We start from the raw sequence: 49452 nt of genomic DNA, 5'->3' as shown, positions 1-49452 counted from the left end.
TGTGGAATCTGTGGAATCTGTGGAATCTGTGGAATCTGTGGAATCTGTGGAATCTGTGGAATCTGTGGAATCTGTGGAATCTGTGGCTTTTACGTTATTAGAACTTGAAGATCAGCAACTTAATGCTCAAGAATTACAAGCTGACCCGATGATGATTGAATGGGAGCTTGAGAAAAATGAAGAGCAACAACCTACAAATATAACACCTGAAGTTGTTGAATCTACTGATGTTAGTGTGCAAGAAATTCATGAAAGCCAAAATGAGGAACTTGAAACCTCTTTTAATATGATCAATGATGTTGAGGAAGCTAAATCAGAAGATCATTCTTTTTTAGCTACAGTGCCTTTACTTGAATTAGATCAAAATCAGTTGCAACAGCAGGAAACGAGTGAAACACTGCAAATTGATCATGAAAATGACTCAACTCTCATCGAAACTGCGATTTCATCTGATATTTTTACTTTGGATCAAACACAAGATGAAATTGCTCAACAAAAAAATCAGCAACAATCGGTTGTTTATGCAGATAATTCAGCAGATTTACTTGAGCCACTCAGTCAAGAACATCAAAAGATAGATATAGAAGAACAACAAACATGTGATATTTCCGAAAAAATAGATTTAGTGATAACAGAACATCAAATATTCACAGAACCAGAAGATTTAATTGAACAAAAAAATAGCATTCCAGTATTGCCTGAATCTCAAGATATTGAAGAAAAGTATAGTAATTTTTCATTAAATAAAGCGATTAATTTGCATGATCAATCAAGTGAAGATAAAGAGCAAAAACAGGAACATTTAGAAGAAAATGATCAAAAAATATCATCTACATCACAAAGCTCCCAAGCATTGGTGGCTCATGAAAAAGTAGAGCAAGATTCACTTTTAGCAACTGAACCCGTAGATTCAAAAGTGGAGTTTCAAGAAGAGCGAGAAGGATCCAGTTTTAAAGAAAATTCGATGTATTTAAATTTAAAAACACAAATATTATATGGAAAATGGAAACCCGTAAAAGAAAAGAAAGAGCATAAATTTTATATTAATCCATTATATGTGATTGGTGTGATTATTTTGTTATTAGGTACAAATGTTGCCTATCTAGCTTATGGTAAATATAAGAAGTATCAGCAAGAACAAGAGGTTAAGCTACATTTGTATAAATTGGAACAAGAAAAGAAAAATGCTGCACAAAAAAATGCTGCTTTAAGGAAGTAATATTTTGGCAAAGTCTTTTAAATAAAAACCGTGTACTTGAAGCCACGGTTTTTATATTGAGCATGCTTATGATCGTAAGATTTTTATTTACCTGTTTGATTTTCGCAAAACTGTAAAAAAGAACGTAAACCAGGACCTTGGTATTTTTGTCGGTGTACGAGCATATAGAGTGGGCGTGTTAATGTCCAAAATGGAGTATCTAAGACAACGAGCTGTTGTTTTTCTAATAACGGATCAATCGCTAATTTAGAAATACATGATACACCTAAACCACCTGCTACAATTTTTAGAATAGCTTCATTATGCCCAAGCGTTAAACGTATATTGGCATCAGGAATATCTTGTAAGATGGCATTATCGAAGACTTCACGTGTACCTGAGCCTTCTTCACGTAAAATCCATTCTACATGATAAAAATCTTCAGGCGTTAATGGTCGCTTTAACTGAGCTAAAGGATGGCTAGGAGCACAACATACAGCTAATTCATCATCACGCCAGTGAATACATTGTAATTGTGGTAAATGACAAGAACCTTCGATCATAGCTAAATCAAGTTGGAATTGATTTACTGCTTCAATCATTTGGCGAGTATTACCCACTTGTAACTGTAAATGAGCTTGTGGGCGAATTTGTAAAAAATCAGCCATTAAATCTGGCATCAAGTAGTCACTGATGGTGAGCGTTGCCCCAATACGTAAATCTATACTTTGGAATTCACCTTTTGCAGCTTGCTCAAAAGCTTCGCAACGACCTAAAATTTCAAGTGCTTGCGGAAGAAGAAAACGACCTAAATCATTTAATTGTAATCTTTTTCCAAGACGGTCAAATAGGGGAGCTCCGAGTCCGTCCTCTAAATCTGCCAAAGCCATGCTTGCAGCACTTTGAGTCAATCGAACTGCATCGCTGGCTTTGGTCACAGTGCCTTCTTGAGCGACTGCTACGAAAACAGCCAATTGGCGTAAAGTCATGCGCATGTAGATAGCCTTAACATTAAACGTCTTTCATATAAACTTTAGACCTTTTAATTTTCTCTTTTTAGAGGAAAAAAAGGAGGAGGATGAAAGAGGTCTATTTAAAATAAATATTAATAAATTATGTTGACATGCTACCATGAGCATAGTCATTCATGCCACGTTCAAATCATGTCAATTGAAAAATTTAGCGTAGAAAAGGTTTTATCTGTACACCGTTGGACCAATACCTTATTTAGTTTTACCATGACAAGACCTGCTCATTTCAAATTTACCGCAGGGCAGTTTGCCCGTATTGGGTTAAAAGTTGGAGATGATCTTGTTGTACGAGCATATTCTGTTGTTTCTTCGCCTTTTGATGAAACCTTAGAATTTTTTTCTATTGTTGTGCCAGATGGTGCTTTTACCTCAAATTTACAGCATCTCGAAGTTGGGGATGAATTATATTTAGAAAAAGTTCCTTATGGTTTTTTAACCTTAGCACGTTATCAATTACCATTACCCAAAGATTTATGGTTATTAGGAACAGGAACAGGCTTAGCTCCATTTATTTCAATGTTACAAGACTTTGAAACTTGGTCAAAATATCAGTCAATTACCTTGGTATATAGTGTGCGTACAGCATCTGAACTTGCTTATGTAACACGTATTGAGGAAATTGTACAAACCTTTGGTGAAGGACATACAGGTTTTAAGTTTGTACCTATTATTACCCGTGACCCACAGGCAACTTTACATGATCGCTTACCGATTTTAATTGAAAATGGTGAATTAGAAAAAACGGTTGGTTTAGCATTAAATCCTGAAACAACACATGTGATGTTATGTGGAAATCCACAGATGGTTGATGATACTAAAGATGCTTTAAAAGCACGTGGTTTAACCATGAATCGTCGTGGTGAAGGAAATATTGCAGTAGAAAATTACTGGTAAGTTGTTTCAGCATCAACATTTTTGATTAAAAAAATCCTCTATTGATTAGAGGATTTTTCTTAATGAACAAACATATCCATAAATTCACGTAGCTCATAAATTGCTGAGTCTAGATCTGTGCTGAGCCATGTTGGTTCAAAAAAACCTGAGTAAAACTCAAGGCGCTCTGACGGGACAATAATTCGAATCGGACATTCTTCTTCAACTAAGCGCCAAGGAATAATGGGAACTTCTTGATCTAAAAAAGGTTCAATATTTCGAATATCTATAATCATCGCATTAATACAGTCAGGAAAAGGCATGACTGACAATTCTTCTGTGCGACGACGAAAATACTCAAGGTCTCCCCATTTTAAAACATCACTAGGTTTATTGAATTCGATAATTCCAATGAAATGTTCATCACGAGTGGTATGCAAAAAGCATTGATGAGTGACATCTGTGTCTAAATCGAGTGAGACACTTTGCCGTTGATAAGCCATATTTTCCATAGCCCAATAAGAGGGTCGATATTATAGCTCAAATTAACTGCAAAAATTTTTAATTTCAAAATTTCATGATTGTCTCTATTTCATTCTCTCTATTTAAAAATAACAGTTATTAGTGTGGTTAAATAATAAGCAAGACTAACTTACTAAGATATAAAATTTTTTACACAATACTACAATAGAGCTTGTTAGTATAAAAAAACACCAATCACGTTAATAAGGGGGAGAAAACCATGGTTCATGATTTTACTAAGCCACCCCATGTCGAGGGTGCAGAGGAAAAACAACAAAAAAGACGTTTACCCGTCTATATATTGATAATTGTTGGTATTTTTCTGGCAGCTCTGATTTTTTATATGTTTGCAGATATGAATCCTAAATCGGGAGAAATTCCTGCAAATCAGTCCATTCCTGCTGTAAGTGAACACGATTCAAATCGACAGCAAGATACTATTGCAACAGCAACCGATGAAACAGCAGAAGCAACTGCAACTGGAGCACGTGATTCTCAATAGAGTCACGTGGGTTTTATGTTGAGATGAAAAGATTTTTCATTTCAACATAAGCCAATATGTTGTTTAAGCATACATCTAAAAGTATCTGATATATAAATCATTTTCATATATCTTAAATATTTTAGTCAGAAACATGACATAAAAAGATGACGCTATTCACAAGAAAATCATGATCTAAAACGAGCAAGATGAATAGAGGACATAACAATGAATGAATATCTAGGTTCGCGTGGTGGTCGTTTTGATGCCATGTATTATTGGGAACAATTCCAACCCATTATTGCTGCAATTGTAATTTTGTTGGTGGGTTGGATACTTGCGCTAATTATTGCAGCAGGAATTAAGAAAATACTGACTAAATTAGGCACAAATCAAAAATTGTCTAATGCAACAGGACATCGCTCAAATATTGAAAATATAGTATCCAGAGTTGTTTTTTGGGTGGTCATGGTTATTGCCGTGATTGGTGCATTAAATGTACTGAATTTGAGTAGTATCAGCAGTCCTTTTAGCAACATGATTCAGCAATTCCTGTTGTTTATTCCTCAGCTTCTTGCTGCTATTGCAATTGGTTTTATTGGATGGATTGTGGCAAATTTGGTCAAAGTTGGGCTTAAAAACTTATTAGACCGCACACAACTTGATGAAAAACTAAGTGCAGAAGTTGGCGTAAGTCCAATTAGTCATAATATCGCAGATATTGTTTACTGGCTGATTTTACTCTTATTTTTACCAATCGTATTGTCTATTTTAGGTTTGCAAGGGCTATTAATACCTGTGCAAAATATGTTGAATGAGGCAATATCTTATTTACCAAATATCTTCATTGCTGGTGTGATTATTTTCGTGGGTTATATTTTAGCGAAAATTGTCCGTGGTATTGTTGAAGGCTTAAGTAATAGTTTAAATTTACAAGCGCAAGCAGAAAAAGTCGGTTTATTTAAAAATTCAGAGCAAGGTTTACCGAAGTTTTTAGGCTCTTTTGTCTTTGCTGTGGTCATGATCACTTCATTGATTATTGCGTTTGAAGCGTTGGGAATTCAAGCAATTTCGCAACCTGCAACAGCTATGCTTGCTGAAATCATGTTTGCGATTCCACATATTATTGCAGCAGGGCTGATTTTAATCGTTGCTTATGTCGTTTCACGTTTTGTTGGACGTTTAGTAGCTGAACTGATTGCAGGTACAGGCGTTGACCAAATCCCCGCTAAACTTGATATACAGCGCTTTTTAGGGGAAACCAAAGTTTCGTGTGTTGTGGGTTATCTGATTGTATTCTTTACGATGCTTTTTGCTGTATCAGAAGCAGCAAACCGTTTAGGGTTTGACCAAATTAGTGACCTTATTGCGATGTTTATCCAGTTTGGTGCTGACATTTTACTGGGTGCTGTGATTCTTGTGATCGGTTTCTGGCTTGCAAATGTTGTTGCAAATGTGGTGCAGCGTGGTGAATATAATAGTTCGCGTTGGCTAGGAAATTTAGTTCGTGTACTGATCATGGGCTTGGTGATTGCAATGGGACTTCGAGCAATGGGTATTGCTGATTCTATTGTGAATTTAGCATTTGGTTTAACTTTAGGTGCTGTTGCTGTTGCCTTTGCACTTGCTTTTGGTTTAGGTGGGCGTCAACCAGCAGAACGTGTATTGACAGACCTCATTGATAAAGCTAAAAAAGAAGGAAATCAACCCAATCCTTTAGCACAGAAAGCTGCGGAAAATGAGCATTCTGGATTAGTGACAGCAGATCAGGTGACTGCAGACTCTCCAATCGTTGAATCTGAATATCAAGCTCCTTTAGATCAGACATTTGATACAAAAACCGATCATCCGTTAAAAGATGACCCGAAATAACCTGTAATTTATGATAAAGATCGATCAGGATTTACTGGTCGATCTTTTTTATTTAAATAATGAAAACATGAATGAGGAGAACCCATATGACAAAAAAGCAACCCAATAAGTTTATAGCTCCTATAGTGATTGCAGGTATTACCATTGGATTTTTAGCCAGTGCTTATAAATTTGTTTTTGCAAAGCCAAAATCAGCAACAAAGCCAGATTTGGCAGCGCAAAAAGAGCTTTCTACAGAAACAGTAGAGCAAAATAGCTCAGATCATCAAACTCAGTAGTAAAATCGTGGGCTCATCTGCTTATGTAAAATGATTAAACATATTCAGACGCGGCATGTGCAGATGCCCATGCCCATTGAAAATTAAAACCGCCTAAATGTCCTGTGACATCTAAAATTTCACCAATAAAAAATAAGCCTTTTTGTTTCTTACTTTCCATTGTCTTAGATGAAACCTCTGTGGTATCTACACCACCAAGAGTGACTTCAGCCGTACGATAACCTTCAGTTCCAGAAGGTTTGACTTCAAATTGATGCAGTTTTTGCGCAATATTTTCCAGTTTTTCATCACTGAGCTGAGCAATTGCAGTTTCAGCGAATTCTGCCCAGATTAAGCTTTGTAATTCTAAAACAACACTTTTTGGCAGTAGTTCACTCAGCAAGGTACGAATGAGAACTTTTGGTTGACTTTGTTTCTTGGCTTTAAAAAATTCAAAAAGTTCTTTTGATGGTAAAAAGTCGATTTTGAAACTTTGCCCAACATCCCAATAATTCGATAACTGCAAAGAAGTTGGACCACTCAAACCACGATGGGTAAATAACAAAGCTTCGGTAAAACTGTTTAATTCATTGGATAAGGTTGCTTCAACGGCATTGCCACTGAGGCGAGTTGTGACTTCTTTAAACTGGTCTGAAAATGTAAATGGCACTAATCCTGCACGAGTGGGGTAGATATGGTGTCCAAATTGTTTGGCTATTTTATAGCCAATATCTGAACCACCTAAAGTTGGAATCGACAAACCGCCTGACGCGACCACAACCGATGTTGCCTCAAAGTAGCCAAGATTGGTTGCCACTTGAAAATGTTGTTCATCGATTGCAGTGACTGCTTTGACTTCACAACTGGTTTTGATGTCAACCAATTGAGTTTTTTCACACTCATTGAGTAGCATCGCTAAAATTTCTTTAGCACCATTTAAAGTAAACAATTGCCCATGTTTGCGCTCTTCATAGTCAATGCCATATTCACAGACCATTCCTATAAAGTCCCAATTGGTATAGCGCGTTAAGGCTGAAATAACAAAATGGGGATTATGCGAAATGAAGTTTTCAGGCTCTACATAAAGGTTGGTAAAGTTACATTTTCCACCGCCAGACATCAGGATTTTTTTACCGATTTTATTGGCTTTTTCCATGACCAAGACTTTACGACCACGTGCAGCCGCTTTTGCTGCTAGCATTAAACCAGAAGCACCAGCACCGAGAACAATGACATCGTATTGATTTGTAGACATGGGAAACTCGCGAGGAAGGAAAGCAGGGCATTATAGACAAAATGAGATGAAAATTCAGGTACTATAAGCAAGTAACTGTAATTTAAATCGGTAAAGAAAAATTAAAAAATTGTATTTTGTAAGACAGCTTAAATGAAACTTAAAAAAAGAAATAGAGTATAAATAATAGACATAAATAGAGGTAATAAAATGAATAATTTAACAAAAACTGAAACCGAAATCGCAGCTTTAAAACAATATAATCAAATCACTTATATTTTATGTCTTGCAGGTTATCTCGTTGGTTTTACATGGCTTATTGCAATTATTATGAACTATGTGAAACGTGATGATATGCGTGGTACATGGTTAGAAAGCCATGTTAATTATCAAATTAAAACTTTTTGGATTAGTTTTGTCGGCTATATCGTTGGTGCGCTTTTAGCGATTGTAGTGATTGGATTTGTTATTCTATTGGCAGTTTTTATTTGGGATGCTTATCGTCTCATTAAAGGTCTGATCGCATTAAATGATAATAAACTGGTATAAAGCTATAATCATAGACAGTTTGGGTTATGGGGTTGCGGTGTTTAAGCGACCTTGTAATCCACCGCTATGAATCACTAAAATTCGTGTGTTTTCTTCAAAATATTCTTTTTTAATCAGATCTAAAATTCCAAACAGCATTTTTCCTGTATAAATATGTTCAAGCGGAATTTGATGTTTTTGTTCAAATTTTCCAATAAACTGGAGTAATTCAATAGTCGTTTTTGCATAACCACTACAACAATAGGCATCCGTAATTTCCCAGTTTTTTTTATGAGTTTTTAAAGCAACTTCCTTTGCTAGAAAATCACCTTTTAATGCAGAAAAGCCTAAAATTTGTTGATGTTCTGCACTTGCTTCAATTAAGCCTGTAATTGTGCCACCTGTGCCAACAGCACAACAAATCACATCATAATCTTGCAGATCATGCCCAGAGAGGATCTCAACACAGCCTTGAATCGCAAGATCATTGCTTCCACCTTCAGGAATAATATAGCTCTCAGGATAAGTTTGTTTTAATGCTTGTATAAATTCCTCTGTCTCTTTTAATCTGTATTTTTCACGTGAAACGAACTCAAGCTGCATACCAAAATGTTGTGCGGTGGAAAGTGTATGATTGAGAGGACGGGTCGCGAGTTCTTCCCCACGAATGATTCCTATACTTTGAAACCCAAATAAATGTGCAGCATATGCCGTTGCAGCAATATGATTGGAATAGGCTCCACCAAAAGTGATGATGTGTTTACAGCCTCGTGCCTGAGCTTCTAGAAAGTTATATTTGAGTTTAAAAAACTTATTGCCTGAAATTTTTGGATGAATCTGGTCAAGACGTTTTATGGTCACATGTACAGGTGCTTTTAGGTCAAGCTTCTGATATTGAACAGTTTCGGCAATACGATCAAACATTGGATAATTTTAAATACAAGGATTGATACGTATTGTACCTAAACTGATTTGATATTGGATTAATTGTGACTGGTATCTACCGAGGTAACAACAGACATCCCAGGTCTTAAAAACTCAAGTCCTTTTTGATTTGGGTCAATGGCAATCCGTACAGAGATCCGTTGCACCACTTTGGTAAAATTGCCTGTGGTATTGTCAGGTTTGAGTACACTAAATTCTGCACCCGCCGCAGGTGATATTTGTTCAACTCGTCCAGTAAATTTTTGATGTTTCATCGCATCAACAGTGAAAGAGGCTTTTTGCCCAATTTTCATGTCTGCAATTTGAGTTTCTTTAAAGTTTGCAATTACCCAAGTTTGCTTTGGAATGAGATACATCAGTTGTGTACCTGCTGCTACATATTGTCCAACACGGGGCGTAACTTCACCTAATTGTCCATCCATAGGCGCAGCGATGACGCTATAATCTTTGGTCGTTACTGCTTGATCAAACTGTGCCTTGGCATTGGTCACTTGAGCTTTTAAACCTGACTCAGCCACTTGCGCAGTTTTTAATGCTTCTTGTGCTACAAGAACATTGGCTTCAGCTTGTTTGAGTAGAGCTAAATTATTTTTTGCATCTGCTGCGGCTTTATCTTGTTCTGTTTTTGAGGTTGCACCACTATTTCCTAATTGTTGATAGCGATTTAACTGTGCATTTGAAAGTTCGTAGCTAGCACGTGCTTGATCAACTTTGGCTTGTGTAGCAACAATATCAGCTTTACGTTGCTCAATCGCTTGAGTTTGATTGGCTAAAGTTGTATTGGCTTGATCGACACCAGATTCAGCTTGAGTGATTTTTTGATCATAGGTCGTCGTATCAATATGCATTAAAACTTGACCTTTTTTCACATGGTCAAAGTCAGTCACCATGACATCTTTGACATAACCATTGATCTGTGAAGAAAGAACAGTTGTTTTACCTTTGACATAACTATTTTCGGTAGATTGCAGCGTATTTTGAAAAGGTCCAATTTGCCAAGCCCACATCATCAGGCTAATGCCAAGTAATAAAACCAAGAACATGAAAACCAAAGTACGTTTCGCCGTTGGAATTAACTTACTGGATGGCGGCGGAGCAAGTGGTGTAATTGGCGTTGGTGTAGGTTCTGTTTTTGGTTCTGATGGTTTTGAATCTTGTGACATAGGATCATCTCAAATTTTTAATACATAAAGTAACTAGCCATGATTGTGTTGAACGTGCGTATTAAATGAGGCTAACTTGAATTCATCATCTGCTGTTTTCTAATTTGATATTTTGCCCAAAAAATATTCAACATACTCCAAATAAATAAAATAATCGCAAAAATGCCATTCATTGCAATAACATCATTGTAGGCACGAACCTGTGCCTCTTTGGTTACCCCTTGATTGAGGTTTTGCAGTGCTTGATTCTGTTGTAAATGCTGATCTAAAGTATATTTACTGGCACTTTGTTGGTAAGTGTGAATACGTTGATATACGATTGGGTCAGTTGGAGACAGGTCACTAATAATTTCAGCGCGGTAATTTTGGGTGCGAACTTGCTGATAGGTAGAAAAGAATGAATTACCCAGTAAACCACCAAAACTTTGGGTTGCCGAAAATAAAACCACAAAAGTGACCATGTGTGATGGACCTTTTTGCAAGGCTTGAATAATGCCCGTAAGTAATAACGGACCAATAAACATACCACTGGCAAAACCGACAATAAATTGACTACGGTAAAAATTTTCAGGTCGAACATCACTAGTAAGATGATAATCAAGCGTACACGCAAATAAAATCAATACCACAGCACCAGCCAAATGCCATGGAATGCGCTCGCGTTTAAAGGTGACGGCACTAAAGATTGTCCCAGATGCAATTCCTAAAAGTATCACAACATACAAAGAAACAAATTGGTCTGGTCCCATTCCCATCGTTTTGAGAAAATTGACTGCGGCATAACTTTGTTCTGACATCAGCAAACGAATTGCCAATGCCCCAAAGATAAATTTCAACGTCGTTGCCGAACCTAACCAACGCGTAATCAATAATGGATTGACCCGATAATGCTCATAGGTAAGCCCAAGAATAATTAAGCTAAAACCTGCAATGAGTGCGTAGCCCAACCATTTCGCTTCAAACCACCATAAAATAGGACCTTGTGTGAGGACAATACAAATGAGGGCAAAACCGGGAGCAAGAAGTGCAAAAGTAAAAAAATCCTGCTTTTCAAACACAGCAATACGTAAGCTGCGAGGAAGTTTCAGAGAAACCACCATTGCTAAACAACAAAGTGCTAAACCCAGCTCAAAAGTATATAAAATTGACCAGTCATTTACATCGACAATATAAGGCGAAATGATCCAAGCTAAAGGAATACCAAGCTGTTGAAAACCTAATGCCAAATAAATACCACGTCCAAAATTAGCGCGTTTAAAGGCTTGCATAATATAATACATGCCCAGTGAACTGAGTGGTGCAGCCACTAAGCCACTGATAATACGGACTAATAATGCCATTTCAAAGGTTTGTACAAAAATATGTAAAATGAGCACACAGATAAACAGGACTAAACCAATTTCTGAAAATAGTCTTAAACCATATTGCTGCCTTGCTTTAAATAACAATAAATTTGAACTGATATTTGCCATGACATAGGCTGCTGGAATCCAAGCTGCTTCAGCAGGAGTCAGTGAATATTCACCTTGAATTAATGGCAAGTTAGCTGTAATAAAACCATTGCTTAGACTACCTGAGATAGCCACCACTAGACCGATAAAAAAATAAATCAGTTTTTTGGGCGTAGAGTGAGCGATTGCAGCAGGCGAGCCCGGCAAAGTAGGACGTTCTTCGGGTGTCCAATCTGGTGCAGGTTCAAGGAGGCGTGGTGTTTTATCCATTTTTAACTACGCTTTCATACCATCGATGAGTAAGTCAACTGCGCGCGTTGCTAAAGCAACTTGTTCCGCATCAGTCATACCTTGAAATGCGGCTCTTAAAATCCCTGTAATCAAGGCATAATCTTTCGTTGTTAAATCTGCACGGCAAATTTGATGAGTGATCGCTTGATCAATCAAGGGTTGTAAAATAGCATCACGACGTAAATAAATATCTACCATGATCGGGTCATCACGATCAATCACGCGCCAATATTCCATTAATGCGGTGAGAAGTGGAAGATTATCGACATGACTGCGTATCAGTCGAATCATGCCATCTGGATATTGTGCATAATCTTTTGCTTTTGCTTCTAAACGCGTTAAAGCTTGTTCCATCAGGGCGATCACCAGTTCACGACGATCTTTAAAATTTCGATAAAATGTTGCGCGTCCAACACCTGCTTCACTGATAACTAACTGTAAGGGTGCACGTATGCCTTGTTGGCGAAATATTTTAAGCGCAGCAGAAAGTAAGTCTTCACGGTTTTGTGCAGCAAGTTGTTGGCGTTTACGCATGATATGAAAGCAAAATAGGACTTAATAATATTTAACGGACATTTTTGTCCGTTGTAAAATCCTGCGTTGTTGATTTTTTGTAATCTGCCATATTCTTTGTATAAATCTCGCTAAAATATCCAAACCATCACGCTATCATTCATCTTGATAGAGGACTGATAAAAAATAATGTTTTTTAATATGAAGAATAAAGGTTAATGCAAAATATTTTAAAAAAAATTAAACCAAGTTTTGTGATGATCTTGTGTACCCTGATTTTATTCAGTGGATGTGAAAAGTCTGAACAGAAAAAAACACCAGAAAATAAAAATAAAGATCCACTGATGCAGCAATTTGAACAGTGGAAATCTCAACAAGACCCAAAGTTGTTAAATGAATACTATCAATTTATGACACAGTATTTAAAACATCCACCGAGTTTGATGGAGCTGACAACGACAAGAAACTATATGCCTGAGCAATGTTATTCCAAGCGTTTTGCGATACCTCCCAAAAAGTATTGGGAAAATGTAGTCGGAAGTTTAAAACTGGTTGAAAAACTCAATCAAAATGACTTTTATCAGCATTATACCATCACTGCAATTTATCGTAACCCAGAACTCAATCAATGTGTAAAAGGCGCTTCACGTAGTAAACATTTATATAATTATGCAGTCGATTTTCATGTGCTAGCACCCAAAGAGACAGATCAAAAAGCACGTGAGGGATTGGTCAAAAAAATGTGTCAGTTTTGGCAGAAGGAAGGGGAAATTTTTAAAATGGGTTTAGGTGTTTATGGAAATAATCGCTATCATATTGATACGCAAGGATATCGTACATGGGGTAAAGACTATAAATCGAGTAGTTCACCATGTTTGAAGACAACGAAGTAGAGCAACATGACATTCAATTCTTATTTAAAAATTTTACTGTTTTCAACAATTGCATTGCTGAGCATGTCCAGTTATGCGAATGATGATGAAGCTGATTTAAAAGATAAAACTCTCGGTTCAGCAGGAAAAATTAAAATCAAACGAGAACGCTGTAACCGTGACAATGGTGAATGTGATTTTGTGCTTTATGATGCAAAAAATAAAAAGCAAACGCTTCTAAAACAATGGAATAAAACCGCAGTTGTGTATCAGTTTACACCCAATTTAATGGGTTTTATGATTGGTGCAACAGGCACAGATCATAATTTGATGGTGGTTAATGATCAAAACCAACAGAGAAATTATGGTAGTTTTTTGGCAATCAATCAAAATAAAACATGTATTGTAACTTATGAATCAAATATGAAAAATATGCCTGAATCACTTGTGTTCTATAGCGTACCAGACTTTCGAGTTCGCCAGGTGATCAATCAGAAAGTACCTCAATTTAATCAATTCTCTTATCCAATGAATCAAGGTTTTGAAGATGATGGCAGTTATGCTTTTAGCTATATCGCAAAATTTGATGGTGAAATGGACATGCAAAGTGTGGTCATTCAAAACCCATGTCAGTCGAATTATCGGATTATTATGAATTAAGTTTAAATGTTTATTTACGTGAATTATTTTAGAGAATACCTAATATTGAGATGAAATAAATCGTCGCAAAATAATGCTGTTTTTTTAGGCAAAGCTGTTATGCTAAAAAGAATAAAAATAATGAAGAGGATATGCCATGAAATTTTTTTGCATAGGTCTCAGTCTCATCATATTGGGTACATTGGTAGGATGTGACCACAGTAAGCCTAAGCCCACGACGACAGAAGTTCGTACCATGATCATTGGTGGTATGCCTGTACATGAAAGAGATTATCGCTTAACAGCTCAAGATCATTTAGGAAATACAGTTGAGTAAAATATTGAACTTTGTTTAAAGTATTCGATTTCTTTTTTGATCTGATCAGTTAGAATGCCTGCAAACTTTGTTTAGGTATATATTGTGGAATCTTTATTGATTTTAGGCTCAATTGCTTTAGCGTTAATGCTCGGTGCAATCAGCCCAGGTCCTACATTTATTTATGTAGCGAAAAATTCAATTGCGATTTCACGTAAACACGGTTTGTTTACGGCTTTGGGAACGGGTACAGGTGCGGCATTATTTGGCTTTCTGGCTGTCATGGGCTTACAGGCTGTTTTGTTGGCAGTGCCTTCAGCATATTTAGTTTTGAAAATCTGTGGTGGTCTATATTTGCTTTGGCTTGCCTATAAAATTATTAAACATGCTAAAGACCCAATGGAACAAGCTGATGGGGAAACTCAGGTGATGAGTTATGCTCAAGCATATCGTTTGGGATTTATTACTCAAATGAGTAATCCGAAAATTGCCATTATTTTTGCCAGTGTTTTTACTGCACTTTTACCAAAAGAAATACCAAGTTATTTTTATGCAGTTTTACCGATGTTGTGCTTTTTTATTGATGCAGGTTGGTATTCGCTGGTGGCTGTTGCGTTGTCTGCGGAAAAGCCACGCCGTGTCTATTTGAAGTTTAAGAAGGTGTTTGACCGTGTTGCAGGTGGGGTGATGACGGTGCTTGGTTTGAAGCTGATTTTTGGGATGAAATAATTAAAAAACTCATTTATATTTGTCTAGAAAATATTAAATGAATTAAATACTTATGAGTGAAAATCAATATTTAGGAAAACCTTTAGCTTATCTTGATCAAAATATATTAGATTTATTGGTTAAAAAATTCAATCACGACCATGAAATATACTCTTATTTTAAAGAAAATTTTCAGGTTGTATATTCTGATGCAACTCTTGGTGAAATTTACAAAGCATTTCTTAACTCCAAAAATGAAAAGAATATTGAAAAATATTTAAACGTTCTTGAATGGTTAGATGCAAATCATATTCGGATAGCTTACAACAGAAATTTTGAATTTCTTAATAAATGCGTCATTTCAACATTTCCTGTTAAAGAATGGTTTAATAGATATATTGAAAATAAAACAGAATGGGGATTTTTGGATTCCCATATCTATAATCAATTTCTATTAAGCTATCAAAAAAATCTAAATATTAATGAAATAAAGCAAGAAGCACTGTTAGCTTATGAAAATAATTTAAAAATAATGGAGAATAATAAAAATGACTTAAGCAATCATCCTCTATTTAAAGAGACATCAGAGGCTATGTATCAGCATGTTAATGAGCAAAAAAAAGTATATGAGCAAAATGTAGAGTTTATGCTTTCAAAAATTATGGAACTTGCAGAAAATGATAAAATAACTGAAGTTTTTCGAAATGAAATAGATATTTTTCCAAAGCATTTGAACAATATTGAGATGCCAAATGTGGTACAAAAGATTTGGAATCTATATAAAGATAAAGAAGCGTATAAAAATTTTGGTTTAGATGATTTTTGGAACTTTAAAATCATTGAAAGCATGAAAGAAAGGAAACTTTACAATTACGAAAAAGTAAACATTATGTATAACATGATGAACTTTATAGGCTTCCATCAAGATACAAAATTAGATCAAATCAATGGTGTACAGCGTGCAATGAGTGATTTTACACATGCGCAGATGGCCTCATTTTGTCATTTTTTCTTTACACATGATAAAAATCTAAGAAGAAAAATTGAGGCAATTTATGAGTATTTAGATATCCCCACCAGAATAGGTAACATTAATATTATTCAAGAAGAGTCTTAGCTTTTAACTTCTTTATTTAATGATAAAAAATCAATAAAAAAGCCCCTACATCAGTAGAGGCTTTCATTGAAAAATTTAGGTTTAAGAAACTTTATCACCTGCTTTAGCACCGCTTTCAGGTGAAATCACCCAAACACCTTCGCCATTGCCCGCAGCGAGCACCATACCATTTGAAATACCAAAACGCATTTTACGCGGTGCAAGGTTAGCGACCATCACCACCAATTTGCCTTTTAAGTCTTCAGGTTGGTAGAACTCACGAATACCACTAAACACATTACGTGGTTCAGCTTCACCAACATTTAAAGTCAATTGAAGAAGTTTGTCTGAACCTTCAACGTGTGCTGCATCCAAAACTTCAGCAACACGAAGATCAATTTTCATAAAATCTTCAATGCCAATGATCTCTGCCTCACCCACTTTAGGCTCAGGTTTTTTCTCAACTTTCTTTTCTTTTTTCTTCTCAACTTTTGCAGGTTCAGCCGCAGCCGCCAAAGAATCTTTAGAAGCATCGACCATCGCAGCAACCGCTTTAGGATCTACACGTTGCATCAACGGTTGGAACAAAGCAATTTCATGATCAAGTAAAGCCGTTTTGCTTGATACAAAATCAAAAGACTCAAGTTTTAAGAAGTCCTGAACTTGACTCGCCAAAGTTGGAAGTACAGGCGCAAGATATACCGCTAATTGACGGAACAGGTTAATCCCAACAGAACACACATCATGAACTTGCTGTTCTTCGCCTTCAATTTTGGCTAAAGCCCAAGGTTTTTTCTCATCAATATATTGATTGGCTTTATCTGCAAGTGCCATGATTTCACGGATTGCAGTAGAGAACTCACGAGCTTCATAGGCTTTGGCAATCGAATCACCTGCATCAATAAAGCTTTGAACGAGTTCAGGTTCTGCACATGTCACAGACAATTTATTGTCAAACTTGGTGTTAATGAATTTTGCACAACGGCTCGCAATATTCACCACTTTACCGACTAAGTCAGAATTCACTTTTTGTACGAAATCATCAAGATTCAAGTCAGAATCTTCAACTTTATCAGACAGTTTAGAGGCAAAGTAATAACGTAAATATTCAGGATTCAAATGCTGTAAATAGGTTTCAGCTTTGATGAACGTACCGCGAGATTTAGACATTTTTTGACCATTTACAGTCAAGAAACCATTCACAAATAAGCCTGATGGCGTACGGTAGTTTGCACCTTCAAGCATCGCAGGCCAAAACAGCGCATGGAAATACACGATGTCTTTACCAATGAAGTGATAAACTTCATTTTGAGAATCTTTTTTCCAATAATCGTCAAAGTTTAAGTCAGGACGTTTGGTTTTGACATAGTTTTCAAAACTTGACATATAGCCAATTGGCGCATCGACCCAAACATAGAAATATTTGTTTGGTGCATCAGGAATTTCAAAACCGAAATAAGGTGCATCACGGGAAATATCCCAATCATTCAAGCCATTATCAAACCATTCGTCTAACTTGTTGGCAATTGAAACAGGTAAACGACCTTCATCACGTGTCCATTTCTGCAAATATTCCGCAAAGTTAGGCAGTTTAAAGAAGTAGTGATCAGATGATTTTTCTACAGGGGTTGCACCGCTCAAAGTTGAACGTGGATTTAATAATTCTGTTGCATTATAGGTTGTACCGCAAACTTCACATGAGTCGCCATACTGATCTTCCGCTTTACATTTCGGGCATGTACCTTTAATGAAACGGTCAGACAGGAACATACTTTTTTCAGGGTCAAACAACTGAGTGACAGGACGAATTGCGATATTGCCTGCTTCACGGTTTTTAATATAAATTTCTTCTGAACGGGCTTTATTTTCGTCACTATTGGTTGAATCATAGTGATCAAAATGCACACCAAAACCGTCAAAATCACGGATATGCTCTTTTTGAACATTGGCAATTTGCGCTTCAGGTGTGATGCCATTGGCTTCAGCACGTAGCATGATCGCTGTACCGTGTGCATCATCCGCGCAGACATAAGTCACATTATGACCCATTGCACGCATGGCACGAACCCAGATATCTGCTTGGATGTAACCGAGTAAATGACCCATATGAATAGGACCATTTGCGTATGGAAGGGCGTTAGTGACTAAAATATTTCGCACGGATATAACTCTCTTTCTCAAAGTTAATGCAAGGGCAATGATTTTAGCTTAATTGCGATCAAGATGCATGACAGAATCTGTGAAATATTTTCATATGTAGATTTTATGCAATTTCCTCATTTTCAATGATTCATTCAGCTAGAATAGCTTTGTTTCTTTCCCAAACTGTAATTGCCAAGAGTGACAGCCCGATGATGCATGATAACGATTTTGATATTGATCCTTATGACGATGAGTTTGATCGTGAAGTCACCCGTATTCCGCAAAATAAAGGCAGTCAACAACTTGAGAAAAATGTCTTAAAAGAAGCACAGATTTACCTTGAAGATATTTCGGAAGATGAGCATTCATTTTTAATCAAAACCTTGCATCAACTTGCTAAAGAAGAATCATACTTCAATGTCTTTGCCGATGAATTGAATCAGCCTATCGGGGAAAAATTTGCCAATGATGCATTGAATTTATTACATTTTTGGAAACTCATTCATGATGTGGAAGAGGTTAAAACTTTTAATTTTTTGGATGTGATCAACGGAGAATTTTTTCAATCTGAAATGTTGAAAGCCTTTGATGAATTGGAAATAGGCGATCAGAAAGCACAGTATCGTGAAGTTTTACAGCAAAGTTTTAAGCTGTATGAAGCTCAGTTTTATGCAGGATGTGTGCCTTTACTTTATGCACTTTTGGAAGGTTTGCTGACTGCTGTATTGCTTCAACATGGTTATTTAAAACAACAAGACACTAAATTTGTCGATGTCTATAAAATCGTACCGGGCTTAAAAGGCAATGAAATTAAGAGTTTGTGGCACAAGGCAAAAATTGCGCATGAAATGAATCCGTATTTCTCAGAACTTGCAGCCTATAAAATGGATAATAGTTCCACTGTGACAGCAACACGGCATAATATTTTACATGGTTCTGAACTCAATCATTTTAATCAAGGACGTTGTTTTGTCTTGTTTATTTGGTTGTTTGGTGCAGTGAGTTTTATGGGAAATGTGAGGTCTTAAGCAGCTTCACCTAAATTTCACATTTCTCTCATATAAATCACAATTCATTGCGGCACAATAAGACCAAGTTCAAAAAGGATCATAAAAATGAGATCTTGGTCATTATTATTTTCGGCGCTTTGCGCCAGTATCGTGTCTGTGCTCAGTCTGGTTCTTCCATTTTGTTTGTTTTTAAACCTTTACCATGGTGATTTGTTCGTAGCAGCTTCAGAACGTAGTGCACAACGGGGCATAGAGGTCATGCTCTTTCTCACTCCTTTTTTAATGATCATGGCATTTGTTGGTTTTTGGCTGATATTTAGGTTCTTAAAAATTCCGCATAAAATATTTGAAATACAACGATTTTTCAAAATCATGCGATATTTTACGCCTATTTGGCTGGGGTTGATTTTCTTGTTCCAGTTTCTTGATGGCAGAATGGCTGAAATCATGGAAAGCCTGATTTTTGCGATCATCAGTCTGAGTATTTTTGCTGTACCCTTGTTGATTGGTATTTGGAGTGGAAATTATATCTATTTGAAAATATTAAATAAAAAATGGAAGTTTAAACCTGCTTTGCCATTGTTCCGAAAATATAAACGATTACAGTTTCCACCTTTATAAAAATTCAAAACAAACACGGCTTTATTTCAGCTACAGTATAAAATAATAAAAATATTCAAGGTGTTATCCATGTTGAAACTCATTGCAGAAGACTTTATTCAGGTGGATAAAATTGCTGAAGTCCTGCCTTTATATGCCGAACTGATTGAAAAAACCAAACAGGAACAAGGTTGTATCGCCTATGATCTTTATCATGATTTAAAAAATAAAGGGCATTTTGTTTTTATTGAAGAATGGCTTGACCGTGCTGCATTGGATGCACATGTACAATCTGAACATTTTCAACGCTTAGTCCCTCTAATTGATGCACATAAAAGACAAGAGGGTGTATTTACCCATATGCAAAAGTATGATGAGTTATTTTCAACACCATAATGTTTAGCATTCATTTTCAATCATCTGTTTAATTTTGATGGCTTTTTCAAAATGATCTAATTTGTGGGTTTGAATCCACCATGTTGCAACTTGCATGAGTGTTTCAGGGTCATCATTTTTATTGGCAAAAAATGCATAAAACGACAGTCCGACCTTTTCACCTTTTTTGGCAATTTTTTCGTTGCAAATGGCAATCATCTTACGAGTCATTTCGGGTGTCATTAGATCTTCCATCATGATTGGATATAGAATTTGGCATCTTATCTTAAAACTGAAAAAGTTCAGCGCAATAAATGATTCGTCAATGATTTAAAAATAGATTATAAATAATAGAGTGGCAAAAAGTTCCATACGTAACATTACGTATGGTATTTATTGCAAATTGCTGTGTAATAATTCACCATCAAAAAAATCGGTGTATAACTAAATCATTGATAAGCTTAGTTGAGCTTAAAATTACGCCATACCCATACTTCAGAGGATCAAGACATGACAATTGAAAAAAAATTGGACGATTTAAAAGAAAAAGCATCTGAGTTAGGAGATGATCTCAAGTTGAAAGCAGATGAGGCAAAACTTGCAGGGGAAAAAGTGATTGATGATGTCAAGCATGAAGCAAAGGCAGCACAACTTGCAGGTGAGGAAAAACTAAATGAATTAAAACATGATCTTAAAGAAGAGCATGCAGAACAGTCAGACGCTGCACATTCACAATTAGATGAGGCTAAAGCCAAATGGAGTGATGCACAGCAGCAGGCACAGGAAAAAATAGAGCATTTGAAAACTGAAGCATCACATAAGTTCGAAGAGGCTAAACTCAAAGCCAATGAACTCAAGCAAGAAGCATCGGTTAAGTTTGATGAGCTTAAAGCACAAGCAACAACGAAATTTGATGAATTAAAAAAAGCGGCAACTGAAAAAATTAATTCATTCAAAAAAGATGATTCGGCAAAAGTGGATGAGCAAGATAAAGATCAACAAGTTTAACGTGAAATTTGCTGAAGCGATTTAAAAAATGCACTTTATTGAGATGGATGAAGTGCATTTTTAAAGACTAAGAATTTAATTTTTATTTATTTTTGTTGATTAAAATGAGATTAAAACCAACTAAATGACTAAGATTTATAAGTACATTCAAAAAGCTTGATACAACTTGACTTAACCTAAGCGTCATTTACAGATAGACTATAGGTGTTTTAGGTGCATTTTCACTTTTTGGAGCAAATATATGTCGTGGCTTTCTTCTTTAAAATCGGTTTTTTCTCCTGCACAAGAGGTGAAAGAGGAAGAAATCCAAAATGTGCTTCAAAATTATATTTTACCAAACTCAAAAAATGCCTTAAAAGATCGTATTACACAGGTCAATGTACAAGGGCGAGTTTTACAAATCACGATTAATACTTTTCCTGAAGAAGCTGAACATTTACAAAAAATTCATGATGATTTGGCTGATGCTTTGGAAAAATGTGGTATTCAAGAGTTGAATATGCATGTGATCCAACAAAAAATTCAACATGATCATAAACACGGTCATAGCTGCTCAAGTGATCAACATGGCAAAGAAGGTCATAGCTGTTCTTCTAAACCACAAACACAAACACAAACTCAGAATCAAAGCCAAAAGTTACCTCCTGTAGTCGATGCTTCAGCACCACAATCACAAGCTGAAACTGATCCAAATAATCCACCTATTCAAAAAGCTGCGCCCCAACAACGTGATGTGCCTAAACATCCACGGATTCAAAATGTCATCTTGGTCTCTTCAGGTAAAGGTGGTGTAGGTAAATCTACAACAACTGTAAATTTAGCTTTGGCTTTACAAAAATTAGGGCTAAAAGTCGGTGTGCTCGATGCGGACATCTATGGACCAAGTATTCCTACTATGCTTGGAAATTCGGGGCAAACCCCAATGATTGAAGCTGAAAATTTTGTCCCGCTTGAAGCTTATGGTATGGCAGTGCTGTCTATTGGGCATTTGATTGGCAAAGAAAATACACCTGTCGCTTGGCGTGGACCAAAAGCAACAGGCGCTTTAATGCAGCTCTTTAACCAAACATTATGGCCTGATTTAGATGTGCTGATGATTGATATGCCACCAGGGACAGGAGATATCCAATTAACGATGGCGCAGCGTATACCTGTGACAGGTGCAGTGATTGTAACAACACCGCAAAACGTCGCATTAATGGATGCGGTAAAAGGCATCGAGTTATTTAATAAAGCACAAATTCCAGTGATGGGTGTAGTCGAAAATATGTCTACACATATTTGCTCGAACTGTGGTCATGAAGAGCAAATTTTTGGTACAGGTGGCGGTGATCAACTTGCTGAACAATATGACATTCCACTGCTTGGGCGTTTACCTTTAAATGTACAAATTCGTGAAAATGTAGATGCAGGTAAGCCTTCTGTGGTGGCTGGAGATGATGCAGCGCCTCACTATATTGCGATAGCAGAAAAAATTGCCCAATCGCTCAATAAAGTTGAAAAAGACCCACAAAGAATTTTCTGATAGTGTCATCCTACGCCTTGCTTTTTGGCATGGCGTAGGAAAATGATGACTTGGGGAGTCAGACGATGAAAAATTTAAATTTACTCAATAATAAAGTATTTATGAGCCTTGCCAATACAGCGAATGGTGATGTAAATGGTGCAACACGTTTTTATTACACACAAAAAGGCAAAGTCATTACTGCAAAATACGAGGGTGGTGTGGTACAGATTGGCTCAATTATCGGGCAAATGCTGTCTGATGATCACTTTGAAATTTGTTATCAACATTTAACAGTTACTGGCGAATTACGTACAGGACAATGCAAAACTAAAATTGAATTACTAGAAAATGATGTCATCAAACTGGTTGAAAATTGGCAATGGTTAAATGGTGATTTATCAACAGGATATTCTGAATTGATTGAAGTGGTCTTAAATTAAAAGTCCGTTTAACTTAAATGCCGATTTTGCCATTTGCGCACGACACTCCAACGCCAATAAATACGTGTGCCTAGAAAAAATAAAATCGCAAACAATAAAGCTTCAAAAAATAAACCTGTGGCTAAAATTTTAGCTAAACTAAAATCAATATGCCCATGACCAAAGTTTTGAATCCAATGAATAATTTGATGAAATACACCTAAGAGCATATCTTGATTGATCATTTGCACCTGATAAATTTTTGCACCAATCCAAAAAGCAAAAATAAGAATAGGAACAATCGTGAATGGGTTCATAATCCATGCCAAAAGTAAGGCAATAGGTAAATTCGCCTCAAAAATTAAGACTGTTAATACAATCAAAGCACTATGTAAGGGGATTGGTAAAATACCCCAAAATGTACCAATAAACATCGCATTGGAAATAGAGCGACGATTCACATACCAAAGCTGTGGATTTAGTGTGTGTTGACCAAAAATTTTCATAATTTTCAGATGATTGACTTTTTCGGGAGAAGGAAGCCATGATTTGAAAAAATGTTTTGCCATAATCATTGAACGTAAATCATAAGGGGTTATTGTGCATGATTGTTTATAAAAACAACAGGAAAATGATATTTTGTTAAAAAAGATGAAGAGACAATACCAAGCTCAACTGAAAAATGGCTTAAAAGCGCACAATGTTGAGTATATTTGAATAAATAATATTCAAAAATAAATGCTTATCTAAATTATTGCAATAAAATGACTTAAAAGTAATAAATTGTAAATGGTTTTTATTTTGTTGATATTTAATGTTATTTTTATTATTTATATAGATTTTATATCTCTACTTACAATTATTTTTTTGATAAGTCTGAGTAACTGATTTAATCTGCGCTCAATCATTTGATGAGGTCATTTAATGATTTCATGGTTTTTTATTGGTCTTGTGACCACAATTTTATTGACTCCTGGTCCAACCAATACTTTATTGGCTTCTTCAGGTATACAGGTGGGTATCCGAAAATCTCTAGGACTCATTCCTGCCGAAGCACTTGGTTATTTTATCGCAATTACTGTTTGGGGAACGTTGATTGGTGGTTTGTCTAAACAATTTCCAATGATTCCTGTGATATTAAAACTATTTAGCGCTGCTTTTATTATTTATTTGGCATTTCAGTTGTGGCATAAAGCACAGCCAAATCCTGACTATAACCAAGCTACGATACGTCCAAGATCGTTATTTTGTGCAACTTTACTCAATCCTAAAGCTTTACTTTTTGCTTCAGCAATTTTTCCGACTCATGTTTGGCATAATACGTCTGCTTATGTAACACATATGCTCACTTTTTTAATTTTGATTATTCCTATTGCATTTTTTTGGATATTTTTGGGTAAAAAGCTGACATCAAATAAAATCTCTTGGTTAAATCCGTTTAATATGCAACGTACAGCTTCTTTAATTTTAGTCGGTTTTTCCGTTCCTATTTGTTATTCTGCATTACTGAGCTTTTAGTTCATGATGCAATAAAGTAAAAACGAGTTTTAAACCCTGTGACATTTCAATCAAAGCTATTTTCAGTTAAAGTAGGCACAGTTTTGAGTTAAGCATTTTTGGAAAAATACATGGCAATTAAGTCTGATCGTTGGATTCGTGAAATGAGCGAAAAACACGGTATGATCGAACCGTATGCTGAGAACCAAGTTCGTTATGACGAAAATGGGGAAAAGTTGATTTCATATGGTGTATCAAGCTACGGTTATGATGTTCGTTGCGCACGTGAATTTAAAGTATTTACCAATGTGCATTCTGCAATTGTAGACCCAAAAAATTTCGATGATAAAAGCTTTATCGATATTGAGTCTGATGTTTGTATTATTCCACCTAACTCCTTTGCTTTAGCGCGTACAGTAGAATATTTCCGTATTCCACGTAATGTTTTGACGGTTTGCTTAGGAAAATCGACCTATGCACGTTGTGGCATTATTGTGAATGTCACACCATTAGAACCTGAATGGGAAGGTCATGTGACCTTGGAATTTTCAAATACGACAAACTTGCCTGCACGTATTTATGCAGGTGAAGGTGTTGCGCAAATGTTATTTTTTGAATCTGATGAAGTGTGTGAAACATCTTATAAAGATCGTGGTGGTAAATATCAAGGTCAAACAGGTGTGACTTTGCCTAAGGCATAAACTCCTTTAAATTTGATTTAGAGCTTAAAAGCAAGTGTTAATCACTTGCTTTTTTTGTTGCTAAAAATAATGTGAGATATTTCTCTTTATTTTAACTTTAAATGTTATATTTTTTATTATTGTTAATATTGTTTTAATCCTTTGTTTAGGTTTATTTAAGATAATGTTTTTTATCTGAAAATGTTATCAAATTTCAATTTTTTTGATTATCTTGTCGCTGAAAATGTAAATATTTCCCTATTTTATTGGGGTAATTTTCCTGTTTTTGTATCAGTATTTTTAGTGTAGAAATAAAATTTAAACCGACTAAGGATAGAGGCGTGAAGTTTCAATTAAAATATTTAGCAATGTTGTGCGCATTAAGTGGTCTAGGGAATGGAGTTTCTCATGCAGCACCATTACAACCGTTGACTGATGAGCAGTTATCAGCAACGACAGGTCAGGCTTTGATGAGTTTGAGTTATGTTTCACCAACAGATGTAAGGAATTTAGAGACAGGTCGCAAAGGTGATACCACAATAGGTTTTTATAAACTCAGTATGGAAGCCAACTTAGAACTAAACTTAAATATTAATAAACTACAACTTGGCTGTGGTGGAAATAATAGTGCAATAGCAGGTAAGGGTGGGCTGTGTGATATTGATATTGATAATATCAGTTTAAGTGGCTTAGGTAATGCCGCAACATCCAATACAAACAGTGAAAGTGATCGTGCAGCAAGAGCGGGTTCTAGTGCAGTTTTATCAAATCCATTTATGGAGTTTGCGATCAAAAATCCAGATAAAGCCTCACAGCGAGAACTAGTCGGAGTTCGATTAAGTGCCGAAAAGGCATTAGGCTTAATTTCTTTTGGTAAGGAAAACTTAAAAGATAATAATAACAATGGGATACCAAATGGTATCAATAGCTTAAGTGGTTATATGGAAATTGCACCACAAAAAGGTTCAGCAACCATTAATCCTATTACAATCAGCCAAAATGGCACAATGAATCCCACAGACGTTGCTTTGAAAGGTAAGGCTTGTGATACGCTGCTTATTATTGGCGGATGTGGCTTGCTCAGACCTAATTATGTGACCACAAGTTATGATATTACTTTAACCCCTCAGTCTGTTGCGACTTTAGATTTGCCTCAGCAAGTCATTACAGGGAAAAGAATTAATTCAGCGACGTTGAATGCTAGTACAACAGTGAATAATATTCTTTTATCAGGTAATTTAGCAGCAGATACTGATTTACTGGGGATAAAAATCTCAGGTAAGACCTCAGGTGTGCTTAATAATCTAAAGGTAAATGCGATTATTGATGAAAATTTAGGTCTATTTCATAAAGCAAGTTTAAATGGAACTTCTGCATCATTATCTTTACAGTCTAAAGATATTCAGTGGACAGGTGCAAAGTCAGTTGCTCAAAAAGGTTGGTGGCTTGAGTTTTCAAACCCAATTGATATTGGGGATATTACTCCAAATAAAAATGTAGATATTGCTATGCCTACCATTAAAGATGCTTTAGCTGAGGTGAATAAATATTTAGGTGCAAACTATGTACAATGTGGCACACTAGCAACAAGTTGTTTATTAGGTAATATTCCGTTAGGAACTGCAAATTTACCCAATAACGCTAATCCTGTTAATATGGATATGACAAATCTATCCTTAAAAAATCAGGACTTCACACCTAACTGTTATGGAACTTTAAAGTTCTGTTAAAGATACAGAACATTACAAATATTTTTAGCTGAGTTTTAAACTAACCAATTGAAATAATTGAGTTAAAAAACAGAATACTCCACATTCATCGGAAAAATAAGTCTACGGGCTTATTTTTTTTGCATTTGCTAAAATTTTAAGCATAATAGAAAATGAGAAAAGGTTGGCAAAATTGGATTATTGCCGTAGTTGAACAAAATTAGTGGTCATTTGTTCAAAAAAGAGTGTTTAGAAAAATAAAATATGGTGCGGAGCATCGTATAAATTAGGAAGGTCAAGATGACTCAGTTTAGTTATACGGTAAAGTTGAAAAAGACGGTGCTGGCTTCACTGTTAGGACTTGGTTTGACACAGTCATGCTTTGCATTGGAAGCATTGACAGATGAGAGCTTAAGCGAGTCTACAGGTGAAGGAATTGCATTTTTACCTCAAAATGTGAAAATGGTTTTCCAAGCAGCAAATGACGGTTTAGTCGATGCCAAAGCAGATTGGGCAAATCGTGATAAAGACACAGGGCTAATTCGTATAATCCCTGTAGGACCATTAACCACAGTAGCTGCAAATGCTGGTGCAAAAAAAGCAGATATTTTCTTATATGGTTTGGCACTTTCTAGAAATGATAATAATGTAACCACTCGTTTTAGTAATCTAGGTGTAGATTCTGGTACTGAAAGTAACCCTTGGGTGATGAGTGTTGAGACTCAATCTATTCCAAACTTTGCAGGTGTTTCTAAACCTTTAAGTTATTTACAATTAGAGGCTCCTTTAGCACAGGTTGGTCTTCAACCTGCAAATGATAAAACTATAAAATTAGGTTTATGGGGAGATGTGTTTGCTCGAGATCAGACACTTGCAAGCAACCCTATAAATCCTGCAACAGGTGCACCATCTCCAGTAACCAATCCGAATACAAATGCTGCCAATCCTTTAAAAGAAAAACTGCGTTTTCAAATGATTGCAAACGGTTTGTTATTAGAAGGCTCACAAATGCGTATCTTCCAAACCTTAGATGGTGCAACCACAGGTACAGGTGGATTGTCTGCAAGTTATAACAATACATTAGGTCTTGGATTGTTATTAAGGCTAAATACGCATCTTAATTCAGACGGGGGCGGTACTTGGGCAGATAAAGTTTTACGTATTAGTACGCGTGAAAAAACAGGAACAACCAAGGATTTAACAACACCTGCGATTGATGGTGGATTAGCTCCAGGTTTCGAAGATACAGAAGGGCTTTATATGTATAGCCCAAATATTAACTTAGTTTTAGGCAATATTTATCAACCTCTTATCATTGATACTCCAGACGGTAAAAACTTAACACTCGAAGTGACCCGTATTCCAAATCAAGCGAGTGTCTATAAAAATATTTATACAGACTATTCAGGAAGTGATACCAGTTATAAAGGTTCCACTTGTAATGTTCGTTCTTGTGGCGATGTTAGAACAATTGCAGGTACTTCATATCAAGGTACTAATGCAACGCATAGTAGTATCTCGATTGGTAAAGTTGGTTTTGATGCTGCAAATAAAAATCTTAGTATCACAGATAAATCAACGAGTGCAACAGGGGTTTTAATGCGAGGACCAAGTGGCGATGTTAACTTAGGTTCGGCTGCAATAGATGGTTTATTGATTCAGCATTTTAAAATCACGACGACAGGTTTATAGGAGCTTTATATGAAATTAATATTAGGTTCTTTATTGCTTTTAGCAACATCGGTTCAAGCTGGTCTAGTGGGTTTGGATAATGAGCAGTTGGGTGAGGTCAATGGGCAAGGCGGGGCTGATTTAAGCTGGACATTGTCTTTGAACCATAAGGCTGTTTCAGGTACAGCACTATCTCGAGAATATGAATGTAGCAATAATCTTTATTGTCGTTTAGCAATTTCACCCAATAACCGTAAAGATGCTGCTGGTAATATGTACTGGTTGGTATTTAAACAATTACAAGGCACATTACAGTTGGATAAATTTCAACTAGATGGTGTTCCTGTGAGTGTTGGTGCACCTTCTGCACCAGTCAATCGAACTGCTTTACAGCTTACATTTGGTATTGGTAAAGATAGTGCAGGTGCTGAGACTTATTTTCAACCGCTCAAAATTCGTAACTTTGGTTATGCTGCATTACAAATTGAAAAAGATGCAGATGGCGGTACAAACTCAGCAACAAAAGGGTATTTAAATAATAGTATATATCCAACTACGATAGCATCGGTTTATGACCGTGGTCAGGAAACGGGCTTTACGGGATTAAATATGCATGGAAATCTTGCGCTTGCAGGAACATTAAAAGTTTTTGGATGTAGTGGTAATACATCAGGTGCATCACGTTGTTAAAAACTGTCTTATAGTTTTAAGATGGACAATAATCACAGGTAGGAATAAGTGATGAGAAAAAAAATAATACAGTTAAATCTATTAACTTTGAGTATTTTATATGCTCAGCATGGTTTTGCTTTACAGGAACTAGAAGATAGCTCTTTAAGTCAGATCTCAGGTCAAGATGGGATCAGTTTGCAAATAGATGCAACCAAAGTGCAAATTGGTCAGGTCAATTGGAAAGATAGCACTCAAACTTCAGCAGGCGCAAATAGTGTCCTTAATGTCAATATGAGTAATATTGAAACCACACCTTATAAGTCTGATGGACTTAAGGCAGCATTTACAGCAGACGTTGGTGGAAAACCAGGTGCTAGTGCTGCTGCATCCAATGGATTGCGTTTAAATGCGGTATTTGGTCCAGCAAGCATGAATATCAAGAGTTTAGCTGTTTGTCCTAATGGTGCAGGCATTACTGCCAACTGTAGTGGTGCAAATAGTCAATCTTTGGGTGGACTAACTTTTCAAAACCGTAAAGACTTAACATTTTCACTTGAAACTCAAAGTGGTCTATTTAATGGTGGAAGTTTAGCAAGTTTAGGTTTTGGTCTTAAAAATGCTAACCTTTTTTATACCCTAGATACAGGTTCATCATTTAACCAACTTATTTTAAAAGACTTTAACTTTAACTTTGCAGGAAATGGTTATTTATATTTAGACCCAGCAGATGGTTTAGTATTATCAACAAATAAAAAAGGAGAAACTTCTAGTGCGAACACTGTAGTGCTAGGTGATGTGGATGATCCTGATTTTAATGGGAAAAAACAACCTGGTCTAAATGTCGACTTACGCTATAAAACCAATGTGGGTTCAGATTATAAGGCATATCAAGCGACTGGTAAGGATACAGATATTTTAAGTTTTGGTCGAATAGGGGCTTCTGGTACGCTTAAAAATGCGTATATCAAAGTCAATGGTGATACCCCAGCTTTAGGTGCTTCGACAACAAATATTGGTACTGCTGCAACAGGTACTGGTAACTTAGCTGGTAGCGGTGGTTTGCATATGCAAATGAAAGCTGACTTTGCGAAAGATACAGCAAATGCGGCGGATCAAAAAACTTATTTTGATTTAGGCTTATCTGGGAAAAATGCTTATGTACTGCGCTATGGAAACTTAACACCTTTACAAATACGTAAAGATACAGGGATTGGCTCAACAGCATTAAATAATGATTTGGCTTTTATTGATTTTGGTCATGTTTATATAAATGCAGCGCAAACGAATACTGTGAATATGCCAGTAAGTGCATTATTAAATAGAATCTATAGCGGTAGTTTTACACCAACAACTTTAAAAACAGCTTTGCATTATAATACAACAGGTCTTACCAACCCGAATGCCTTGATTGCAACGGTAAGAGGAATGAGTTTTCAGGCAGTTGCAAGGCAAGGGCGTTTTGTTGCGGATAATAGTGTAACTGCACCTGTAACCAATACTGATAATTCTTGGGGTTTAGGTTTACCTATCTATAATTTAAATGCCAATCTTGGACTCTATGGTATTAAAGATACAGCGAATACCAAGCAAAGTCTTGGTTTTGGTCTTTCAATGAGTACCGAAGGTCGTAATTCAACAGGTGCATATACGACTTCCATCATGTTGATTGATGGAGCAAAAAACCCATTTAATGCAAATGAGACCGTAAACTATTATGCAGGTCTAAGAAATATTAACTTATTGGCTGATTTAACGGGTACTTTAAGTTTTGAAAATAATGGTCTTAGCCTAAGTTTACCTAAAATAGTGGCTGCGCTTGATACAGAGCTTGCTATTGGTCAGTTACCTGGTTCTTTGATTGTAACTGATGCATGTAAAACAGCGACAACAGTAGCAAGTAATTGTTTTGTGCCAAGTAATAATTTTACTCAAACTGCTGATGTATTGTTTGGGATTTCTGCACGTATTGATGGTACTGCAACATTAACAGTGACTCCAAGTTCGGGAGACGGTTTAGGAATCAATGGTAATATAGTATTGTATGGTGGGAGTTCTGGTTCAGTTCCTCGTAACTATCTAAGAATTAGTGATAAATCTGGCAGTACTGAAAATGACTCTCCATCACAGTTAGGTATAGATAACTTATCTGGACAATTAACTTTAGACAGTAAAATTGGAATGGATGCAACAACAACATCTTTTACAAATAACTTAAGAGTAAATAGTAGTAATAGTCCAGCTTATGTTCTAAAAGCAGATGTAAATTTATATCCAAAAGTGTCGGGTACACCAACTGCCCCAGCAGTATTACCTACTGCACAAACGTTAGGGCAGATGGTGATGACAGGTGGTAACATTCGTAGCACATTTGGTATTACACCACGCTAATTTTATTCAAAAAATATTTAAAGCGCCATTTTGGCGCTTTTTTATTGTTAAGTTTTATTAAGTATTTATTGATTGCTTTTTGACTTATTTTTAATTAAGTTTTTGAATTTTATATTTATTATTATTTTTTTAATATGGCTTAAATGTGTTAAAATATGTACTATATCTCGTGATTATGAAATAAATTAATTAAATTAATACAAAAATGGGGATGGGGATGGGGATGAAGTATTTATATTTTTTTGTATTATGGCTCATAAGTTCCTGTATTTATGCAGATACAGAGAATCAAGTTATCACAGAAGCAAAATTGCAGGATCATAATTTTGCACAGATGAGTTCACTTGTTGCAATGACTGATGATGAGTTATCTGAAACACAAGGTCAGGCGTTATATTCTTTAAATCGACAGGATCAGGGAGGATTATCCTTTTATACTTTAAGTATGGAGGCAAATATTGGCTTGAATGCGAATATTAAAAACCTACAACTTGGTTGTGGAGGGGTGAATAGTAGTAGTAAGGCTGGATGTGACATTGATATTCAAAATGTTTCATTTGGATGTATTGCGAACGCTTCTGGAACATGTATTACCATACCAAAAAGTGACTCACGTCAACCAGATGGGGCAGTACAAGAAGTTCAAGCAGGTGATAAAGCTCAAGGTCAAATGAAGGATTTTAATTTAACCAATCCTTTTTACCAATTTGCGATCAAAAATGCTGATTCAGCTTCTACACGTGAAGTGGTTGGGGTTCGTATTGGTGCAGCAGAAGTTGAAGGTCCAATGAGCTTTGGTGCATTGACAAGTTTTAGTGGTTATTTAACAGGTTTTGCAGATCTGGAAATGCAAGGGCAAGGTAACTTAGCAGGAAATTTACCAAATAATTTAGAGGATGTTGCTGTAACTTGTAAAGCACCAACTTTATGTGCTAATGCTAGTGGGCAAAGTGCATATCAGGGTATGGCAGATTATCGTTATTTAGGTTTAGATAATGCCACAGAATGTATTCTTATAGTGGCTTGTGCTGAATTTCGACAGCTTACAATTAAGTTTTCTGGTGTAAAAAGAACAAATCTTCCTGTTGTTGTTTCAGGTAATCGCCAATCACAAGCATTTGTATTAAATGCGAACTTAGGTATGGGAACAGGGGGAGTTGTTAAGTCCATTACGGACTCAATGCAAATAGAAAGAACAACAAATGTTTTTGGTTCAACTTTATTGAATATCGTATTGGGACTGATTAAAACTAGTGCTGGTAATAAAATTACGAATCAACTCGCAGATGGTTTGGGGACAACTGTTGCAAGTTTAAATAATAATAGCTATCAACTTCCATATAATTTAAGCAATGTGCATCAATTGGATGTTAAATCTAATGTATTTGGTTTGTCTTTACAGAAGCAAAGTATTCAATATCCTGGCTATGTTGCACCTGTCAGTACAGGGTGGGCAATGTATATTCCTGAAGGTTTTAAATTAAATATCTCAGATAGAACAACTACTTTTGTACAAAATATTGTCAATAGTAATGATGCTAGAAATGGTAATGCAGTGATGTTACAAGCTCCTTATCGTAACTGTTATGGTTCACTAACATTCTGCTGATTGTTATGTTGTTAACTTTTAAGCGCCATTTTTGGCGCTTTTTTTGTAATTCATCTGAAATAATAATAATTTCTGTTTAGTTTTTTTAATAAATGATATGATTTTTGTATTAAAAATAATCAATTGTCTATGTGTTTAGGCAAAAATAAAAAAATATATAGGGATAGGTGATCACATGAAAGGTTTACCCATATTACTTTTTTCAGCATTTACATCATTTGCTTATGCAACTGTGGATGACGTTGATAATGCCCATCTAGAAGCTCTACCAAGTATAAGTACGACCATTGAAAAAGAAAATCACATGGTGTCTTTGAATGATGAGGAATTGTCAGCAGTACAAGGACAGGCTTTGATGAACCTAACTAGAACGAATGATACAAGCCAAGGACTTAATTTTTATCGTTTAGGAATGGAGGCTGAAATTGAGCTAAATGCTAATATTAAAAAGTTACAATTAGGATGTGGTGGTATAAATGGTGCAGGGAACTGTGATATTGATATTGATAATTTAGCATTAACAGGGGTCAACCCAGTCAATGGTGAATATGCAGCAAGTGACGCTAAGCTTACCAATCCTTTTATCGAGTTTGCTGTAAAAAATGCAGATAATAGTGCAACTCGAGAAATAGTGGGATTTCGTTTTGGATCATTAGAAGCATTAGGTAAACTTTCATTAGGAACAAATAATAATACCTCAACTCCTAATGATGATACTGGTATTAATTCGATATCAGGGGATTTAAATTTAAATTTAGTAGGTGCTTATATTTCAGATATTCGTGTATGTGTTGGTCTGTTGACTTGTATATTAAATATTCCTACAAATGCTCTTGTGGATGATACTGTAGTTCCCTTAGTTTTAAATAGGGCATCGGTAGTAAATGATATTGGTCCATTGGTTGCTAATGCAAGTTTAGGGATTACTTTAAAATTAGACAATGTGCATTTGGTGAACCAAAGTGTAAAAGCAATTCATGAGATTATATTACAAAATTCTAATGGGACGGGTGGAACAAAAGACTTTTATCTAAGTTTACAAAAGCAAAGTGTTAAATGGCCTTCAGTTGCATCTCCTGGAACATTTCGTAGTGTAGCAGCACAAAGAGGTTGGTGGTTATCTCTTCCTGATGTGACGATCAAGAATCCAGTAATTACGCAGAGAATCGAACTTTCTGTTTTAACTGCGGGTGTTGGATTGTTTGGGGGGAGAGTTGATATTCAAGGAATAGATTTAGGACAAAAACCTGCGAAAAACTGTTATGGTACATTAACATTCTGCTAAAAATTGGCATAAAAAATCCCGCACTCAGCGGGATTTTTTATATTTCCATTTAAAGATTATTTAGCGATTTTTGCTAATAATTCTTCTTTAGAAATATTTACAGATTCGCTATCACGGCGACCTTTATATTCAAAAGTACCAGCATCTAAGCCTTTTTCACCAATTACGATGCGATGTGGAATACCTGTCAACTCTAAGTCAGAGAATTTCACACCAGGACGTTCATTACGGTCATCAAGCAGTACATCGTAACCCGCAGCTTGTAACTCTGTATAAAGTGCTTCTGCCGCTTCTAGGGTGCGAGGAGATTTGTGTGCATTCATTGGAACAATGGCAATTTCAAAAGGTGCAATTGCTGTTGGCCAAATAATACCTTTTTCATCAAAGTTTTGTTCAATAGAAGAGGCAACAACACGAGTTACACCAATACCATAACAACCCATTGTGACAACTAAAGGTTTGCCATCTTCACCTAGGACTTTACAACCCAGTGCTTCAGAGTATTTTTGCCCAAGTTGGAAAATATGCCCAACTTCGATACCACGTTTAATTTGTAAAGTACCCTGACCATCTGGAGATGGATCACCTTCTACAACATTGCGTAGATCATAAACTTCAGTAAATTGTGCATCACGTTCCCAGTTCAAACCAGTTGCATGTTGGTCTATTGCATTTGCACCTGCAACAAAGTCAGATAATACAGAAGCAGCACGGTCAACAATAACCGTTAAACCTTTTTCAACTAAGCCCTGTGGACCACAGAAACCAGCAGTTAAGCCATATTCTGCAAGCTGTGCTTCTGTTGCAAATGCTAGTGGAGATGCAATAAGTGGATGTTTTTCTGCTTTGATTTCATTAAGTTCATGATCGCCACGTAAGAATAAAGCAATAACAGGTGTTTTACCTTGTTCATCTGCAATACCTTGAACCAATAATGCTTTTACAGAATGGGCTGGATCAGTATTTAAAAATGCAGAAACATCAGCAATTGTTTTTTGATTTGGAGTTTCAACAATGCTTAATTCTTGTGTTGGAGCAGCGCGTTCACCCACTAAAACAGCTTCAGCCATTTCTACGTTTGCAGCATAGTCTGAGGCAGTTGAAAATGCGATATCATCTTCACCACTAGAAGCAAGTACATGGAACTCATGAGAACCTGAACCGCCAATAGAACCTGTATCTGCTTGAACAGGGCGGAAATCTAAACCTAAACGTGTGAAAATACGACAATAAGTGTCATACATAACATCATAGGTTTCTTGTAGTGATGCTTGGTTTACATGGAAAGAATAAGCATCTTTCATAATAAACTCACGAGAGCGCATTACACCAAAACGAGGGCGAATTTCATCACGGAATTTTGTTTGAATTTGATAAAAATTCATTGGAAGCTGTTTATAACTTTTTAGCTCATTACGTGCTAAATCAGTAATGACTTCTTCATGTGTTGGACCAAGCACAAAATCATTGGTGTGACGATCTTTAAAACGTAAAAGTTCAGGACCATATTGCACATAACGTCCTGACTCTTCCCAAAGAGATGCAGGCTGTGTTACGGGCATGAGTGTTTCCAATGAGCCAGCACGATTCATTTCTTCACGAATGATGGCTTCAACTTTATTTAACACACGTACACCCATTGGCAACCAAGTGTATAACCCTGAAGCCAATTTACGAATCATCCCAGCACGTAACATGAGCTGATGAGAAATCACCTCAGCATCGTTTGGGGTTTCTCTTAACGTTGCAAATAAAAAGCGACTCGCGCGCATGGAAACTGTCCTAAAAATTTAAGCATTAAAGAGGAGATTATACGATAAAAAAAACAAGGCAACATTTGATAATGTACTTTTGAGGGAAATTATTATTGAAGATGTTTAATTTGAAAGAATATCGTGCTGATGTGGGGCGTGGAATTAAATAAATGCACAAAACAAGATTTAGAATTGTGCTGGGTATGATTGTATTTAAAATTATTCTAGGGATTGTAAACGATGAATAATATCATCATAAAAAGCTTGGGTTTTACGATAGCTATTTTGTAAGTTTGTAATATTATTCTTGGTTTGGTTGATATTTTCACTATTATATTGGATCGCTTGCTTAAGCTCGATGGGCACAGTTGTCCCTTTACGGAAATGTTCAATTTCTTGTCGTTTTAATATAATTCGGTCATTTTGTAAAAGCTTCAGTCGTGCTTGTTGCGTTGAAATTTGTTTTTTGATACTTGCAAGATGTTCATTTTTCTTATTGGTCGCAACAGTGCTATTACTATAAGCTCGTTTTAGTCGTGCATTTTGTTCATAGCGTTGTGCTTGCTGGGCGCGAGCACCTGCTTGTTGTAGGTCTTTTTCAACATTATAGGGATGAGCCCGTCGAATCACTTGCATATTAATATCAAGTGCTTCATAGCCATGACGAATATGAGCAGGTGTAATGGAGCTACTGATATTTGCAACACCTTGATCATAATAACGGTACCATACTGCTTTAGGCTGTGTCTCAGCCGCAAAACTATGCGACAGTAATATGATATTTAAAACCCCAAAAAATAATGCTAAAAAGCTTTTTTTGAAAGATTTTTTATAGAGCATATATTTAGAAATTAGTTGTTGCATCCCTTTTTTCCCCAAATAAAGCGACAACATCACTCAATAATTTTTTTAATAGCTTAATTGAATCGTATATAAATCTAATGATGCATTCTAAGAATATATAAGTTCTCTAATCAACTGTAAATTAGCATTTACTCGGCTTTTATCACTGTTTTTCGGCATATTCCTAAGTTTCTTTAAATCTTCATTGATAAAGAGAGCAAATGTATGTTAAATAAGGCTGATAAATTTCAAAAAATAAATGTATTCAGAACTTCATACCTCTGAATTTATGGGGAAGGGCATTAAATGGAAGAGAAATTCCAAAATTTAAAAGTCATGGTCATTGATGATTCTAAAACAATTCGTCGAACGGCTGAAACGCTTTTGCAACGTGAAGGTTGTGAGGTGATTACTGCTGTTGATGGCTTTGAGGCGTTATCAAAAATTGCTGAAGCAAATCCAGATATTGTATTTGTTGATATTATGATGCCACGTTTAGACGGTTATCAAACGTGTGCACTGATTAAAAACTCTCAAAATTATCAAAATATCCCTGTAATTATGTTGTCAAGTAAAGATGGTTTGTTTGATCAAGCAAAAGGGAAGGTGGTTGGTTCTGACGAATATCTAACAAAACCATTTAGTAAAGATGAATTATTAAATGCTATTCGGAAGCATGTTTAAAACGAAATTCTGAATGGGAGTAAAAAATGGCACGAATTTTAATTGTTGATGATTCTCCTACAGAGATGTATCGCTTTAAAGAAATTTTAAGTAAACATGGCTATGAAGTTTTAGAAGCAAATAATGGTGCAGATGGTGTCACACTAGCACAAGCTGAACAGCCAGACTTAGTTTTAATGGATGTTGTTATGCCTGGCGTTAATGGTTTTCAGGCAACACGACAAATTGCACGTGGCGCAACAACCAAACATATTCCCATTGTAATTGTAAGTACCAAAGATCAGGACACCGATCGTGTTTGGGGAAAACGCCAAGGTGCTTGTGATTATTTAACCAAACCAATTGATGAGAATGTCTTAATCAATGTGATTAAACAATATCTCAATGTGGGATAATTATGGCAGCAAATGGATTTATCGAACTACTTCGGCTGTCAAAGCGTGGTAATCAAAACTATGCAGACAAAGAAAGTGAAGTAAATAGATGGTCGGGCATTGCATTTGAAATTATGGGGCAATATTTTGTTGCTCCATTAGGTGAAGTCACCGAAGTTATTTATCCACCTAAATGTACACCTGTTCCTAACGTACAAAATTGGGTGAAAGGGTTAGCTAATATTCGAGGGCGTTTACTGTCTGTTTCAGATCTAACATTTTTTATTTCTGGGCAACGAAGTCAGTTCTCACCAACACAAAAAGTTTTATGCATAAGCCATAATGACCATTATGTCGGGCTGGTTGTAGATCAAGTTTTAGGTATTCAACATTTTAATAAAAAAGGTTTTTTTTCAGAGAATAACAATTTAGAAAAAAATCTAAAAACATATTGTCAGGGATATTTTCAACAGCATAATCGTGCATGGAATATATTCTTGTTTAGTCAATTGTTGAATGATCCTAAGTACATGAATGCATCGGAAAAATTTAAATAAATGAGTTTCTACGCTCAATGACAGTTACGCGTTTCGGGGAGAAGCTGAATGGGCTTTAAGCTAAAAAAGAAAAATACATCTGAGAATACGCAGAAAGGTAGTCCAGTTGTAGTGTCAAAACTACAATCTAGACTTGATCACTTTTCAAAGCTATTCGGTGATAGTGAAAAATCCAAGCCGTATATTATTATTGCTTTTTTAACAATTGTATTGGCGCTTATTTGTTTGCTTGCATTGTTATATAATGTTCCACGAAACAATGATTTAACGCGTAGTGTTGGTGAGTTAAAGCTCTTATCACAAAAAATATCACGTCAGGCAACTGAGGCAACTGCTTCAGGTAAAGAAGATGCGATCAAAGAACTGGTTGCTTCACAAAAAAGATTTGATGAAAACCTAGAAATTGTTGAGGATATTCATCCAGCAAATAAAGAAATGCAAGTGGTCAGTCAGTTATGGGCTAAGGTATCTGATGATATTAATTTAATTGCTTCTGAACAGAAAGTAATTAACCACTTATATGATACAAATATTACAATGGAAGAAGCGATTCCTGGGATCCAAGCGGAATATAACCTCATGGTAAACCAAATGGCACGTGAAAATATGCCAGCTTCTCAGGTTGTTATTGCAAAAAACCAAGTATTCATTGCTGAACGTATTTTACGTTCTATTTCCTCAGTATTAAGTGGTTCTGAAAATGCACGTGCATCAGCAGATGACTTTAACGCGGATACAGAAACTTTTGGTGCTTATTTAGAAGCGCAGTTAAAAGGAAATTCGGAACTTGGTGTATTGCGTATTGAACAACCCTCTATGCGTGAATCATTAGAAAGTATTCAAGCGGACTATAATGATATTTTAAAATCTGCATCTAACTCAATTTTAAAAAATTCATCAAAAATTGTTAAAGTTCGTCAAGCATCTTCTAATATTTTTTCACAATCAGATCAGTTGTTAAAAGACCTCAATAATTTAAGTACCAGTTCATGGGCGAAAACAGTTATTCCAGGTATTTTTTTAGTTTTAGCCTTGGCTGGGTTCTTATTTTCAGTGATTAAATTGCTGAACTTGCGTAGTGTTTCAGATAAAGTTCGTGTAACACGTTTACAAGATGAATATGACCGTAACCAAAACGCAATTTTACGTTTACTTGATGAGATTGCAGATTTGGCAGATGGTGATTTGAGTTCGTATGCAACAGTATCTGAGGACTTTACAGGTGCAATTGCCGACTCGATTAACTTCGCAATCGACCAACTACGTGATCTTGTATCTCGAATTAATGAAACCTCACAAGAAGTTGCAAACTATACCCAAAATACTCAGACCATTACGAACCAGTTGGCTGAAGCTTCTGAGCATCAGGCTCAAGAGATTGCTGGTGCATCTACAGCGATTAATGAAATTGCTCAATCTATTGAACACGTATCTGCGAATGCCACTGAGTCTGCGGATGTAGCACAACGTTCTGTACAAATTGCTTCAAATGGTGCAGAAGTTGTAAATCGTTCAATTGAAGGGATGGACACGATTCGTGAGCAGATTCAAGAAACATCTAAGCGTATTAAACGATTAGGTGAGTCTTCTCAAGAGATTGGTAATATCGTCTCTCTAATTAATGATATTGCAGACCAAACAAACATTTTGGCTTTAAATGCGGCAATTCAAGCATCTATGGCAGGAGAGGCAGGTCGAGGTTTCGCAGTTGTAGCCGATGAGGTACAGCGTCTTGCTGAACGTTCAGCATCAGCAACGAAACAGATTGAAACTTTAGTAAAAACCATTCAAACAGATACAAATGAAGCCGTTATTTCCATGGAGCAAACGACTTCTGAGGTTGTACGTGGTGCTCACTTAGCAAAAGATGCGGGTGTTGCTTTGGACGAAATTCAAAGTGTATCAACAAGCTTAGCGAAATTAATTGAAAACATTTCAGATTCAGCAAAATTACAGTCAGCTTCAGCAGGTCATATTGCGAATACGATGAACGTTGTACAAGAGATTACATCTCAAACCACAACGGCAACATTTGATACGGCACGTTCGGTCTCTGAATTGGCAAATATGGCAGACTCTTTGCGTCAATCTGTATCTGACTTTAAATTACCAGAGCAATAAATCAGCTACTCAAGGAAGAATATTTATTTTAAATATTCTTCAGAGTGTTAAGTACACTTGGATCACTTAATTTTATTAAAATTAAGATGTTGATAGGTTTTAGTCCTGTAAAGGAACTAACATAGAAGCCTGAGCTATGAGAAAAATATTAAAAGATTTAGTGGAAAACATAAATCTTCCTGAAGATGAGTTTTTGGATCAGGATCCAGAAATTTTAGAAATTTTCGTGGAAGAGATTGAGGAAATCATTGAAAACTTGCAGCCTTTGCTGATTCAATGGTTACAAAACCCTTCAGATGCAGAGCTTTTGACAGTCATTCGTCGTAACTTTCATACTTTGAAAGGTTCAGGACGTATGGTCGGGGCAAAATCATCAGGAGAGCTGGCATGGACTGTTGAAGACACTTTAAATCGTGTCATTTCAAAAGCTGTGGTTCTGTCTGTACCTGTGCAGCATTATGTAAATGCTGTATTTAATGTTTATAAGTTTAAACTTTATGATGATTTTAAAAAGCCTCAACCGCATCGTATAGATTTCAGACCGCTTGTTTTGTTAGGACAGCAAATTCAGCAAAATATCAGCGTGGAGCCTGCGTTAGAAGAACTGTTGCTTCTGTCTGAACAATTGAAGAGTGCGTCATTTATTACAGGTTTAGAATACTCTACTGAGGTTGAGTCTGAAGCTGTTGAATCGCCTGATGAGGCTGTTACAAGTCTAAGTTTAGCTGAGGATTCTGTTGTTATAGAACAACCACAAGCTGCGCCAAAACAACCAGAAGTGAGTGTATCTACACCATCAACTTCACTTGAGAATCACAAGGAGGCGGTTGACGAAGCTGAGGATCGTCGATTTCTGGCCGAGACTATTGCAATCTTTATTGAAGAGTCTGAAGAACATCTGGAAGCAGTTGACACGTTCTTAAGCATAGAAAACCACACATCTGACCACTATAATCGTTTAATCCGCGCATTGCATACTTTGCGCGGTAGTTCCGCGATGGCACATGTTGATGATGTATTTCATGCAAGTAGTAAAGTTGAACAGTTGTTTAAAGTCTTGTTAAAAGATGATACTCAACACAGTACAAATGAAAATGCTTTATTGACACATTATACTGAGTTTGTTCGCGACTATTTACATACTTTAGGTCGTGAAAATAGTGGTGAGCAACAACAATTAATTTATCAAAAGTTTAATGATGCTTGGGATCGTTATGACTTCCAAACTGAATATTTTGAACACAATGATCATCAGCAAGACCTTGTTTCACAACTTGTTGAGTTGAATATTGAACACTTGCTTGATGCAGAGTTTGATTTTGATCAAAGAGCGAAGACAGAATATCCTCAGTATTTTGAAAGCCTAGTGCAAGAAGCAAGTGTGTTAATTGAACACACAGATAATCGTGCTGCACATGGTATTTATGAAATTAGCCTTGCTTTGAAAATGGCGTATGAGCAAGTTTTGGCACACCAAAATTTGCTAAATACAGATTATGTTTTTGAGCTTTTTAATCAAGCACATCAAGAATTTATTCATTTATTTGATGCCTTGGCTTCTGGTCAGCGTGTTGTACTAAATGAAAATAGTCAGCATATTTTAGAACAGCTACACGATTATGTAACGCAAGATTTGGAGTTGCTCACAGCGCCAAATGTTGATGCTATTGTAGAACCTAGAACAGAAAGTATTGAGCCTGTTTCAGGTTCGGCATTAGAGTTAAATACAAACCAAATTTTTGCCTTAATTTCCAAAGACCAACAATACCTGCAATCTGCTGAAAGTTTTCATGATTTTGATGAAGAAGTATTGGATATTTTCCTTGAGGAAGCGGACGAATTATTGGTTGGAATTGATCAAGATTTGGCTGCATGGTTTACAGATGCTCAAGATTTAACATCATTAAACAATCTAATGCGTTATTTGCATACCCTTAAAGGGGGAGCAAATATGGTTCAGGCGGAGCATATCGGTTTGATTGCCCATCACCTTGAATCGATTTATGAGCGAATTATTAAGCAGCAGATTCCTGTTGATAAAAGTTTGATGCAAACTATTCGTATGGTTCAGGATGATATTGCTGAACGTATACAACTTATTCGTGAAAAAGGCGTTGATTATCCAGCAGTTCATGTTTTAGAAATTTTAAATGCAATTGAAAAACAACAACCAATTGCAGCAGTGAGCATGGATGATTTTGATGACGCCACTTCAGAACAATTAGAATCAGAAAAAACAACGATAGCATCTGAGAGTTTGACCTCTGACAGTCAAACTAATCTAGAAAATGAAAAAGCGATACTTTCTGATGCTGAGCCTTTAATAGCTCAAGACTCAGTAGTCGAAGATGTTGTATATGCAGCATTTGTAGAAGAGGCAGAAGAGCTTTTAGTTCGTGCAAATGAAGCACTTGAACAATGGTTTGATGAGCGTAGTAACCGTAGTTTATTATTACAATTACAACGTATTGCCCATACCTTAAAAGGTGGGGCAAAAATGATTAATAATATACAAATTTCAGATATTGCATATGAACTAGAAAATACTTTTGAACGTTTTGGCTTATATAATTTTAACTCAAATGCTTATGATCATTTAATTTCTAAGGCATTAAGTTGGTTAAAAAATGCCATTCTATTGCAAAAGTATGATTTATTTGAATCAATCAAGTTAAGCCTTAAAAATATTCAGTATGTTGATGTTTCTGTGCAGTTACCTGAAAAAATCACGGGCGGTGATGTTTTTTGGGATAATCCAACTGTTGAATTTGTGCAAGGTGATGGCACAGAACCTCCTTCAATGTTGGGTGAATGGGGGCAGATTGAAAATACTGAAAATAGCAATGAGATGATTCGTATCTCGGCAGATCTCATTGAGAAAATGATTGATTTGTCTGGTGAAAATTCCATTAACCGTTCACGTATTGAAATGGACTTGGGGCAATTTGGTAATACTTTGCAGGAAATGGAACTTGCGATTCAGCGTTTGGCTGACCAGTTGCGTCGAATGGAAGGTGAGTTAGAGTCACAAATTATTGCAAAACATGGTGATTCAACAGCACGTTATGCAGATTTTGACCCTTTAGAGATGGATCAATATTCTTCTTTAAACCAACTGTCTAAATCTCTTGCAGAATCTGCATCGGATTTAATTGATTTTAAGACAACGTTATCTGAAAAAATTCGTGATACAGAAGGATTATTATTACAACAAGCGCGTATTCAAGCAGAAATCCAAGAAGGTTTAATGCGCACACGTCTTGTGCCATTTACGCGTTTATTGCCACGTTTACAACGTTTAGTTCGTCAAACGTCTTCGACTTTAAATCGTCCAACTGAGTTAATTGTTCACAATACAGAAGGCGAATTAGATCGAAATATTCTTGAAAAGTTAATGTCCCCATTGGAGCATATGCTACGTAATGCAATTGACCATGGAATTGAAGACATTGCAACACGTGAACAGTTTGCTAAACCGACTACGGGAAGGATTGAGTTAAATATTAGTCGTCAAGGTACAGATGTTCTGGTTGAATTTAAGGATGATGGTAAAGGGATTGATCCAAAGATTATCAGAACCAAAGCCCTGCAAAGTGGTCTAATTCAAGCGGATCAAAATCTGTCAGATGATGAAGTATTACAATATATTTTCCATCATGGCTTTAGTACTGCACAACAAGTCACACAAATTTCAGGTCGTGGCGTTGGCTTAGATGTTGTGCAAAGTGAAATTAAATCTTTAGGTGGTCAAGTTAGTGTTGCTTCAATCTTAGGGCAAGGTTCAGTATTTACGATACGTGTACCAACTACAGTAGCGGTAAGTGATGCGTTGATGGTAAAAGTTGGCGATCAGCAATTTGCAGTACCATTATCACAAATTGATCGTATCGTTCGTATTGCACCAAGCACATTGGAAGAATATTTCAATAGTAAGAAAGATCGTTTTGAAATAGATCAGCAATCTTATAACTTACGTTATCTGGCAGAGTTTGTTGCTCACCAACCAATGCCTCGTTTCTCAGGTATTGCGCATTCATTGCCTGTGCTTTTGATCAAAAATAATAGTGGTAAAAATACAGCATTATTGGTTGATCAATTAATTGGTTCACGATCACAAATTGTTGTAAAACCAATCGGTAAGCAATTTACTTCGATTGGTGCTGTTGCAGGTGCGACCATTTTAGGTGATGGTCAAGTTTGTTTGATTTTAGACGCACAAAATATTGCTCGTCAGACCTTAAGTCAAAAACGTCAAGTCACCAAAGATCAACGTGAGTTAACACGTAGTCGTGATCAACGTCATTTAGTGATGATTGTCGATGACTCTGTTACAGTTCGAAAAGTCACTTCTCGTTTGTTAGAGCGTCATAATTTTGATGTGATTACTGCAAAAGATGGTGTCGATGCTATTGAACAGTTGGAAAATGTTAAACCAGATTTGATGTTACTTGACATTGAAATGCCACGAATGGATGGCTTTGAGGTAACGAATTGGATTCGACATCATGAGATTCATCATGAATTACCAATTATCATGATTACCTCTAGAACAGGTGAAAAACATCGTGAACGAGCATTTAGCTTAGGTGTCACGAACTATATGGGTAAACCGTTCCAAGAAGCAGATTTATTGCAAAATATCCAAAATTTGTTGGTTGTACAATAAGGAGTTATGATGTCTAAAAATGGAAGTGGGTCTATTTTAGATCAAACTAACACACAGGAACTTCAGCACCTCATTACTGTGTCAACAGGTTTTATTGATGCATATATTATTGATTGCTATGGAAAAGCAGCAATGTTATTGCCTCAAAATATTGTTATTTCAGCACTTGATAGTCCAACACAAGTTAAAAGCGTAGAGTGGCATGAAACAAAGTTGCCAACTTTTCGAGTGAGTGATCCAAATACGACTTTAGGGGTCGCTTTAGTGATTGAAGGTGAAGTTGCAAGTGAGCGTTTCGCCTTATTATGTAATGAAATGCCTCGTTCAATTCGTTTACGTATTTCTGAAGTGATTGATGAGGAACAGCAATCTCTAGATGAAACAATTTTATATCTGGTGCGTGTTGGAGCACAGCAGTTCCATATTCCAAATCTCGTCAAAATTCAAAAACGATTAGGATTAACATCTTAAAAAAAAGGAATGCTTAAGCATTCCTTTTTTATGAATATCAATTTTTAAGTTAATAATTGCTCTAAAATTTGTTCATAAATGTCTGTTAATGGATCTAACTCATCAATATTGACATGTTCATTGATCTGATGGATGGTTTCATTTAATACACCGAGCTCTAGCACTTGTGCACCTGTTGGGGCAATAAAACGACCATCTGATGTGCCACCACTTGTTGAAAGCTCAGCATTTGTTCCAGTAACATTTTTAATGGCTTGGGTTGCTGCATTCACCAACTCACCAACAGGCGTTAAAAATGGCAAACCAGACAATGTCCATTGAGTTTCATAAACAACTTCATGACGATCTAGGATTTCAAACACACGTGTTTTTAGTTGTTCAGCCGTCACTTCAGTTGAGTAGCGAAAATTAAAGGTAACTGTCATTGTGCCAGGGACAACATTTGTTGCACCTGTACCTGCTTGAATATTTGAAATTTGGAAAGAGGTTGCAGGGAAATATTCATTGCCATTGTCCCACACTGTTTCACAAAGCTCTGCTAAGGCATTCGATGCGGTGTGAATAGGGTTGATTGCTAAATGTGGATAAGCAACATGCCCTTGTTTTCCTTTAACTGTTAGTACGCAGTTTAAAGAGCCACGACGCCCATTCTTAATGATATCACCAAGTGTTGAGGTACTTGAAGGTTCACCAACAAGACACCATGTCATTTTTTCATTACGAGCCTCAAGTGTTTCAACAACTTTTACTGTACCGTTAATAGAAGGACCTTCTTCATCTGAAGTAATTAAAAAGGCGATTGAGCCCTTATGATGAGGATGCTTTTTAATAAAGCGTTCAGAAGCAACCACCATTGCAGCCAGTGCTGTTTTCATATCCGCACTGCCACGACCATAGAGCTTACCTTCACGAATTTCAGGTAAAAATGGGTCAGATTCCCATGCATCTAAATGACCTGTAGGTACAACATCTGTATGACCTGCGAAGCAGAAAACAGGTGCTTCTGTACCACGACGTGCCCATAAATTATCGACATCATCAAATCTCATATTTTCAATATTAAAACCGATCGCAGATAAACGCTCAGCCATAATATTTTGACAGCTATGGTCAACTGGTGTCACAGAGGGTTGGCGTAGGAGTTCTAAACTGAGATTTAATGTTTCAGAGGCATTCATGGTGTCAAAACAACGTCATCAAAAAGAAAGGATATAATAGAGAAGATCGATTAAATTGAAAACAAAAAGCGCAATTGCTTTGATTAATTATAAAAATTTTATTTGAGGTATCATTTAAAAAGCCTTATCAATAGGATAAGGCTTTTGGTGTTTTTTGTGAAAATTACAGTTTATTTTCAACTTTTTCAGCAGAATTCGTTACAGCATTACCTGCTTTAGAAACATCTTGACCAGCCCCTTTAATGGTATTACAACCAGTAAGAACGAATGCCAATACAACAGAAGCAGCTAAAACTTTTTTCATCATCATCTCCAGTTAAAATTATTTTGATGCCTCATTAGCTTAAGGGAAATAAGAAGATTAAAACTATGATTGTTTGATGTACGCTTGGTTAAAATTCGTATTTTTTTTGCTTGAATTTTACACTTTTTGAACACGAATATCGGGTAGATGATGTTGACGATACATAAAAAATACGTGTTCATTTTCTTGTTTATATAGTCCACTTGTCCACCAATATGCAGTAGGTGAACTTTGTATTAAATCAGGGCAAATCCATTCATGCCTTTGAATACGATAAAATTTTTGATCTGGAATGTGATTTCCCCATAAGCCAAGCCGACGAGCGGGATTTACCCAATCATTCAATTGTTTTGGAAAGTGGAGTGCTGGATAGTAAAGTTGTCCTTTTAATACTGCATAGCGTTGTTGAATCTGATGGCTTTCTACTTGCTGGAACTGAAACTGTTTTGAAGTAAAATGCTGTAATTTTCTTAAAAGCGTATCTTGTCGATTAAGACCATACCAGTGCTTAAGTTGGAAGTCTGCCTCAGCTAAATAATATTTTAATGCCACTTCCCAGTGTTCAACTTTTTGAGTTTTTTGATTAAAAATTAAAAAATCAATTTCACCTAGCGTTTGTGAACCTTGAAAAATTTGAATGCTATGTCCTAATAATTGAAAGTGATGAAAAGCATGATCTTTGAGCCAAAACCACATTAAGTATTCAAACCGTAAACCTAGGCGTGTGCTTTTGAGTTGTTTAATAAAATCAATTAATTCAGTAGGATCTTGATCTAATTGTTGTAAACGACCTTCATATTGTTGATAGAGCTGTTGCCACATTGCAGAATCATGCAGTTGAAATGAATATTGGCAAGAGAGTTCAGTTGGGATTTGATGAACGATATTAGGACTTGCAATAGCAAAAGCTAATTGTCTCACGATTGGGGTGTTAAAGACCAACCAAGGTTCAAAGTAATTAGACATAAATAACGCCAAAACTTGCAAGCATGATAAGAAAGAAAATACAGAGTTAATTTTAAAACATATATACTAACCTAATTCATGCTTTTGAGTTGGCTTATGAGAGTCTTGTTTTGGCGTAGTCTAGTCATTATTTTTATTGTACTAGGGTTTATTGGTGCATTATTACCAGGCATGCCAACAACTGTTTTTCTTATTCTTGCATTGTGGGCAGCTTCGAAAGGATGGCCTCAAATGTATGAATGGTTACTGAATCATCCTAAATATGGGCAAAATTTAAGAGCATGGCAAGAAAATGGTACAGTGCCACGTAAAGCAAAATGGTTTGCGACTATGATGATGAGTTTTAGTGGAATACTCATGTTGTTTACCAATGCACCTTTAGCAGTCAAAATTTTTACCAATGGCACAATGTTGTGTGTTGCAATTTGGCTTTGGCGACGTCCAGAACCTAAAAAGGTTAAAATAAATACACATTAGTCTTTCTCTATTTTATGATGATATTTGAGAGGGTATGAAAATACTGACCATTTAATGAGTATTGGAACAGGTTAATTCCATCTAACATTTAAAAAATGAGAGATATTTGCATTAGATTTTTAAAATAAGTATGAAAAAGAAAATATAAAGTGAAAGTTTTTTATTGATAAATAGATAAATAATAAACAAAAAAGTATAAAAAACCTCAAAATGATCTATTTTTTAATCACTCAGACCTAAAAAGTTAAAATGATGGAGAAAAGCGTTTGACACGCTGTAAAGATTCTCTATAATGCACCTCACAAACGATGAAGTCGTTAGGGCGCTTAGCTCAGTTGGTAGAGCGTCTGCCTTACAAGCAGAATGTCGGCGGTTCGATCCCGTCAGCGCCCACCAAGCTTTAACGTTGAGAATATAAAGTGCAGCGGTAGTTCAGTTGGTTAGAATATCGGCCTGTCACGCCGAGGGTCGCGGGTTCGAGTCCCGTCCGCTGCG

General features: G+C 36.1%; 47 protein-coding genes and 2 tRNA genes. 34 read left to right on the top strand and 15 right to left on the bottom strand.

The genetic code is table 11. From position 1 onward, the window contains the following. A partial coding sequence (locus tag HX005_RS03640) for a hypothetical protein (protein WP_286376314.1) occupies positions 1–1219 on the top strand: 1219 nt, incomplete at its 5' end. Between the two features lie 83 nt (positions 1220–1302). Here the strand turns inward: HX005_RS03640 and gigC are convergent. Continuing rightward, positions 1303–2193 (bottom strand): LysR family transcriptional regulator GigC, encoded by an 891-nt coding sequence (gene gigC, locus HX005_RS03635; protein ID WP_107009647.1) that lies wholly within the window; start codon positions 2191–2193, stop codon positions 1303–1305. 168 nt (positions 2194–2361) lie between these two features. Here gigC and HX005_RS03630 point away from each other — a divergent pair, with 168 nt between their 5' ends. After that, positions 2362–3123, top strand: coding sequence for a ferredoxin--NADP reductase (locus HX005_RS03630; protein WP_286376313.1), 762 nt, complete (start codon positions 2362–2364; stop codon positions 3121–3123). Positions 3124–3182: 59 nt separating this feature from the next. On the opposite strand, the gene HX005_RS03625 is transcribed toward HX005_RS03630, so the two are convergent. Continuing rightward, complete coding sequence (locus tag HX005_RS03625) at positions 3183–3605, bottom strand: hypothetical protein (protein WP_107009654.1); 423 nt, start codon at positions 3603–3605, stop codon at positions 3183–3185. A gap of 239 nt (positions 3606–3844) precedes the next feature. Here HX005_RS03625 and HX005_RS03620 point away from each other — a divergent pair, with 239 nt between their 5' ends. The 3 genes from HX005_RS03620 to HX005_RS03610 all read left to right on the top strand — a co-directional run bounded on the left by HX005_RS03620 (position 3845) and on the right by HX005_RS03610 (position 6255). Beyond that, positions 3845–4126, top strand: a complete 282-nt coding sequence (locus HX005_RS03620) for a hypothetical protein (protein ID WP_286376312.1) — start codon at positions 3845–3847, stop codon at positions 4124–4126. Positions 4127–4333: 207 nt separating this feature from the next. Continuing rightward, positions 4334–5977, top strand: a complete 1644-nt coding sequence (locus tag HX005_RS03615; RefSeq protein WP_286376311.1) for a mechanosensitive ion channel — start codon at positions 4334–4336, stop codon at positions 5975–5977. Positions 5978–6063: 86 nt separating this feature from the next. Further along, the gene (locus HX005_RS03610; RefSeq protein WP_107009643.1) at positions 6064–6255 is read left to right on the top strand and encodes a hypothetical protein; all 192 of its coding nucleotides are present in this window, start codon (positions 6064–6066) and stop codon (positions 6253–6255) included. 34 nt (positions 6256–6289) lie between these two features. Here the strand turns inward: HX005_RS03610 and HX005_RS03605 are convergent, their stop codons facing one another. Next, positions 6290–7489 (bottom strand): BaiN/RdsA family NAD(P)/FAD-dependent oxidoreductase, encoded by a 1200-nt coding sequence (locus HX005_RS03605; RefSeq protein WP_286376310.1) that lies wholly within the window; start codon positions 7487–7489, stop codon positions 6290–6292. Between the two features lie 189 nt (positions 7490–7678). On the opposite strand from HX005_RS03605, the gene HX005_RS03600 reads away from it, so the two are divergent. Then, positions 7679–8017, top strand: coding sequence for a DUF4870 family protein (locus HX005_RS03600; RefSeq protein ID WP_286376309.1), 339 nt, complete (start codon positions 7679–7681; stop codon positions 8015–8017). Positions 8018–8041: 24 nt separating this feature from the next. On the opposite strand, the gene HX005_RS03595 is transcribed toward HX005_RS03600, so the two are convergent. From HX005_RS03595 to HX005_RS03580, 4 genes are all read right to left on the bottom strand, one after another. After that, entirely contained in the window at positions 8042–8920 is an 879-nt protein-coding gene (locus tag HX005_RS03595) for a 1-aminocyclopropane-1-carboxylate deaminase/D-cysteine desulfhydrase (RefSeq protein ID WP_286376308.1), read from the bottom strand. Positions 8921–8979: 59 nt separating this feature from the next. After that, positions 8980–10104, bottom strand: coding sequence for an HlyD family secretion protein (locus tag HX005_RS03590; protein WP_286376307.1), 1125 nt, complete (start codon positions 10102–10104; stop codon positions 8980–8982). A 71-nt stretch (positions 10105–10175) separates the two neighbouring features. Further along, positions 10176–11825 carry an MFS transporter gene (locus tag HX005_RS03585; protein ID WP_286376306.1) on the bottom strand — a complete coding sequence of 550 codons (1650 nt, stop codon included), beginning with the start codon at positions 11823–11825 and terminating at the stop codon, positions 10176–10178. Between the two features lie 6 nt (positions 11826–11831). After that, positions 11832–12380, bottom strand: coding sequence for a TetR/AcrR family transcriptional regulator (locus tag HX005_RS03580; protein WP_107009637.1), 549 nt, complete (start codon positions 12378–12380; stop codon positions 11832–11834). Positions 12381–12577: 197 nt separating this feature from the next. Here HX005_RS03580 and HX005_RS03575 point away from each other — a divergent pair, with 197 nt between their 5' ends. The 5 genes from HX005_RS03575 to HX005_RS03555 all read left to right on the top strand — a co-directional run bounded on the left by HX005_RS03575 (position 12578) and on the right by HX005_RS03555 (position 16011). Continuing rightward, complete coding sequence (locus HX005_RS03575) at positions 12578–13252, top strand: D-Ala-D-Ala carboxypeptidase family metallohydrolase (RefSeq protein WP_286376305.1); 675 nt, start codon at positions 12578–12580, stop codon at positions 13250–13252. Between the two features lie 6 nt (positions 13253–13258). After that, complete coding sequence (locus tag HX005_RS03570) at positions 13259–13891, top strand: hypothetical protein (RefSeq protein ID WP_286376304.1); 633 nt, start codon at positions 13259–13261, stop codon at positions 13889–13891. A gap of 136 nt (positions 13892–14027) precedes the next feature. Next, complete coding sequence (locus tag HX005_RS03565) at positions 14028–14207, top strand: NF038215 family lipoprotein (RefSeq protein WP_286376303.1); 180 nt, start codon at positions 14028–14030, stop codon at positions 14205–14207. Positions 14208–14291: 84 nt separating this feature from the next. Beyond that, positions 14292–14915, top strand: coding sequence for a LysE family translocator (locus tag HX005_RS03560; RefSeq protein ID WP_107009634.1), 624 nt, complete (start codon positions 14292–14294; stop codon positions 14913–14915). Between the two features lie 52 nt (positions 14916–14967). Next, entirely contained in the window at positions 14968–16011 is a 1044-nt protein-coding gene (locus tag HX005_RS03555) for a hypothetical protein (RefSeq protein WP_286376302.1), read from the top strand. An 81-nt stretch (positions 16012–16092) separates the two neighbouring features. Here HX005_RS03555 and metG read toward each other — a convergent pair whose 3' ends face one another. Further along, complete coding sequence (metG, locus tag HX005_RS03550) at positions 16093–18150, bottom strand: methionine--tRNA ligase (RefSeq protein ID WP_286376301.1); 2058 nt, start codon at positions 18148–18150, stop codon at positions 16093–16095. A gap of 194 nt (positions 18151–18344) precedes the next feature. On the opposite strand from metG, the gene HX005_RS03545 reads away from it, so the two are divergent. From HX005_RS03545 to HX005_RS03535, 3 genes are all read left to right on the top strand, one after another. Then, positions 18345–19160, top strand: coding sequence for a hypothetical protein (locus HX005_RS03545; RefSeq protein ID WP_502872716.1), 816 nt, complete (start codon positions 18345–18347; stop codon positions 19158–19160). 87 nt (positions 19161–19247) lie between these two features. Further along, complete coding sequence (locus HX005_RS03540; protein WP_286376299.1) at positions 19248–19763, top strand: hypothetical protein; 516 nt, start codon at positions 19248–19250, stop codon at positions 19761–19763. A gap of 69 nt (positions 19764–19832) precedes the next feature. Further along, positions 19833–20138: a putative quinol monooxygenase gene (locus tag HX005_RS03535; protein WP_286376298.1), complete on the top strand. Its 306-nt coding sequence runs from the start codon at positions 19833–19835 to the stop codon at positions 20136–20138. 3 nt (positions 20139–20141) lie between these two features. Here HX005_RS03535 and HX005_RS03530 read toward each other — a convergent pair whose 3' ends face one another. After that, positions 20142–20360 (bottom strand): DUF6500 family protein, encoded by a 219-nt coding sequence (locus tag HX005_RS03530; RefSeq protein ID WP_286376297.1) that lies wholly within the window; start codon positions 20358–20360, stop codon positions 20142–20144. A gap of 267 nt (positions 20361–20627) precedes the next feature. On the opposite strand from HX005_RS03530, the gene HX005_RS03525 reads away from it, so the two are divergent. The 3 genes from HX005_RS03525 (at position 20628) to HX005_RS03515 (ending at position 23072) form a co-directional block, all read left to right on the top strand. Continuing rightward, positions 20628–21125 carry a hypothetical protein gene (locus HX005_RS03525; protein WP_286376296.1) on the top strand — a complete coding sequence of 166 codons (498 nt, stop codon included), beginning with the start codon at positions 20628–20630 and terminating at the stop codon, positions 21123–21125. Positions 21126–21366: 241 nt separating this feature from the next. After that, on the top strand, positions 21367–22650 hold the full coding sequence (gene apbC / locus HX005_RS03520) for an iron-sulfur cluster carrier protein ApbC (protein WP_286376295.1): 1284 nt from the start codon (positions 21367–21369) through the stop codon (positions 22648–22650). A 65-nt stretch (positions 22651–22715) separates the two neighbouring features. Next, positions 22716–23072, top strand: a complete 357-nt coding sequence (locus tag HX005_RS03515) for an avidin-fold protein (RefSeq protein WP_107009626.1) — start codon at positions 22716–22718, stop codon at positions 23070–23072. A gap of 8 nt (positions 23073–23080) precedes the next feature. On the opposite strand, the gene HX005_RS03510 is transcribed toward HX005_RS03515, so the two are convergent. Then, positions 23081–23620 carry a DUF2062 domain-containing protein gene (locus tag HX005_RS03510; RefSeq protein WP_286376294.1) on the bottom strand — a complete coding sequence of 180 codons (540 nt, stop codon included), beginning with the start codon at positions 23618–23620 and terminating at the stop codon, positions 23081–23083. Between the two features lie 355 nt (positions 23621–23975). Between HX005_RS03510 and HX005_RS03505 the strand changes: the two genes are divergently transcribed. From HX005_RS03505 to HX005_RS03470, 8 genes are all read left to right on the top strand, one after another. After that, positions 23976–24569 (top strand): LysE family translocator, encoded by a 594-nt coding sequence (locus tag HX005_RS03505; RefSeq protein WP_107009625.1) that lies wholly within the window; start codon positions 23976–23978, stop codon positions 24567–24569. Positions 24570–24679: 110 nt separating this feature from the next. Next, positions 24680–25249 carry a dCTP deaminase gene (gene dcd, locus HX005_RS03500; protein WP_005008040.1) on the top strand — a complete coding sequence of 190 codons (570 nt, stop codon included), beginning with the start codon at positions 24680–24682 and terminating at the stop codon, positions 25247–25249. A 347-nt stretch (positions 25250–25596) separates the two neighbouring features. Next, a complete protein-coding gene (locus HX005_RS03495; RefSeq protein WP_502872715.1) occupies positions 25597–26958 on the top strand; it encodes a hypothetical protein in 1362 nt (453 codons plus the stop codon). Positions 26959–27237: 279 nt separating this feature from the next. After that, the gene (locus HX005_RS03490) at positions 27238–28629 is read left to right on the top strand and encodes a hypothetical protein (protein WP_286376292.1); all 1392 of its coding nucleotides are present in this window, start codon (positions 27238–27240) and stop codon (positions 28627–28629) included. Positions 28630–28638: 9 nt separating this feature from the next. Continuing rightward, a complete protein-coding gene (locus tag HX005_RS03485) occupies positions 28639–29298 on the top strand; it encodes a hypothetical protein (protein ID WP_286376291.1) in 660 nt (219 codons plus the stop codon). Between the two features lie 51 nt (positions 29299–29349). Beyond that, positions 29350–31668, top strand: coding sequence for a DUF6160 family protein (locus HX005_RS03480; protein WP_286376290.1), 2319 nt, complete (start codon positions 29350–29352; stop codon positions 31666–31668). A gap of 223 nt (positions 31669–31891) precedes the next feature. After that, a complete protein-coding gene (locus HX005_RS03475; RefSeq protein WP_286376289.1) occupies positions 31892–33277 on the top strand; it encodes a hypothetical protein in 1386 nt (461 codons plus the stop codon). A 175-nt stretch (positions 33278–33452) separates the two neighbouring features. Continuing rightward, a complete protein-coding gene (locus HX005_RS03470) occupies positions 33453–34562 on the top strand; it encodes a hypothetical protein (protein ID WP_286376288.1) in 1110 nt (369 codons plus the stop codon). 56 nt (positions 34563–34618) lie between these two features. Here the strand turns inward: HX005_RS03470 and HX005_RS03465 are convergent, their stop codons facing one another. Beyond that, positions 34619–36334: a proline--tRNA ligase gene (locus HX005_RS03465; RefSeq protein WP_286376287.1), complete on the bottom strand. Its 1716-nt coding sequence runs from the start codon at positions 36332–36334 to the stop codon at positions 34619–34621. A gap of 201 nt (positions 36335–36535) precedes the next feature. Further along, positions 36536–37180: a hypothetical protein gene (locus HX005_RS03460; protein ID WP_502872714.1), complete on the bottom strand. Its 645-nt coding sequence runs from the start codon at positions 37178–37180 to the stop codon at positions 36536–36538. A gap of 285 nt (positions 37181–37465) precedes the next feature. Between HX005_RS03460 and pilG the strand changes: the two genes are divergently transcribed. The 6 genes from pilG (at position 37466) to HX005_RS03430 (ending at position 46032) form a co-directional block, all read left to right on the top strand. Further along, on the top strand, positions 37466–37843 hold the full coding sequence (gene pilG / locus HX005_RS03455; RefSeq protein ID WP_107009619.1) for a twitching motility response regulator PilG: 378 nt from the start codon (positions 37466–37468) through the stop codon (positions 37841–37843). Between the two features lie 26 nt (positions 37844–37869). Further along, positions 37870–38238, top strand: coding sequence for a response regulator (locus HX005_RS03450; protein WP_107009618.1), 369 nt, complete (start codon positions 37870–37872; stop codon positions 38236–38238). Positions 38239–38240: 2 nt separating this feature from the next. After that, the gene (locus HX005_RS03445; protein WP_286376286.1) at positions 38241–38774 is read left to right on the top strand and encodes a chemotaxis protein CheW; all 534 of its coding nucleotides are present in this window, start codon (positions 38241–38243) and stop codon (positions 38772–38774) included. A gap of 48 nt (positions 38775–38822) precedes the next feature. Then, positions 38823–40895: a methyl-accepting chemotaxis protein gene (locus HX005_RS03440; RefSeq protein WP_107009616.1), complete on the top strand. Its 2073-nt coding sequence runs from the start codon at positions 38823–38825 to the stop codon at positions 40893–40895. Between the two features lie 136 nt (positions 40896–41031). Next, positions 41032–45561, top strand: a complete 4530-nt coding sequence (locus HX005_RS03435; RefSeq protein WP_286376285.1) for a hybrid sensor histidine kinase/response regulator — start codon at positions 41032–41034, stop codon at positions 45559–45561. Between the two features lie 9 nt (positions 45562–45570). Next, complete coding sequence (locus HX005_RS03430) at positions 45571–46032, top strand: hypothetical protein (protein WP_107007429.1); 462 nt, start codon at positions 45571–45573, stop codon at positions 46030–46032. Positions 46033–46076: 44 nt separating this feature from the next. On the opposite strand, the gene dapE is transcribed toward HX005_RS03430, so the two are convergent. From dapE to HX005_RS03415, 3 genes are all read right to left on the bottom strand, one after another. Beyond that, the gene (dapE, locus tag HX005_RS03425) at positions 46077–47210 is read right to left on the bottom strand and encodes a succinyl-diaminopimelate desuccinylase (RefSeq protein ID WP_286376284.1); all 1134 of its coding nucleotides are present in this window, start codon (positions 47208–47210) and stop codon (positions 46077–46079) included. Positions 47211–47373: 163 nt separating this feature from the next. Beyond that, the gene (locus tag HX005_RS03420; RefSeq protein WP_171405084.1) at positions 47374–47517 is read right to left on the bottom strand and encodes an entericidin A/B family lipoprotein; all 144 of its coding nucleotides are present in this window, start codon (positions 47515–47517) and stop codon (positions 47374–47376) included. 114 nt (positions 47518–47631) lie between these two features. Beyond that, a complete protein-coding gene (locus tag HX005_RS03415; protein ID WP_286376283.1) occupies positions 47632–48480 on the bottom strand; it encodes a DUF1853 family protein in 849 nt (282 codons plus the stop codon). Between the two features lie 96 nt (positions 48481–48576). On the opposite strand from HX005_RS03415, the gene HX005_RS03410 reads away from it, so the two are divergent. The 3 genes from HX005_RS03410 (at position 48577) to HX005_RS03400 (ending at position 49452) form a co-directional block, all read left to right on the top strand. Then, complete coding sequence (locus HX005_RS03410) at positions 48577–48957, top strand: YbaN family protein (RefSeq protein ID WP_107007433.1); 381 nt, start codon at positions 48577–48579, stop codon at positions 48955–48957. Between the two features lie 320 nt (positions 48958–49277). Next, positions 49278–49353 (top strand) — tRNA-Val (locus tag HX005_RS03405). A 25-nt stretch (positions 49354–49378) separates the two neighbouring features. Continuing rightward, positions 49379–49452, top strand: a tRNA-Asp gene (locus tag HX005_RS03400).

It is taken from the genome of Acinetobacter sp. R933-2 (assembly GCF_030325485.1).
GTDB classification, from domain to species: domain Bacteria; phylum Pseudomonadota; class Gammaproteobacteria; order Pseudomonadales; family Moraxellaceae; genus Acinetobacter; species Acinetobacter sichuanensis.
Note: the sequence above shows the minus strand (reverse complement) of the source record. Positions and strands in the feature narration are given on the sequence as shown.

Excerpts from the sequence above, each read along its gene's own strand:
- HX005_RS03535 (WP_286376298.1), top strand. The coding sequence starts at position 19,833 with ATGTTGAAACTCATTGCAGAAGACTTTATTCAGGTGGATAAAATTGCT.
- HX005_RS03565 (WP_286376303.1), top strand. The coding sequence starts at position 14,028 with ATGAAATTTTTTTGCATAGGTCTCAGTCTCATCATATTGGGTACATTG.
- HX005_RS03525 (WP_286376296.1), top strand. The coding sequence starts at position 20,628 with ATGACAATTGAAAAAAAATTGGACGATTTAAAAGAAAAAGCATCTGAG.
- HX005_RS03470 (WP_286376288.1), top strand. The coding sequence starts at position 33,453 with ATGAAAGGTTTACCCATATTACTTTTTTCAGCATTTACATCATTTGCT.
- HX005_RS03435 (WP_286376285.1), top strand. The coding sequence starts at position 41,032 with ATGAGAAAAATATTAAAAGATTTAGTGGAAAACATAAATCTTCCTGAA.
- HX005_RS03605 (WP_286376310.1), bottom strand. The coding sequence starts at position 7,489 with ATGTCTACAAATCAATACGATGTCATTGTTCTCGGTGCTGGTGCTTCT.
- HX005_RS03460 (WP_502872714.1), bottom strand. The coding sequence starts at position 37,180 with ATGCAACAACTAATTTCTAAATATATGCTCTATAAAAAATCTTTCAAA.
- HX005_RS03590 (WP_286376307.1), bottom strand. The coding sequence starts at position 10,104 with ATGTCACAAGATTCAAAACCATCAGAACCAAAAACAGAACCTACACCA.
- pilG (WP_107009619.1), top strand. The coding sequence starts at position 37,466 with ATGGAAGAGAAATTCCAAAATTTAAAAGTCATGGTCATTGATGATTCT.
- HX005_RS03445 (WP_286376286.1), top strand. The coding sequence starts at position 38,241 with ATGGCAGCAAATGGATTTATCGAACTACTTCGGCTGTCAAAGCGTGGT.
- HX005_RS03510 (WP_286376294.1), bottom strand. The coding sequence starts at position 23,620 with ATGGCAAAACATTTTTTCAAATCATGGCTTCCTTCTCCCGAAAAAGTC.
- HX005_RS03475 (WP_286376289.1), top strand. The coding sequence starts at position 31,892 with ATGAAGTATTTATATTTTTTTGTATTATGGCTCATAAGTTCCTGTATT.
- HX005_RS03630 (WP_286376313.1), top strand. The coding sequence starts at position 2,362 with ATGTCAATTGAAAAATTTAGCGTAGAAAAGGTTTTATCTGTACACCGT.
- HX005_RS03490 (WP_286376292.1), top strand. The coding sequence starts at position 27,238 with ATGACTCAGTTTAGTTATACGGTAAAGTTGAAAAAGACGGTGCTGGCT.
- HX005_RS03530 (WP_286376297.1), bottom strand. The coding sequence starts at position 20,360 with ATGACACCCGAAATGACTCGTAAGATGATTGCCATTTGCAACGAAAAA.
- HX005_RS03450 (WP_107009618.1), top strand. The coding sequence starts at position 37,870 with ATGGCACGAATTTTAATTGTTGATGATTCTCCTACAGAGATGTATCGC.
- HX005_RS03480 (WP_286376290.1), top strand. The coding sequence starts at position 29,350 with ATGAGAAAAAAAATAATACAGTTAAATCTATTAACTTTGAGTATTTTA.
- HX005_RS03625 (WP_107009654.1), bottom strand. The coding sequence starts at position 3,605 with ATGGCTTATCAACGGCAAAGTGTCTCACTCGATTTAGACACAGATGTC.
- HX005_RS03585 (WP_286376306.1), bottom strand. The coding sequence starts at position 11,825 with ATGGATAAAACACCACGCCTCCTTGAACCTGCACCAGATTGGACACCC.
- HX005_RS03410 (WP_107007433.1), top strand. The coding sequence starts at position 48,577 with ATGAGAGTCTTGTTTTGGCGTAGTCTAGTCATTATTTTTATTGTACTA.
- HX005_RS03575 (WP_286376305.1), top strand. The coding sequence starts at position 12,578 with ATGCAAAATATTTTAAAAAAAATTAAACCAAGTTTTGTGATGATCTTG.
- HX005_RS03465 (WP_286376287.1), bottom strand. The coding sequence starts at position 36,334 with ATGCGCGCGAGTCGCTTTTTATTTGCAACGTTAAGAGAAACCCCAAAC.
- apbC (WP_286376295.1), top strand. The coding sequence starts at position 21,367 with ATGTCGTGGCTTTCTTCTTTAAAATCGGTTTTTTCTCCTGCACAAGAG.
- HX005_RS03515 (WP_107009626.1), top strand. The coding sequence starts at position 22,716 with ATGAAAAATTTAAATTTACTCAATAATAAAGTATTTATGAGCCTTGCC.
- HX005_RS03610 (WP_107009643.1), top strand. The coding sequence starts at position 6,064 with ATGACAAAAAAGCAACCCAATAAGTTTATAGCTCCTATAGTGATTGCA.
- HX005_RS03555 (WP_286376302.1), top strand. The coding sequence starts at position 14,968 with ATGAGTGAAAATCAATATTTAGGAAAACCTTTAGCTTATCTTGATCAA.
- dcd (WP_005008040.1), top strand. The coding sequence starts at position 24,680 with ATGGCAATTAAGTCTGATCGTTGGATTCGTGAAATGAGCGAAAAACAC.
- HX005_RS03620 (WP_286376312.1), top strand. The coding sequence starts at position 3,845 with ATGGTTCATGATTTTACTAAGCCACCCCATGTCGAGGGTGCAGAGGAA.
- HX005_RS03440 (WP_107009616.1), top strand. The coding sequence starts at position 38,823 with ATGGGCTTTAAGCTAAAAAAGAAAAATACATCTGAGAATACGCAGAAA.
- gigC (WP_107009647.1), bottom strand. The coding sequence starts at position 2,193 with ATGCGCATGACTTTACGCCAATTGGCTGTTTTCGTAGCAGTCGCTCAA.
- HX005_RS03545 (WP_502872716.1), top strand. The coding sequence starts at position 18,345 with ATGCATGATAACGATTTTGATATTGATCCTTATGACGATGAGTTTGAT.
- dapE (WP_286376284.1), bottom strand. The coding sequence starts at position 47,210 with ATGAATGCCTCTGAAACATTAAATCTCAGTTTAGAACTCCTACGCCAA.
- HX005_RS03540 (WP_286376299.1), top strand. The coding sequence starts at position 19,248 with ATGAGATCTTGGTCATTATTATTTTCGGCGCTTTGCGCCAGTATCGTG.
- HX005_RS03430 (WP_107007429.1), top strand. The coding sequence starts at position 45,571 with ATGTCTAAAAATGGAAGTGGGTCTATTTTAGATCAAACTAACACACAG.
- HX005_RS03485 (WP_286376291.1), top strand. The coding sequence starts at position 28,639 with ATGAAATTAATATTAGGTTCTTTATTGCTTTTAGCAACATCGGTTCAA.
- HX005_RS03615 (WP_286376311.1), top strand. The coding sequence starts at position 4,334 with ATGAATGAATATCTAGGTTCGCGTGGTGGTCGTTTTGATGCCATGTAT.
- HX005_RS03600 (WP_286376309.1), top strand. The coding sequence starts at position 7,679 with ATGAATAATTTAACAAAAACTGAAACCGAAATCGCAGCTTTAAAACAA.
- HX005_RS03580 (WP_107009637.1), bottom strand. The coding sequence starts at position 12,380 with ATGCGTAAACGCCAACAACTTGCTGCACAAAACCGTGAAGACTTACTT.
- HX005_RS03420 (WP_171405084.1), bottom strand. The coding sequence starts at position 47,517 with ATGATGAAAAAAGTTTTAGCTGCTTCTGTTGTATTGGCATTCGTTCTT.
- HX005_RS03415 (WP_286376283.1), bottom strand. The coding sequence starts at position 48,480 with ATGTCTAATTACTTTGAACCTTGGTTGGTCTTTAACACCCCAATCGTG.
- HX005_RS03595 (WP_286376308.1), bottom strand. The coding sequence starts at position 8,920 with ATGTTTGATCGTATTGCCGAAACTGTTCAATATCAGAAGCTTGACCTA.
- HX005_RS03495 (WP_502872715.1), top strand. The coding sequence starts at position 25,597 with ATGTTGTGCGCATTAAGTGGTCTAGGGAATGGAGTTTCTCATGCAGCA.
- HX005_RS03570 (WP_286376304.1), top strand. The coding sequence starts at position 13,259 with ATGACATTCAATTCTTATTTAAAAATTTTACTGTTTTCAACAATTGCA.
- HX005_RS03505 (WP_107009625.1), top strand. The coding sequence starts at position 23,976 with ATGATTTCATGGTTTTTTATTGGTCTTGTGACCACAATTTTATTGACT.